This is a genomic window from Micromonospora sp. NPDC050795 (genome assembly GCF_044456785.1).
Classification (GTDB): Bacteria; Actinomycetota; Actinomycetes; order Mycobacteriales; family Micromonosporaceae; genus Micromonospora.
Genome location: NZ_JBITGE010000031.1, coordinates 1 through 52435, shown reverse-complemented (window position 1 = coordinate 52435; position 52435 = coordinate 1). Strand labels below are relative to the sequence as shown.

The following is a 52435-nucleotide window of genomic DNA, read 5'->3' as shown; positions in this document are numbered from 1 at the left end:
TGCGGCCCGGCACTGGGCGTGCGGCCCGGCACTGGGCGTGCGGCCCGGCACTGGGCGTGCGGCCCGGCACTGGGCGTGCGGCCCGGCACTGGGCGTGCGGCCCGGCACTGGGCGTGCGGCCCGGCGCAGTGAGCACGCGCCCCAGCGGCCCGGCCAGCTGCGCGCCCAATACCGCTTGATCGACTCGCGTTACAGGAAGTCGGGGTGTCCCCGGCACTGGGACACCCCGACTTCAAGGAAACCGAGTCGATCAACGGGGCCGAGCCGGGCCGCAACCGGGCCGCAACCGGGCCCAGGCTGAGCCGGGCCAGAGCAGGGTCAGCGCAGGCCGGCGGCGGCGAGCAGGTTGCCCTCGGGGAGTGCCGGGAGGGCGCGACCCTGCGACATCCGCTGCTCGGCGCGCTCGGCGGTGAACGCGGCGTCGTGGTGGATGGCGGCGGCGTAGCTGGCGGCGGTGCGCTGGGCGATCGCGGCCCAGCCGTACTGGTCGTGGACCGTCCGGCGGGCGTTGCGGGCCATGACGCGGGCGCGGTCGGGGTCCGACAGGAGCGCGTCCACGGCGTCGGTGAGGCTGTCCGGATCGTGCGGGCGGAAGGTCATCCCGGTGACGCCCGGCTCGACGATCTCGCCGAGGCCACCGGTGGCGGCGACGGCCAGGGGAGCGCCGGCCGCGGCGCCTTCCAGGGCCACCATCCCGAACGGCTCGTAGATGCTCGGAACGGCGAAGCAGTCGGACGCGGCCATCAGCGCCGGCAGGTCGGTGCCGCCCAGGAAGCCCGGCATGGTGACCATGCCGCCCAGGCCGCGGCGGTGCACCTCGGCCTCCAACTCGGCCCGGTACGGGCCGTCGCCGGCGATCACGGCACGCAGGCCGGGGTGCCGCTCGCGCAGTCGGGGAAGCGCCGCGATCAGGTGCTGGACGCCCTTCTCGTACACGAGGCGGCCGGCGAAGGTGACGAGCGGGCCGTCCCCGGCGAAGCGGGCGCGGGCGGCGGCCACGGCACGGGCGGGCACCTGCCAGCGGTGCGGCTCCACGCCGTTGGCGACCACATCGACCCGTCCGGCCGGTACGCCGAACAGCGCGTTGACCTCGTCACGCATGTACCCGGAGCAGACGATCACCCGGTTGGACTCGCTGCTGAGCCACTGCTCGACGCCGTGGATGGTGCGGTTCATCTCCTCCGGGAGCCAGCCCTGGTGCCGGCCGGCCTCGGTGGCGTGAATTGTGCTGACCAGCGGGATGTCCAGGTGGTCGCGCAACGTCATCGCGGTGTGGGCGACGAGCCAGTCGTGGGCGTGGATGACGTCGTAGGCGCCGGCCTGGGTGGCGCGTAGGGCGGTGCGGGTGAGGGTGTGGTTGAAGGCCATGGTCCAGGCCAGGAGGGAGCTGGTGGCGAGGGGGAAGGTGACGGGGTCTTCGGGGGCGCGCAGGATGCGGACGCCGTCGGCGTATTCCTCCAGGGGTGCGCCTTCGCTGTGGCGGGTGACGACGGTGACTTCGTGGCCGGCGGCGGCGAGGGCGACGGAGAGGGCGTGCACGTGTCGGCCGAGGCCGCCGACGAGCACCGGCGGGTACTCCCAGGACAGCATGAGGATGCGACGGGTCTGCGGGGGCACCCCGGGGCCGGGCTGCGCCGGCACGACCGCGCCGGGCTGCGCGGACAGGCCGGACGGCACGGGAAGACCGGGCTGGGTCGGGAGCTGGGGCCGGGAGGTCAGGGTGGGCCGGTGGGCCCGGTCCTTGGTGGCAGCGAGCTGCTCGTCGACCCGCAGGGTCGTCACATCAATCTCCGTCCGTGCATGGTGGTGCGCGCCGGCGTCGGTGGCGGCGGAGCGAGAGGTGTAAGGGGTGGCCGAGGGCCTGGCGGGCACGCGCGAACGCTTGTCCCCGATCAAGGAAAGTGCATCCGGCCCGAGAACGCACCTCGAAAACGGTCATCGTGACGGAGGACACCCGAGTGGTGTTGCACGCTCAGACGGGTGGTTTCCGGGCAGCGCCTGGAAGGATGGATTGGCGCGCTCGGGCCGGGGGCACTACCTGCTTGCGCGCGGGCGGTCTCGGCCGGTGCGCACATCACCACGGGTTGAAGGAGCGACATGCAGGTCTGGCCGGGCGAGCGGTATCCCCTGGGCGCCACCTACGACGGGATGGGCACCAACTTCGCCATCTTCTCCGAGGTGGCCGAGCGGATCGAGCTGTGCCTCTTCGACGAGTGGGACACCGGCGCGGAGCGCCGCGTCGAGCTGCGTGAGGTGGACGCGTACGTGTGGCACGCGTACCTGCCGGGCATCGAGCCGGGGCAGCGCTACGGCTTCCGGGTGTACGGCCCGTACGACCCGGCGAACGGGCTGCGCTGCAACCCGCACAAGCTGCTGATCGACCCGTACGCCAAGGCCATCGACGGTGACGTCCAGTGGGACCCGGCGGTCTACGACTACGACATGGACTCCCCGGAGCGGATGTCGGAGACCGACTCGGCGCCGTTCATGCCGAAGTCGGTGGTGGTCAACCCGTACTTCGACTGGGGCAACGACAAGCCGCCGCGCACCCCTTACCACCACTCGGTGATCTACGAGGCGCACGTTCGTGGGCTGACCATGCGGCACCCGGACATTCCGGAGGAGCTGCGCGGCACGTACGCGGGCATCGCCTCCCCGCCGATGATCGACTACCTGACCCGGCTCGGGGTCACGGCGATCGAGCTCATGCCGGTGCACCAGTTCATCCACGACCACCGGTTGAACGACCTGGGGCTGCGCAACTACTGGGGCTACAACACCATCGGCTTCTTCGCCCCGCACCACGGCTACTCGGCGCTGGGCCGCCTCGGTCAGCAGGTGCAGGAGTTCCGGGGCATGGTGAAGGCGTTGCACGCGGCCGGCATCGAGGTCATCCTCGACGTGGTCTACAACCACACCGCCGAGGGCAACCACCTCGGGCCGACGTTGAGCTTCAAGGGCGTGGACGCGCCGAGCTACTACCGGCTCAGCGAGGAGGACCGGCGCTACTTCGTCGACTACACCGGCACCGGCAACAGCCTCAACGTACGCAGCCCGCACTCCCTGCAACTGATCATGGATTCGCTGCGCTACTGGGTGACCGAGATGCACGTCGACGGCTTCCGGTTCGACCTTGCCGCCACCCTGGCCCGCGAGTTCTACGAGGTGGACCGGCTCTCCACCTTCTTCGAGGTGGTCCAGCAGGACCCGGTGGTCAGCCAGGTCAAGTTGATCGCCGAGCCGTGGGACGTGGGCCCCGGCGGCTACCAGGTGGGCAACTTCCCGCCGCTGTGGACGGAGTGGAACGGCAAGTACCGCGACACCGTGCGGGACTTCTGGCGCGGTGAGCCGGCCACCCTCGCCGAGTTCGCGTCCCGCATCTCCGGCTCCGCCGACCTCTACCAGGACGACGGCCGCCGACCGTTCCACAGCATCAACTTCGTCACGGTGCACGACGGGTTCACCCTCAACGACCTGGTGTCGTACAACGACAAGCACAACGAGGCCAACGGCGAGGAGAACCGGGACGGCGAGAGCCACAACAGGTCCTGGAACTGCGGGGTCGAGGGCGACACCGACGACGAGGCGGTGCTCGCCCTGCGGGCCAAGCAGCGGCGTAACTTCCTGGCCACCCTGATGCTGTCGCAGGGCGTACCGATGATCGGCCACGGCGACGAGCTGGGCCGCACCCAGCATGGCAACAACAACGTCTACTGCCAGGACAGCGAGCTGGCCTGGATCGACTGGGACAACGCCGACGAGCAGTTGCTGGAGTTCGTGCAGACGCTTACCGCGTTCCGCAAACGTCACCAGGTGTTCCGGCGTCGCCGGTTCTTCACCGGCCTGCCGGTGGGCGGGCGCGGCATCGACGAGCCGCTGCCCGACCTGGCCTGGTACACCCCGGACGGGCGGGAGATGACCGGCGAGGACTGGGGCAACGACTTCGGCCGTTCGGTGGCGCTCTTCGTCAACGGCGAGGGCATCCGCGAGCGCGGCCAGTACGGCCAGAAACACCACGACGCCTCGTTCCTGCTGTGCTTCAACGCCCACGACGCGCCGCTGGACTTCACCATGCCCGGCAGTGAGTACGGCCAGAAGTGGGAACGGGTGATCAGCACGGCCCAACCCGAGCCGGGCGACGCCACGGTGATCAGCGCGGGCGGCACCATCCGGGTGCCGGACCGGTCCCTCGTCGTGCTGGAGAGGACGATCTGACATGCCGGCCACCCCTCCCAAGGCCACCTACCGGGTCCAGGTCCGCCCCGGCTTCGACCTGGACGCCACCGCAGCGATCGTCGACTACCTTGACGACCTCGGCGTCAGCCACCTCTACAGCGCCCCGCTGCTGACCGCCACGCCCGGCTCCCAGCACGGCTACGACGTGGCCGACCACCGGGCCGTCAACCCGGAGCTGGGCGGGGAGGCCGCCCGGCAACGGCTGCTGGCCGCCCTGCGCGACAGGCAGCTCGGCCTGGTCGTCGACATCGTGCCCAACCACGCCGGGGTCGCCGTCCCGGCCGCCAACCCGGCCTGGTGGGACGTGCTGCGCCGGGGGCGCGACTCGTCGTACGCCGACTGGTTCGACATCGACTGGGACCGGGGTCGGCTGCTGCTGCCGGTGCTGGCCGACGACCCGGCCGCCCTCGACGATCTCAAGCTGGTCGACGGGGAGCTGCGCTACCACGAGCACCGCTTCCCGGTCGCCGACGGCGCCGGCGACGGCACCGCCCGGGAGGTCCACGATCGGCAGCACTACGAGCTGGTCTCCTGGCGGCGTGGTGACGCCGAGCTGACGTACCGCCGATTCTTCGCCATCGCGGGCCTGGCGGGTCTGCGTGTGGAGGACCCGGCGGTGTTCGCCGCCACCCACGAGCTGATCCTGCGCTGGGCCGCCGCCGGGGAGGTCGACGGCATCCGCGTCGACCACCCGGACGGCCTACGCGACCCGGCCGGCTACCTGACCCGGTTGCGGGCCGCCGCGCCCAACGCCTGGCTCGTGGTGGAGAAGATCCTCGAGTACGGCGAGGAGCTGCCGGACTGGCCGGTCGACGGCACCACCGGCTACGACGCCCTGGCCGCGGTCAACGGGCTCTTCGTCGACACCGACGCCGAGGGCGACTTCACCGCGCTGGACAACCGCCTGACCGGGCAGCACACCTCCTGGGAGGACCTCACCCACGCCACGAAGCTGGCCGCCGCCACCCAACTGCTCGCCGCCGAACTGACCCGGCTGGCCGCCCTCGCCCCCGAGGTGCCCACCGAGCAGGCCCGCGCGGCGCTCGCCGAGCTGGCCGCCGCGTTCCCGGTCTACCGGGGCTACCCGCCGCACGGGGCCCGGTACCTCGCCGCCGCCCGCTCCGAGGCCGGCCGCCGTCGCCCCGACCTGGTCCTCGCCCTGGACGCGATCACCCGCCGACTGCGTAACCCCGCCGACGAGCTGGCGCAGCGGTTCCCGCAGCTCACCGGCGCGGTGATGGCCAAGGGCGTGGAGGACACCGCGTTCTACCGCTGGACCCGGTTCGTGGCGCTCAACGAGGTCGGCGGCAGCCCCGGCCACTTCGGGGTGCCGCCCGCGGAGTTCCACCGCTTCGCCGGCGCCCACCAGGTCCGCTGGCCGGCCAGCATGACCGCCCTCTCCACCCACGACACCAAACGCGGAGAGGACGTCCGCGCCCGGCTCGCCGTGCTCAGCGAGCTGCCGGGCCGGTGGGCCGAGCAGGTCAAGACCTGGATGGAGTACGCCCCGCTGCCCGACCCGGCGTTCGCCCACCTGCTCTGGCAGACCGCCGTCGGCGCGTGGCCGATCGAGCGGGAGCGGCTGCACGCGTACGTCGAGAAGGCCGCCCGGGAGGCTGGGGCCTCGACCAGTTGGGCGGAGCCCGACCCGGCCTTCGAGCAGGCAGTGCACGCCGTGGTCGACCGGATGTACGACGACCCGAGCCTGCACGACGAGCTGACCGAACTCGCCGCCGCGATCGCCCCGGCCGGCTGGTGCAACTCGCTCGGGCAGAAGCTGATCCAACTCACCATGCCCGGGGTGCCGGACGTCTACCAGGGCACCGAGCTGTGGGACAACTCCCTCGTCGACCCGGACAACCGCCGCCCGGTCGACTTCGACGTACGCCGGGAGCTGCTGGCACGCATCGACGGCGGCTGGCGTCCCCCGATCGACACCGACGGAGCGGCGAAGCTGCTCGTCGTGTCGCGGACCCTGCGGTTGCGGCGGGCCCACCCGGAGCTGTTCACCACCTACCGGCCAGTGCCGGCGCACGGGCCGGTGGGCCGGCACGTGGTGGCCTTCGACCGGGGTGGCGTGATCGCCGTGGCGACCCGGCTGCCGCTGGGCCTGGCACGCGCCGGTGGGTGGTGCGACACAGCCCTGTCACTTCCCGTTCACGAACTGAAGGACCTGTTCACCGGGCGGGTCTACAGTGGCGGGGAGACCCCACTGGACGACCTTCTGGCCGACTATCCCGTGGCTCTGCTGGCTCCTCTCACCGCTGCCGAGGAGGCCGTTTCATGACCGAATTCTCCGTCTGGGCACCGGATGCCAGCCGGGTGCGGCTGCGCCTGGCCGGCGACACCGACCACGAGATGCGCGCCGCCGCCGACGGCTGGTGGCGGGTCGAGGCGCCCGACGCCGGCCTCGACTACTCCTTTCTGCTGAACGACGACGAAACCCCACTGCCCGACCCCCGGTCGCCGTGGCAGCCTGCGGGAGTGCACGGGCCGAGCCGCCGCTACGACCACGCCGACTTCGCGTGGTCCGACAGCTCGTGGACCGGCCGGCAACTGCCCGGCAGCATCCTCTACGAGCTGCACATCGGCACCTTCACCCCGGACGGCACCTTCGACGCGGCCATCGACCGCCTCGACCACCTCGTCACCCTCGGTGTCGACCTGATCGAACTGCTCCCGGTGAACGCCTTCAACGGCGAACACAACTGGGGGTACGACGGCGTCTGCTGGTACGCCCCCCACGAGCCCTACGGCGGCCCCGACGGCCTGAAACGGTTCGTCGACGCCGCTCACGCTCGCGGGTTGGGGGTGATCCTCGACGTTGTCTACAACCATTTCGGGCCCTCCGGGGCCTACGCGCCGCAGTTCGGTCCGTACCTCGCCGAGCAGAGCAACAGTTGGGGCCGCTCGGTCAACCTGGACGGCCCGCACTCCGACGAGGTGCGCCGCTACATCATCGACAGCGTGCTCATGTGGCTGCGCGACTACCACGTCGACGGCCTACGCCTGGACGCCGTGCACGCGCTGCCGGACACCCGGGCGATCCCGCTTCTCGAAGAGCTGGCCATCGAGGTCGAGTCGCTGTCGACGCACCTGGGGCGACCGCTGTCGCTGATCGCCGAGTCGGACCTCAACGACCCGCGGCTGATCACGCCCCGGGAGGCGGGTGGGTTCGGCCTGCACGCCCAGTGGAACGACGACGCGCACCACGCGCTGCACACGTTGCTGACGGGGGAGCGGCAGGGCTACTACGGGGACTTCGGCTCTCTGGAGACGCTGTCGGACGTGCTGACGGGTGGGTTCTTCCACGCGGGGACCTGGTCGAGCTTCCGGAACCGGCACCACGGGCGGCCTCTGGATTTGCGGGTGCCGGGGCATCGGCTGGTCGCGTACCTGCAGAACCATGACCAGATCGGGAACCGGGCTACCGGGGATCGGATCTCGGCTTCTCTCTCGCCTTCGCTGCTGCGGGTTGGCGCTGTGCTGCTGCTGACCGCGCCGTTCACTCCCATGCTGTTCATGGGGGAGGAGTGGGCTGCCTCTACGCCGTGGCAGTTCTTCACTTCGCACCCGGAGCCGGAGTTGGCCACCGCGGTGCGGACCGGGCGGCGGCGGGAGTTCGCCTCGCACGGGTGGCCGGAAGGGGACGTGCCCGACCCGCAGGACCCGGAGACGTTCGTACGGTCCCGGTTGGACTGGGCCGAGCTGGACAAGCCCGAGCATGCTTCGATGCTGTCGTTCTACCAGCGGTTGATCGCTCTGCGGCGCTCGACGTCGGACCTGTCGGATCCTCGGATGCACGAGGTGTCCGTGCAGCACGGGGACCAGTTCCTGGTGATGCGGCGGGGGGACACGCTTGTCGTGGCGAACTTTGCTGGGCGGGGGCAGGGGGTGTCGCTGCCCGGGGTGGCGCGGCGAGTGCTCCTGGCTACGGAGGAGGGCGTCACCGTGATGCGGGACCGGATCCAGTTGCCGGCGGAGACTGCGGCGATCGTCGCGTTGTAGTGCGCCGACCGGCGTCGACCCTGCCTCAGCCGGCCAGGTGCTCGGCGGCCAGGGCGGTTCCCTCGATCCGGGCGCGTACCTTGGCCCACGCCGTGTCCCGCGACGTGGACAGGTCGTCGGCGAACGGCGCGAAACCGCAGTCGTCGCACGTGCCCAGCCGGTCGGGCGAGATGTACTCAGCGGCTCGTAGTACGCGGTCGCGCACCTGGTCAGCGGTCTCCACCGCCGGGTCGACCGGGTCGGTCACGCCGACGAAGATCCGCTGGTGCGGTCGGGCGTGCTCAGCGATCGCCGCCAGCACCCGTTCCGGCTCAGATTCTCCGGCGAGCTGCACGTAGAAGACGCCGGCGTCGATCGCAAAGAGGCTCGGCAGCAGCTCGACGTAATCCACGTCGAGGCTGTGGGTGGAGTCCTGGTCGCCGCCGGGGCACGTGTGCACACCGATGCGCGCACGCTCCTGCGGGGTGAACCGCTCGAGCACACGGTTGTTCAGGGCCACGAATGTCTCCAGCAGGCCCTTGGAGGGGTCGAGCTTGATCGAGAGACGGCCCTCGGTGAAGTCCAGCTGCACCGTCTGAGCGCCGGCGTCCAGCGCGCCGCGGATGTCGGCTTCCGCCTCGTCGATGAGGTCATCGAGGAACGCCTCTCGGGGGTACCCCTCGATGCCCTGCTGGGGGTACAGCAGGCTGAGCGCGGACGGCGCTATGACCGCCTGCTTGACCGGCACTGTCGCGTGCTGTTGCGCGGCAGTCAGGTACGCCTGCGATCGCGTCGCATAGCGGAACGGTCCCCTGGTGAGGCGGGGAAGCTGCCGCGTGTGGCCGTCGGCGAACGGGATGACGGCACCGTCGGACGCCAGTGTGTCCAGACCCGACAGCGGGTACGTCGCGAAGCTCGACTTGCGCTGTTCGCCATCGGTGACCACGGGTGAGCCGAGCCGTTCAAGGGCGGCGATGGTGTCCCGTACTGCGGCGTCGTACTGCTCGTCCAGAGCGGCCTGCCCGATCCGTCCGGCGCCATGATCGGCGATCGCGGCCAGCAGCGCCGGCGGTCGAGGGAAGCTTCCGATTGGCTCGGTCGGGAGAATCATGGCCGTCAAACTATTGATGGGCAAGGGTTTCCGCAACCTCCGCCGTGCGCACTTCTCGCGCGGCGCAAGCCGCAACCACCGCATCCTCCCCTCCCCAGCGCGCCCCGGTAATCATGAGGTTGGCGGGCTTCCTGGAGATCAAACCGCCGGTCAACCTCATGATCAATGGGTTGGGGGTGGGGGGTTGGGGGTGGGGGGTGGGGGGCGGCTGAGTGTCGGGGCGCGTACCTGGTCGACGCTGCGCGGGCGTACCTGCGACTGGGTGATGTGCGCGGGGCTGCTCGGGCGCTTGTCGATGCGGACAGTGTCGCGCCGGCCGAGGTTCGGTGTCGGTCTCTGGCGCGTACCCTCGTCGCCGATGTTGCCCGCGTGCAGCCGGCGCCGGCCGGCGTGGCGCGACTGGCGACGCTCGTCGGTCTCACCCGCTGATCGCGCCACCCTGCCCAGGTCGTGAGCCCCGCCCCGGGCGGCTGTCGCGGAGCCGGAACCGTCCGGGAACGTCGCAGCAGACCTCGGCGTGGAGGTCGAGTGTGGGGGCGTCGAGGATGGACGGGCTGAAGAAGGCCGGGTCGAGGCGGAACGTCATTGTGGTGCCGGTGCCACCTGGTGCGTCGACGTCGTGGGAAGGTCCGGCGGGGCGTGAGCCGGCGAGTTGCTGACGCAGGGCGTGGCCCGCGTACCAGGTCTCGATCGTGGTCTGGGTGCTCACCGCGGCCGCTGCGGCGTGGACCCAGCGGTAGGAGGTCAGCACGGATCCGTAGTGGCCGTCGGTTGAACCGCCGGGGCCGGTCGGCCAGTTGTCGGTTATCGAGAACGCGAGGTCATCGAGGATCTCCGCGGTGACATCGGGTGGGCCGCTGGGCGCGACTCTTGGGCCGGGGTGGAGGGACGCGATGACGACGGCGGTCAGGACGGTTGTTGCCAGGTGCGGGTCGGCCCCGAAGTACATGCTCGGCCGTTGGCGGACCGACTCGTCGAACTCCAGGACCGTGATGTTCGCCGCGCTGTACTCACTCACCCGCCCACGGTGCCCGAACCGGCCGAGAAAGAGAAGGGCACAGGCGAGCCGCCCGGGTAGGCGAATGACGCTCGCGGGAAGGGCTGGGACTACCGGGCTTTGCGCTGACGACGCGCGCGTTCGAACTCGGCGGCGTCCGACATCCAGGGACCGTGCTGGTCGAGGGCGGCGTAGCCGCCGCTGACGAACAGGCTCACCAGGTGCCGGTACCCGCCCATCCCGTCGACCAGGCTGTACTCGACCCGATACTCCGGGTCCGACCCGGCTTCACCCTGTCGCAGCGTCGTGATCCGGGCGATGGAGTCCGCGTAGAAGTGCAGTTGGATCCCTTCGCCCATGTCCTCGTCCTCGATGGTGAACACCTCGTTGTCCCCGGCCGAGCGGTCGGCGACGAACTCCCAGAACTCGGCGGACGCGCTGCGAGGGCCGTCCCGTAGCCACTTTTTCTCGCCGCCCTTGTCGTCGGTGAAGGTCAGGGCCGCCTTCGTCACACTCGCACCGGAGTCGTCGTCTTCCGGTGGCGTGCTCCTGGCGCGGTCCGCGGCCTCCGAGCACATCAGGAAAGTCACCGTCCGCACCGCGTCATCGACGAGCCCGGGGTACGCGCGGCGCACGGCCGCGTCGACGCTCGCCTCCATCCGCTTCCAGTCGCGCTTGTCCGTGGCCCGGCGTCCCCGCCGTGGGTCGAGGCCGATCCGCATCCCGGCGCACGCCTGCTCGGCGGTGGCGATCACCCGCATGACCTTGGGCAGCAGCGCGGGGTCGACGGCATCGGGGTTCCGCCGTGGAATTGTCGCGCCGTGCAGGTACTGGCCCGTGTAGCGCAGGATCTGCGCGTCGAGCGGCCCGAGGGTAGCCCCGCGCTCGATGCGGCGGCGGTCCGCGTGATGCTCCTGGGCGCGCTTCTCGTTCGCCGCCTCCGTCGCCGTGCGCATCGCCTCGCAGACCTGACCGCGCTCCAGGAGACGGATGTGCGCACCGTGGGCGACGAGCCGGCTCTGGTAGCACGGGATGCGCCGAAACAGCGCGTCGACGTCGGCGGGCGGGGAGAGCAGGATCGGGTCCAGGAGTGCGACGGCGGCGTCCTCGTCGAGCTGGCCCCGGGTCCCCGCTGCGTGGCACAGCGGTAGGACCGCACTCCACAGCAGCAGGTGTCGGGCCAGGTCTTCCCGGATCACCGCGAAGTGGGCTTCGGAGATCGGGATCGTGAACGTGCGGGGCTCGTGGTTGGCGTCGGCTCCGGCGCCGAGCATCAGCTTCAGCTCGTCGTCCTCGCGGATGACGGTCGGGATCCAGCCGCTGCGTCGCGTGAAAACGATGTCTCTCATCTCGTCACGACCACTGTTCAGATTGGGCGTCGAGGCGTGGGTCGGAGCGCACCCAGACTTCGCCCCCGGCAGCCTCGGCCGGGGCGTCGACCCGTTCGAGACCGAGGAACTCGATCAATTGGAGCAGTTCGGCTCGGTCGGCCCGATCATCGCCGATGTCCTGCGAGTCGAAGAAGATGTAGTAACTGTCGGTCGGGTCGACGTAGCCGGAATCCGCCCAGATCCGGCCCACTTCTTCGATGGCCGCTGCCTCCGTCGTCATCGTGGCGGCGCGTGCGGCACCGCGGGCCTCCGGTGACGCGTCGAGGTCGGAGAGGTCGGCGAGCCACTGGCCGAAGTGGTCGAGGCCGGCATATCCGTTCTCGAAGAACAGCATCGCGCTCGGCAGGTAGCGGTTGGGCCTGTCGACCCGGAGGTGTTCCGACCGAGGATGGTCCGCCTCCCTGATCCGGGAGATCACCCCCAGGCTGGGCATGAGCACCAGGCGCTGCTTCGCCGGCTCGTCGGTGATGGTGTACGTGTCGGACTCTCGGCCCCGGAAGAACGCGGAGAACGCGACGTACGCCTCCTGCGGGTCGCCCACCGAGACGTGTTGATCGTTGCCGTCGCCGCCAGCGAAGACGAACTGCTTGGGGCCGGGCTTGTAGGGGCGGGCCATGGGTTTCCTTCGTTCAGGGGTGAAAGCTCCGCCAGAGTAGTGGGTCCGGGTGACATGCTCGCGGCCCTGATCGGGGCGGGGTTTCCGGCAACGTGAGATCCGGGCATGTATCTCCGCACTGCTGGAGGGGAGAGACAGCAATGCTGGTAAGTGGTTATCTCGGCGCGGTGCTCATCGCGCCCTCGTCGGCCTGCTCGGACGACTCATCCTGCCGGGGAGGCAGCGGATCGGCGTCTTCGCCACGTTCGTCATCGGCGTCGGCTCGGCGGTGCTGGGCACAGTGGTCGCCAGGGCGCTCGACATCGACGACGGGGCCAACGTGCAGGTGTGGGTGCTGCGCTGGGACTGGGTCGTGCTCGCGATCCAGGTCGGCCTCGCGATCATCGCCGTGGCGCTGGCGAACATGCTCACCTTCACCCGGCTGGCCGGCGGCGACGACAAGCCCCGGCGGCGGGTCCGTCGCAGCCAGGCCAAGAGCTGAAATGGGCAAGCCGCCCAGGTCGCCGCAATGTCTGCCGCCCTGTTTGTCGGCTGTCCCCGCTGGCCTGCGCGGGACGGCGCGGAGGGACCACCCGGCCGAGTGGTCCCTCCGCTGCTTGCTGGTGAGTGGCTAAACTTCAGGTTGGCAGTTCACCTGTGCTCTGCTGCTGCGGGCGCAGCCTCGGGAGGGTGTTCCAGCACCCTCTCGAGGGCCCGTCCCATTCGACGGCGCCTACTCGCAGAAGACCCGCACTGTGGCATCGGGGGAATCCACCTCCACTGTCACCTCGTCGAGGTGCTCCACGAGCGCCTCCAACTGTTCGGGCTTGAGCTGCGTCAGGTCGATCGGCACACCGGAGTCGCTGAGTGAGGCATTGGCCTTGACCAGGGCCTGCGGCGGGACCAGCGCCGCCAGCCGTACGCCGGCCCGCAGCAGTTGCAGTGGCACCCGCACGTTGACCCGTGACGGTTCGAGGTTGTCGGTGTTGTCCACCACCACCCGCAGGTACTTCACCCTGCCCTTCGGCCGGGCGTCGTGACTTACCGTCGCCGGTGCCTGGTCCCGTTCGAGTGCCGCGATGAGCTGCTCCGCCTCCTCGGCGGTGATCCTGCCCGCAGCCAGCATGTCGAGGATGTCCTTGCGTTGGTCGGTCATTCGAACCTCTCCTTATTGGATAGCCACGAGCACGGCCGTGCGGCAGTGCTCGATGTCGAAGCGGGCGCCGGGCAGCGCCGAGATGACACGCCAGGCGGCGCCGAGTGCCCGCACCACACCGATGCGGAACATGACGCAGGCCACGATTGCCGCCACCACGACCAGGACCACGACCGGGAGGAGCGCGAGCGTCACGGGGAGCACGGGAACCCAGACGTGGATGGGCCGGCGGTCGGCGCGGTTGACCTTGACGGTCACCAGCTGCGGCATCACGGCTGGCCGTCCAGCTCGGCCAGCGCCTGCTGTGCGGTGATCTCGCCGCGGCGCAACCGGTCGATGATGTCGGCTCGTGAGGGTGCCGGGTCGGTCTCGACGAAGTCGAGCATCTGCGTGATCCGGTTGAGGCGTGACTTGATCGTCGGGTAGCTCACCCCGAAGATGCGTTCCATCTCCTTGATGGAACCGTGGCAGCGCACGAACGCGGTGACGAAGACCTGATCATCGACGTTGAGCTGAGCCAGTTGCGGTGGCTCGAACTCGCCCTCGATCGCGACGCCGTTGCTCGCCAGGCGCACCCGTTCGACGACGAACGGCTGCCCCCGCGTCAGGCTGGTCAGGTCCTGCCAGTCCATCGCCTGTTCTGTCATAACTGAAGTTGTACCTTGACTATCCTTAACTTTCAAGGAGTCAATCTTAACTTTCTTAATTCTATAGTCGATCTCGCCACCCGCCGGGGATGCGAAACCGCGGCGGAACCCGAAGAGGTTCCGCCGCGGTGACGGCCGACGGCAACTGCGAGCGTGGCGAGGAGGGCCGCGAAGGCCGCGATCAGGGGCATGCGTAGCTGAGGCATCAACCAACCTGGTGCTTCGGCTGGCGTCGTCACTGTGACCCGGCGGCCCAACGGGCCGCCACCAGGATGCGGCGGTTGGCAGGTTCCTCGCGTAGACCGGGTTGGACCTTCAGCGGGTGCGCCGCGCGATGGCGGCCTCGACGCCGTCGAGGATCAGGTTGAGGCCGAAGGTGAAGTCCTGCTCCTCTGGATCCTCGCCCGGTTCGCTCTCGAACGCGCCCGCCGCGAACAGTGGCACGGCCTCGGGGAAGCGCTCCGGGTGGACGAGCGCGGCGAGGGCGAGGCCGTAGTTCTGCTCGACGTCCGACTGGCTGAGCCCGGTGCCACTGCGGCCCGCCGCCATCTGCCGGCTCTGCAGGAAGGACGGCAGAGGCCGACGTGATCTCCGGCGGGCGACGTCGACGCGGGATTGTTCGGGGGACTCGCCATCGCCCGGCGGGCGGGAGCGAGTAGGCCCCACTCCCGCCCACCGCTGGCGGTTCAGCACATCCGGATGTACCAGACCGGCGAGAAGTCGAGAACTTCCCAGGCTTCGCCGGCGACGAAGCCACGGATCGGGTTGCGGTTCTGGTCCATCAGGTCGGCCCAGGCGTACGGGGTCTGGTGGTTGTAGATGGAACCCCAGCCGTTCCAGTTGGTGAGGGAGTACCACCGACACTGATAGAGCACGAACATGCGCCCGGCGAAGTAGGTGTCGGTGTAGACGCAGACAGCGGTGTACGGGCAGGGGCCGACAGCCTGGGACGAGACGCCGCTGATGCCGGCGTTCGGATTGTCGGCCGTACTCACGTTGGCGGGGTTCGTCGACTGCGCCGCAATGGCGGCGCCCTGGTGGTCGGCCGGGGCCGCCGTGGCGGCTGACGGCACTGCGAGCGTGGCGAGCAGGGCCGCGAAGGCCGCGATCAGGACCACACGGAGCTTTGGCTTCATGCATTCACGATGCCCGATGGGTAGGCGGGCAGAGGGTGCTTCGGCTGTGACGGAAAGTTTCCTTTCTGTTGAGGCGTCAACAGCCTGGTGCTTCGGCTGGGGTCGCGATTGTGACTCGGCGGCCTCAGCGGACCGCCACTAAGATGCGGCGATGGGCAGGCTCCTCGCGCCGACACCCGCGGAGAGGTCCCGCCGCGGCCGAAGAGCGTTGCTTACCAGAGGTCCCAGGTGAAGGCCTGGTTCTCCGACGTCGTGTAGCAGGTGAACTGCATCATGTCGGCGCCGTTCAACCTCGAGTTGCCCTCCACGGCAATGCACTTGCCGGTGCCCCGGTTCTTGAGCTGGTAGTAGTCAGCGCCCCCGGAGGTGAAGAGCTTGATCGGCAGCCACTGGTCGTTGAGGCGGGCGTCGCCGCACACCTGCGTGGCGATCTTCGCCCGTTCGGTGGTCACCGCGCCGCGGACGGCCATGCACCGTCCGCCGTTGTTGAACGAGATGTGGTAGTAGCCCGAGCTGGTCGTGGTGAAGGTCCAGTTGCGGTTCGGCCCGCCCTCGCAGATCGCCATCGATGCACGCCAATCGGGCCGGAACGGCCGGCGAAGGGCCAGGTCATGCGTCCGGATCACTCAAAGAACTTGATGCTGAACCCGGTGTCGGCCGTCGGGCCGGGCACGTTGGCACGGCGGTAGGTGGTGTTGCCCCACCAGCAGAAGGTGCCGGTGTACCAGTAGCGGTTCGCCCAGGAGTACACGGTGCCCTTGGGCACCCCGTGGTACATCAGCGGAAATCTCGGCCCGGCGGGCGGGCTCGTCGCGATGTCGCTGTTGAGCAGCACGAAGCTGTGGTGGCCAGGTCCGTTCACGTGCAGGGTGGGATCCCAGCCGGCCATCATGGTGGCCCGGTTCGAGCCGAACAGGCAGCCGTTCGACTTGTACCAGTCCCACACGTACGTCGGGTCGCCGCCGGCGCGCAGCCGTAGGTCGGCGAGGCAGTACTGGTCGCTCCAACTGCCGTTGGCCGAGTAGACGATGTGCAACTGCCCGTTGGGGTCCCGGATCGCCTCCGGGGACTCGTTGATGAACGGGTTGCCGACGACGCGCTCCCAGCTCTCACGTGGCTGGGAGATGACGTACCGGCCGCCGGTCGGGGTGAGCGGGTCGCTCATCCGGCTGAGGTAGATGTTCTGCTCGACGTTGGTGTCCCCGGCCCACCCGGACCAGACGAACCACCGCTGCCCGTTGAAGGTGAACAGGCTGCCGTCGATGGCCCACCTGCCGTCGGGCAGCGCGAGCTGCCGTTCGGCCGTGTAGCCGCTGGCCGGTGACGCCGAGTGGATCGCGTACATGCGGTGGGCGGCGCCGCGCCCGGCCGAGAAGTAGATGTAGTAGCGCCCGCCATCGGTGACGATCTCCGGGGCCCAGACCTCACCGAGGTTGCGGCTGTCCGTCCAGACCTGCCGCGCGGACGCGGCGGCCAGCGCGTCGGGGGAGGCCGCCTGCCGTACGGCGATCCCGCCATTGACCGACTGGACGGAGATGTAGGTGCTACCGACGCGGATCACGCTCGGGTCGGCAGCGCGCAGGCCGGTCTGCCCGGCCGCCGCCGGTGTGACGCCGACCAGGGACAGGCCGGCGGCGAGCACGACGGCCAGCAGGGTGGGGAGGAACCGTGGAAGGGGTGGGCTATCGACGTTCACCATCGGGACACCTCTCCTCGAACGGAGCTGGCGGTAACAATCGACATTCTTAGATTAGGGCAAAGGGTGCCGCGTCACAGTGTTTCCGCGAGCCGGCCTCGGCACTCGCGGGCATGGGTGCGCTAGCGTCTGGCCTCATGGAGCCCGTGGACGTGGTCCTTGCCGTCGTGTGCGCCGCGGCCAACCTGGTCATGGCCGCCATGCTGCTCGTCAGAAGCCGCGGAGGCGTGGCCGCGCCCCGGATCTTCGGCCGCCCGCAGCCCCTGCCACGCCTGCGGGCCGCGATGCATGCCTGTCTGGGGCTGGGACTGGGCGTCGGCATGCTCGTCAAGGACGCCTTCCCGCCTGATTCGACCGGCGACGCGGTGGTGTTCCACGTGGTGAGGATCTTGCTGGTGGCTGGCTTCGTCACCGCCCTGCTGAGCGCCTTCCGGTACCCGCGATCCCTCTCTGGCAAGGCAGCCAGCTAGAGGCGACGCGCTCCCCGGTCGAAGCTCGAACAGGTGTGGCGCCGACCGCGCGCTGCGCGTCGCGATCCGGGACGGAAGTCCGACGTTGGGTGTCCGCTCGTTCACGCAGGGTCCAATCTGGAAGCCGGCTCGCCGTGGGGGCGGTCGCTACACAATGGACAGTGGAGGTTCGGATGCTGATCATCGCGGAGGAGAAGGACGCCTACCCACCGAACGGTCAGATCCCCAACCTGGAGACCGACGAGAAGGCGTACGGCGACATCCTGGCCAGGATCGAGCCGCTCCTGCCCACCGACCTTCGGGGGGAGGTGGTCGGCGTGTTGGTGAACTGGTCGGAGAGCGCGCTGATGCCCGGTCAGGGCTTTGGTGTGTGGGCCGAAGCCATCGCGGCGGCGACCAACTACGCGCGACGCGAGGCCGCCCGTGCCACCGACAGCGGTCAGCGGCGTCGCGACCAGGCCACTGAAGGGGTCGACCTGGTGAAGCTCAACGCGGCGGTGGGGAGTACGGGCAGGACCGGCGACCCGCAGATCGCGTTGCGCGACGAGAGCCGCAGGTGGGCCAACTGCGGAATGGCGGCGTTCCAGATCCGCGAGCAGTTGCGCACTGCGGGAGGTAAGCCGGCCCGACTGTCGCACGACACCTACGGGGCTGGCGGCGGCGAAGCGCTCAAGAAGGCGCTCCTCGCCACGCCGGCCAGCGACGCTACCGTCCTGCTGCTCGACTGCCAGTTCCCGCAGGTGCACAACTTCATCATCGAGGTGCACAGCGACGGGTCGCGCTACCTGGCCCAGGGCTACCAGGGCACCTACTTCGCCCACTGGTGGCTCGGAATCAACAACAGCTACTCCGCGAAGGAGGTTCCGGCCGAGATCCTCGCCCTGCGCGAGCGGTACGGGCTGGGTCGGGCAATCCGCCCGGAGGACTACGCGGCCCTGCTCGACGGCCTTGTCGTGGCCATCTCGTCCGGCTGGCAGGAGACCGCGAACCACTGGCCGGCGTTGCCGTTCAACCCTGACCGGCAGGAGATCGACGGGATCCGCCGCCGGTCCGGATCGCCGACTCTCCTCGTCGAGGTGTTCGAGCTGGGCGAGCCCGCCGTGGCTCGGAAGGCTCTCGGCGACACCGGCGTCGCGTCGCTCAGCGAGCTGGCCACCCGAGGCATGGCGACTGCCTGACGCTGTGTTCCCGGCCGGCGTGCTGCCGGCTGAGAATACGAGACCGCGGCGGGGCCCGGAAGGTCCCGCCGCGGCCGAACGGTGCAACCAGGTGAGGCCCGCTTGTTGTGTCTACGCGCTCACGATGGCCTTGAGCGCGGTGTCGAGTGCCTGCTCCGCCGGGACGGGAACGTCGGGGATCACTCCGACGCCCTCCCAGTTGCTACCGGTGACGCTGTTGATGGTGCGGGCGGTCGGCACGGTCACGAGGATGTGTTCGGTGACCGGGTGGCGGGCTGTGGGATGTGCGCCGCCGCGTGTCGTCTCACCGACGACGACGGCCCGGCCGTGCGCCTGAAGGGTGTACGCCACGTCCTCGCCCCCGGAGAACGTCGTCGCGCTGGTCAGCACGTACACCGGGCGGTCGGCGTAGCGCGGCGCGGGTAGGTGGGCGGTCGTCCAGAACTGGCGGGTCGCGCCGGTGGACCGCTCGTAGAAGTCGTTGAGGTGCACCTGGTCGTCGCGGAAGAAGTAGCTGCACCACATCGCGGCTCCCTCCGGTGTTCCGCCGGAACAGGCGCGCAGGTCCAGGATGAGCGCGGAGCTGAGGGCGACCAGTTGCATGGCCGCGCCGATCGCGGCAGCGCCCTCGTCGGCGTACGCGATGCGCCGCAGGTCGATGAACCCGACGTTGCCGTCCAGGTGCTCGACCCGGCGGATGCCCTGGTTCTCCGCCCTGAGCAGCGCGAGGAACGCCGCCCGCCCGCCGTCCTCGTCCGCTGGATCAAGCGACTGCGGCTGGTCCGACCACAGCAGCCGCAGATGCTTGTCCGGGCACACCTGCTGAAGGTGTGCGGTGACCGTCTCGCAGAGCGCCGGCCCGTCCAGGCCGTCGTACTCGCCCGCCGCGAGACGACGCCGGATCGCGGCGTCGATGTCGGCGACCTTCTCGGGAAAGACGTAGCCCGCCCCGATCCGATCCAGGGCCTGTCCGACTACCTCTTCGTGTGAGGGCACGGCTGGCAACGCTAGACCTCGAACAGCGTCATGAACAGTGAATTCCGCCCAGCGACTCAGGAGCGCGGCAGCATGCCGACGAGCGACGTGATGATGGCGACCCGCAGGGCTGTCCGTAGGTCGACGTGGTGGACCGCGAGCGCCGGCTCGGACTCGTAGACGGCGAGCAGGCTCGGCGGCGGCGAGGTGTAGGCGGACAGCGCGCCGGCCATGATCAAAGCGTTCAGGCAGAACAGCTCGGCGTTGTCGCCGACCTCGGGCAGGTGCCGCCGGACGAGGCCGGCCATCACCGCGAGGTTGCCCAGCGCGGCCCGCTTGTGCCGGCGGACCACCTCGACCGAGACGTTGTGTTCGAGCACCCCGCCCTGCGCGCCGAAGAGATCGCAGAGCACCGTCTGGGCGGCGAGCGAACGGCTGAGCACGTCGGCCGTCTGCTCCACCCGTTCCATCGCCGGCCGGCTCACGTCGACACCGTGGGCCAGTTCCTGGTCCAGTTCGGCCAGCCAGGTCGTCGTCCGGTCGTCCAGCAGGTCGAGCAGGATCGCCTCGCGGGACTCGAAATAGCGCAGCACCGCCGTCTTGGCCAGGCCGACCCGCCGGCTCAGCTCGTTCAGGGTCACCTCGGCCACTGGCATCTCGTCGAGCATCGCCGAGGTCGTCTCCAGGATGGCCCGGCGTCGGACCTCACGCTGCTCCTCGCTGCGCGCCCGCTGGAACGTCATGACACCAACCCTAGCTTAGGTACCGGCGGTTTCTTGACAGCGTACCGGTGGCACCTTACCGTTCAGGCATAACTTACCGGCGGTACTTTAAGGGGTTTGACATGAAGTGGACCGAGCAGCAGATCCCTCGCCAGGACGGCCGGGTGGCCGTGGTCACCGGCGCCAACACCGGGCTGGGCTTCGAGACCGCCCGGCGGCTCGCCGAGCGCGGGGCGTCGGTCGTGCTGGCCGTGCGCGACACCGGCAAGGGCAAACTGGCCGCCGCCCGCATCAACGGCGACGTCTCCGTACGCGAACTGGACCTGACCTCGCTGGAATCGGTGCGCGCCGCCGCGGCCGGTTTGCGCGCCACCCACCCGCGGATCGACCTGCTGATCAACAACGCCGGCGTGATGTACACCCCGAAGCAGCGCACTTGCGACGGCTTCGAGATGCAGTTCGGCACCAACCACCTGGGCCACTTCGCGCTCACCGGACTGGTGCTCGACCTGCTGCTGCCTGTGCCCGGCTCCCGGGTTGTCACCGTCAGCAGCGTTGGCCACCGCATCCGCGCCGCCATCCACTTCGACGACCTGCAAGGGGAACGTGCCTACGGCCGGGTTGCCGCCTACGGGCAGTCGAAGCTCGCCAACCTGATGTTCACCTACGAGTTGCAGCGCCGGCTCGCCGCGCACGGCACCACCGTCGCGGTGGCCGCACACCCCGGCGTCTCCAACACCGAACTGGTCCGCAACGCCCCGGCGGCCGTCCGCGCACCGATCACCTGGCTCGCCCCGGTGATCACCCAGCCCGCGACGGCCGGCGCACTGCCCACGCTGCGCGCCGCCACCGACCCGTCAGTCCTCGGCGGGCAGTACTACGGCCCCGACGGCCTCGGCGAGGCGCGCGGCTACCCGAGGCTTGTCACTTCCAGCCCCGACTCCTACGACGTGAGCGTGCAGCAACGCCTCTGGGCCGTCTCGGAAGACCTCACCGGCGTGCGGTTCCCGGTCGGCCGGGCAGCCGTCGCGGCGTGACAGTGCCGAGGGTGGGCGGGTGACGCCGTTCGCCCCCTGTGCGGGATCCTGCTGACCGGTATCGGCGTCACCATCATCTGGAATGGTCGAGGTTGGCCGGGGGAGGTCTACGACACCGCCACGTACCGGTGACTCCGTCACGGTCCTCTACTCGCCGGATGACCCGGAGCAGGGCCGGCTGTGGGTGTCCCGGGGTGGGGCGGAGTTTCTGCCCGCGCTCGGCGGGATAGCGGTCGCGTTCGTCGGGCTGTGGGGCGTCGTCTACGAGCTTCTCAAACGGCGCCGCCGACGGCAGGTGACCGCCCGAGCGTAGTTCGGGCCGCCTCAGTCGCGGCCGACCCAGGTAGCGACGCACGCCTCGTTGCCCTCGGCGTCGGCCAGGACCCACCACATGGGCGCGTGCGCGTCGGACACCAGGCGGCCGCCGGCGGCCGGGGCAGCGGCGATGCGAGCCTCTGCCTGATCGTGCGGGACAGCTATGTCGAGGTGCATGCGGTTGCGGTGTGGGCGCGCCTCGGCCATGTGCTGCAACCCGAACCCCGGGCCGCGCCGTAACGGATCGAACAGGTGGTCGTCGCCGATCTGGCGGTAGCCGAGCAGCGCCCGCCAGAACGGCAGAATGTCCGCGCTGGCGAGTGCGTCGAGGGTGATGTTGACGAGTTGGACGGCGGTCGGATCGGCGCGGATGTCCAGCTTGTTGGCTGCGGCCGAGATGCGCCGCGCCAACGCGATGTCGCGCCGGGCCAGGCTCACGGTCACGCCGGTGCCGCGCAGGTCGACGCTGAGGTACTGCTGCTGGGCTTCGTCGGTGAGCCGGCCGATCTCGTCGACGAGCGCGATGCCCTCGGCCAGTGAGCCGGTCGGGAAGTAGGCCGAGACCAGGTGGTAGAGGGAGCGCCAGTCCTCGACTCCGTCGGCCGCGTGGAAATGCGCGGCCCTGATCTGCGCGGTCATGTCGGCGAACCTAACATCGGCAGTGTTGCGCGTACGCGCACATTCCCCGCTCGGACGGATCGCCGGTCGTCAGGGCGTGGCAGGCCGGGGTGCGGGGGTGAACGGGGCCAGGAGCAGATCGGTGAGGCGCCGCCTGGCGTCCTCGTCACCGCTCAGCCGCAGTGCCCCCGACCCCACCGCCGCCGCCATGGTGATCTGTTGGCCGCAGACGGCCCGAAGGGTGTCGATGTCGGTGGTGAGCGCCGCATCGGGGTTGGACGCCGTGCCGCGCCGGAGTTGTACCGCCTCGTCGGCGACGTCGGCGAGGTACGTGTCCGAGTCGATGTGGAACGCGTAGCTGCTGGCGAGTGCCGGGGCCCGCGCCGGGTCGAAGGCGGCCTTGATGCTGAGCAGCAGGGAGTCGATGCCGAGGGCGCCGTCGGGTTGCTGAGGGGACCGGCTTCCCCAGCGTCCGAACTGGAGGAGGATCGGCTCCAGGGCGCGACCCCATTCGGTGAGTTCGTAGAGGTGGACGCGCGTCGGTGGGCCCAGGTCCCGCCGCTGCACCACACCGTGCTCGGTCAACTGGCGCAGCCGCTGGCTCAGCACGTTGGGACTCACGCCGGGTAGGCCACCGAGCAGGTCGTTGAACCGCCTGGGGCCGAGCAGGAGGTCGCGCACCACAAGCAGCGCCCACCGCTCACCGATGATGTCCAGTCCACGCGCGACGCCGCAGGGATCTCGGTAGGTGCGCATGCCGCTCATGGCGTCCACCCTACCTAGATCCTGATGCAGGAGTGTCGCTTGTTCTTTAGGAGTTGGGGCCCTAGCGTGGCTCACATGAGCCCGCCGCAAGGTCACCCTGACCGACGCCGGGGGCGTCCTGCCGGAGTACCCCACCTGGGTCGGCGTCGTCGACGTCCAGAAGTGGTTCCCGGCTCGCACACCGTAACCCGTCCGAGCTCCGCTCACGGCGGCCGGTAACCAGCCCGGGGATGACCGCACCATGACGGAGGACGAGAGATGCGCAAGGTTGTCGTGTCGATGTGGACCACCCTGGACGGATTCGTCGCCGGCCCCGACGACGAGATGGACTGGCTCCTGGTCGACGACCACCTGCAGACGTACGAGCGGGCCCTGGTGGACAACGCCGGCAGCCTGCTGCTGGGCCGGATCACGCACGCCGACTTCGCCGGCTACTGGCCTCAGACCGCCCAGGACCCGAACCAGTCGGACGACGTACGGGGGTATGCCCAACGCCTCGACGTGTTGGAGAAGATCGTCGTTTCTGCCTCCGGAAACACCGCCACCTGGGCAAACACCCGGCGGCTCACCCACCTTGACGCCGACGAGATCACCGAACTCAAGCGTCGGCCCGGCGGCGATATCGTTGTCTACGGCAGTCTCACAGTGATCCGATCCCTCGCCGATCTCCGGCTCATCGACGAGCTGCACCTCCTGGTGCATCCCGTCTTCCTTCGTCGGGGTAGGGCGCTCTTCGACGGTGGTCAGCCGGCGGCACGACTGGAGCTGGTGTGCGCCGAACCCTTCGCCTCCGGGGTGGTCCTCATGAAGTACCGCCCCGCCTAGGACTCACAGCTGGGCGACGACCACCCGGGTGGCCTGGGCGATGAGCGTGTCGTCGGGGGTGGCGTCCTTCGTGTCGCGACTGGACAGCACCGCCAGCACGATCGGGGCCCGGTCGGGCGGCCAGATCACCGCTATGTCGTTGCGGGTGCCGTACCCGCCGGTCCCGGTCTTGTCCCCGACCACCCAGCCGGCCGGCACCCCGGCGCGGACCAGCGCCGTGCCGGTGGTGTTGCCCTGCAGCCAGCCGCGCAGCACGTCGCGGTCCGCCGGTTCCAAAGCAACCCCCACTGTGTACGCCCGCAGGTCGTCGGCGAGGGCCCGCGCGGTGCTGGTGTCCCGCTTGTCGCCCGGTGTTCCCTCGTTCAGCGCGGTCTCGTAGCGGGCCGCCTCGGTGACCGTGTCGCCGAGCGCGCGCAGCTTCGCCTCGAACCCCGCCGGCCCGCCGAGGTGGCGCAGCAGCAGGTTGCCGGCTGTGTTGTCGCTGTAGCGCACGGCGGCGTCGGCGAGGGCGCGCAGGCTCATGCCCTCGCCGACGTGCTCCTCCGTGACAGGGGGAGTGCGCCACCAGGTCCCGCGCCGGATACCGCACCACCCGGTCCAACTGGTCGTCGGTGGTGACGTCGAGCACCTGGGCGGCAGCGAGGGCCTTCCACGTCGAGGCGTACGCGAACCGCTCGTCGGCGCGGTACTGGACGGTGCGACCGGTGCCCGTGTCGACGGCGTGGATCCCCAGCCGCGCCCTGAACTGCTCCTCCAGCCGACGGAACTCCTGATCGGCGGCTGGCGACGGTGCGAGCGTCACCTCAGGGCTCGGCGTCGTCCGCGCCTCGGTGGAGTCGCGGTTGCCGCCGCCGCTGCACGCCGCCAGCGACACCACTGTCACCGCCGAGGCCACCACTGTCGCCAGACGCCGGACCGGGAACGCCATGTCATTCCTCCTGCGGGTGCCGTCGGTCAGGGCAGGATCTCGACGTACCCGTCACTGCCGTGCACGCGGATCCGCTGCCCGTCGCGAATCAGCCGGGTGGCGTCGAGCACGCTGACGACGGCCGGCAGGCCATACTCCCTCGCGATCACCGCGCCGTGCGTCATCAACCCGCCGACCTCCGTGACCAGGCCGGCGATGCCGACGAACAGCGGCGTCCAGCTCGGGTCCGTGTGGGCCGTGACGAGGATGTCACCCGCTTCGAGGTCGGCCTGCGCCATGTCCAGGATGACGCGGGCACGTCCCTCGACAGTCCCGGCGGACACCGGCACACCGGCCAGGGCGCCGGCCGGCAGGTCGTCGCGTCGGTACGCCCCGGTGATGACCTCGCCGTCGGAGGTCAGCACCCGGGGCGGGGTGAGCGCCTGGTGTGCCCGGAACTCGTCGCGACGCTGCCGGATCAGCGCGGCGTCCACCCGGTGTGTGCGGACCACCTCGTGGAACTCCTGGAACGTGAGGTAGAAGACGTCCTCCGGCTCGGCGAGCACCCCGGCGTGCACCAGCCGCTCGGCCTCGGCCAGCAGTGCCTGCTTGTACAGGAAGTAGCGGCTGACGATGTCGTACTTCGGGTACTCCCGATAGCCGATGAAGGCCCGCACCCGGTCGATCATCCGCTCGGTCTCGTCGGCCTTCTGCTGCCCGTCCGGCAGCGCCCGCAGGCGCGTCAACACCTCTTGCGCCTGCTGCCGCGCCCGCTGTTGGCCCTGCTCGAAGCGCCGCCGGGCCGCGCCCGGCTCGAAGAGCTTGACGTTGTCGAGGAGTACGGGCACGAGCGTGGCGGGGCGTTCGCTCCACCGTGGCCTGGTGATGTCGATCTCGCCGACGCAGCGCATTCCGTACCGATCGAGGTACGCCTCGATGGCGGCGTGCGCCTCGGCCCCGCCCGTGACCTTCGGCAGCTCGTCGAGGACGTCGTCGTGCGCGACGTCCTGGAGGAACGCCACCACCTCCGGATACGGACGGATCACGTCGGCGACGTCGAGCAGCGCCAGCCCCATCTCCGACGTGACGTTGCCGGGGGCGGAGAGGGTGAGGGTGCCCGCGGCGTTCTTCTCGCCCAGCCACTCGTGCAGCCGGTCGTTGAGCCACCAGGTGGCCTCCATACCCGCCATGATCGCCTGCATGTTCAACGGATCACTGAGGATCCGCTTGTGCTCCTGGAACGCCTCATGCAGGAAGTCGAACAGCGCCGTACCGGTCACCGTCGCGATGTCGCGTCGCAGGGCGGCGATGGACGCCTCGCTGCGCTCGATCAGCTCGGTCACGATCGCCGGGTCGGCCTCGCCCGAGGTGGACGGGCCGCCGGTCGTCGGCCCACCCGGACCGGCCTGGTCCGGCAGCGTCGGAACGAAGTCCCGGCGGTCGAGCAGGGTCTCCAACGCGTCGCGCATCAGCGGATCGTCGCGCCCCGCCATTGTGAGGAAGCCGGCGCGGCTGGTGGGGGAGGCCAACAGCCGGGTGGCGTCGACGAACAACCTCCCGCCGGCCGCCACCATCCGGGCCATGGCGGTCAGCTGCCACATGGAGAGGCCCAACGGCCGCATGGCGTCGGTCATCATCTGCTGGTGACCGACCGAGAGGTAGACGTGGTTCTCCTGGTCGTCGGCCGCCGGGACGGGGAACAGCGTCGTGATCGGCCGGCTCTGCACGATCTGGAAGTCGTCGTCGACCAGGCACCATTCGATGTCCTGCGGGCGGCCGAAATGCGCCTCGATCCGTCGCCCGAGCCGCACCAGCCGCAGCGCCTGAGCCTGCGTCAGCGCCGGCTGCTCCTGCCGCTGGGGGTCGATCGCCACTTCCCGCGTCCCGCCGCCGGGCAGCGCGGTGACGGCACGCTCCTTCGCGGCGACTGTGCTGGCGACCACCTCACCGTCGCGCACCGTGAAGACGTCCGGGTTCACCAGACCGGACACCAGGGCCTCGCCGAGGCCGAAACTGGCGTCCACCGTCGCGACCTTCCGGTTGCCCGTCACCGGGTCCGCCGTGAACAGGATGCCGGAGGCATCCGGAAGAACCATCCGCTGTACGACGACAGCCATCTGGGCGGTGCGATGGTCGATGCCGTTGCGCAGGCGGTAGATGACGGCCCGCTCGGTGAACAGTGACGCCCAGCACCGGCTGACGTGCCGCCGGACCGCCTCCGGCCCCACCACGTTCAGGTAGGTGTCCTGCTGGCCGGCGAAGGACGCGGTGGGCGTGTCCTCCGCGGTCGCGCTGGACCGTACGGCGTAGGCGGCCTGCTCGCCGAACCGGGCGAGCGCGCCGGTGATCGCGGCGGCCAGGTCGCCCGGAACCGGTATCTCCTCGACGCTGCGGCGGATCTCCGCGCTGAGCGTGCTGATCGCCGCCCGGTCGTCCGGGCTCAACCGCGACAGCTGATCGAGCCGATCGTCGATCGACGGCGTCTGCGCCATGACCTTCCGGAAGGCTGCCGTCGTCACGCAGAACCCCGCCGGCACCCGGATGCCGTCGATCCGGGACAACGCGCCCAGGTGCGCGGCCTTGCCGCCGACCACCGACACCTGCGCCTCGTCGACCTCTCGAAGATCCAGCAGTGGTGCCCGGTCGCTGCGGTCCCCGTCCATCGACAACACACCCACGTCGCGCCCCCGTTACCTTGTTTGTGCTGGTCCGGCCGCCGATTCTGCGCCATGACCGGGGTCTTGCCGCAAGCCCCCAGGTGCGGTATACGTTAGAAGTGGCAGGGAGAGCGATCTCCCTGCCGTTTGTTTGGCGCGGCGGCCGAGCGGGCGATCGGCCCCCGGCTCAGTCGTAGGGAAGTCGGCGCTGCTCGATTGTCAGCCCTCGGCCCAGCTGCCAGGAGGCGGTGGGCCAGGCCGCGATGAAGCCAGCTATCAGCCCGAGCTGATCGGCGAACCCGAACGTGGCGCTGTCGGGTCGCAGGGGTGGCTCCGGCAGGACCACCCGATGGGCGAGCGTCAGCCACGCGAACAACGCCACCTCGCCCCTTCCGGCAGCCGGGCGAGTCTTTCATGTCGTACTCGTCCGGATTGGCGAATCGGGCGTTCCCGCCGGTGCCACCGGTCGGTGTCCGCGCTAGCAGTCGCTTCATGATCGCGGCGTCGTCCGGATCTCGGAACCGCACGTCAACGACCTGCTGCGAGAGACGCCTCGGCGGCATCGATGAATGCCTTGGTGCTGTCTACGCGGCGCCTGCGATCATGAGGGATACAGGAAGGCCGCCCAGGTGTGCTTGGCCGTTGGGGTTTGGTACCAGCCGATGCGTGACGACAGGGATTGGCTGATCATCAGTCCGCGGCCGCGACACCCAGCAACGACGGGGTCGGTGAGATGCGGGCGGCTGGTGAGGTCGCTGTCGGACACGTCGAGGATCAGGTACTCGTCCTGGCTTGAGAGTCGGATGATTGCCGGTGGCGTGCCGTGTTGCAGCGCGTTGGTCGCCAGCTCCGTTGCGACCAGGAGAAGTCGTCCGCCGAAATCCTCCCGCAGGTCCGTGGGGAGGGGCGTCAGATCGGCGAGGCAGCGGTTCAGCGATATCCGTAAGCTCCGTAGCTCATTGCCGCCGGTGAGCGGCCACCGCTGCAGCTCAGCGGCTCCCGGCGGGGGCCGGGACACGTGGAAACTGGTCATCCTCTTTGCATGCCCTCGTGAGGCGGGATGAAGCCGGGAGGCAACGGGTAATCATCGTCGCGGTGGACGGGCGCACCGGGAGTGGTGGCAGACGGCGGCGACATCGCTCGAACAGCCTCCTGCGGATGCAGACCCGATCGACCGCAGACCTGCTGACTTCCGTCGATGTGCTGCTCACCGCGACGCCGGAGACCGGCACGGTGTCGCCCGTGTGAGCCGGTTCGGAGTTGTCACGCCGTTTGGTCGTCCTCGGCTCGGGTATCCGATCACGTGCACGGCCGATGTTGTGCCTGGCTACGTGGCAGCCGTCCAGACTCCTGCGGTTCGTCTCAGCCTTCTGCACCTGCACCTGTACCTGAGCACGACGGCGGATTCGTCGCCGTGCCGGCAGACGAGACCCGAGGAGTCGCGCCGATGAGCGCACCCGTTTTCCTTTCCGATGCCGTTTCCGGCACTATCTGGCCGCCCACCTCCCCAACGATGATCTCGGCCCGGCCGCCGAAGTCCGCGACCGGTAGCGAATTCGCTGCCCTGAACCGGCGGATCTCCGAGGCGGGCCTCCTCAAGCGGCGTCCCGCCTACTACGCCGTACGGCTCAGTGTCGTAGCCACCATGTTGCTGGGCGCCTGGACGGCGTTCTTCCTGATCGGCTCCTCCTGGTGGACGCTCGCGGTCGCAGCTGTCCTCGGCCTCGTGTTCTCCCAGGTGGCATTGGTGGCGCACGATCTGGCCCACCGGCAGGTGTTCCGCACGAAGGCGCCGAGCGAACGGGTGGGGCGGATCGCGGCGAACATCGCGGTCGGGATGAGTTACGGCTGGTGGATGGACAAACACACCCGCCACCACAACAACCCTAACCACGACGACCTCGACCCCGACGTGCAACCCGAGGTCCTGATATGGGCATCGGAGTCGGCGTGGGGTCGGCGAGGGCTGAAGGGTTTCATCACCCGCCACCAGGCCGGGCTGTTCTTCCCCCTACTGACGCTGCTGAGCATCGACCTACGTATCTCGAGCGTCAAGGCGCTGCGGCATCCCGGCATGAAGCACCGTGGCCTGGAAGCCGGCCTGATGGCCCTGCACCTGGCCGCGTACGCCAGCGCTCTGCTGGTGATGCTGTCCCCGCTGCAAGCCCTCACGTTCTTCCTGGTGCACCACGCGGTGTTCGGCGTCTACCTGGGCATGACCTTCGCACCGAATCACAAAGGCATGCCGCACCCGACCGGCAGTGAGGACTACCTGCGTAAACAGGTCCTGACCTCCCGCAACGTGACCGGCGGTTGGCTGACCGACACCGCGCTGGGTGGCCTGAACTACCAGATCGAGCACCACCTGTTCCCGGCGATGCCGACCCCGAACCTGAAGAAGGCACAGCCCATCGTCGAGGCCTACTGCAGGGAGATCGGCGTCGCCTACGAGCAGACCAGCCTGACCGAGTCCTACCGTCAGGCGCTGCGCCACCTCCACGCAGTTGGCGCTCCGCTGCGCGGCACCCGGTGAAGCACGCCGCAACGTTCAAGCAAGCAGCGATCGCCTCACGGTCGGTGGCGAGCACAGCGGCACAACGGTGACGACCTGTTCAGGAGCGAAGAACCTTGGACAGGACCGCTGAGTCGGTGACCAGGGCGTGAGCGACGGCGGTCAGTTTCTGGTTGTTCCGTCGGGAGTAGTCACGGATGATCATGAAAGCGTCATTGACGTCGATGCCCGCAGCCTGCGCGACCGCGCCCTTGGCCTGCTCGATGACGATGCGGCTGTTCAAAGCCCCTTGGAGTTGCTCGGTCAGGACCTCGCCGCGGCGGATGGCGCGTTCCTGAAGCAGGCCGATCGCGGCGACATCGGCCAGGGCCTGCATGATCGGAACGTCGGCGCCGGTGAAATCGCCGCCCTTGGTGTCGCCGAAGACATTCAGCGCGCCGATCACCTCACGGCGTAGCCGTAGCGGGAACGCGTGCACCGACTGGAACCCGGCGGCGGTGGCTCGCGGTGCGAAACGCGGCCACCGGGAGGCCGCGCTGCGCAGATCCACGTTGATCACCGGCTGGCCGGTTTGGACCGCTTCCAGGCAGGGGCCCTGCTGGGTCTGCAACTGGAACAACTCCACCAGCTTGACGTCCTCGTTGGAGCCCGCCATGAACTCGAGCCGGCCGCGCTGATCGGCCAGGAGCAGGCCGGCGGCGGCCGCGCCGACCAGGTCGACGGCCCGGTCGGTGAGCGTGTGCAGAAACTCGATCAGGTCGAAGTCGTCGACGAGGGTGTCGGCGACCTCGACGAATATCGTCGCCAACCGCTCCGCGGAAACGGTGCTCATCTCTGCCTCCCGGCCTGTCCGGCTCTCACCAAGAACTTTGATCATTTGACGTCACTGTCGAAACGCAGCCGGCGCGCGACGACGTCACGGGCCACATCGGCCAAGCGGCGGTCTTCGGCATACGCGTACGCGCGGATTCGTACCATCGCCTCAGCGATAGTTACCCCAAGCTGCACCATGACCATGCCTTGAGCCTGGGCCAGTTCCGAGCGGTATCCGATCTCGTCAGCATCGTCAAGGCCGGCGATGCCCGCGTCTTCCTGCTGGTCGAGCATGGTGGTCACGGTGACCTCGGCGAAGGCGAGAGCGTCGGCGAGTTCCGTGCCGCTCAACGGGCCGATGTGGGTGCGGAACACGTCCAGGACACCGAGGCGGGCGGCGCCGATCTGCAACGGGAACGCGAACACCGCCCGTAGGCCGGCCTGCCGGGCGGCGGGAGTGTAGAACGGCCAGCGGCGGCCGGCCCCGGGACCTGACTCGCCGAGGTCGGGGACCAGGACCGGCCTGCGGGTGGCGAACGCGTCGATGCAGGGCCCCTCACCGAGCACGAACTGCAGTTCCTCGAAGCGCTCGCTGAGCGGGTCGGACGCGGCGGTCGCCCCGCGGGCTCCGTCCACGGTCATCACGCTGACGCCTGCCCCGGACGCCGACAGCGCCTGCGCGGCGGCCCCGCACACCCGGCGCAAAAGGCCGGCCTGATCGTCGGTGTCGCCGGGTTGCTGTGCGATGAGCTCCGCGATGACCGAGAACCGGTCGTCATCCACGGCAGGCGCCTACGTCCTCGCGGGCATAGACCCTTTGACGCGACGTCGACGGGCGGCGGGAATGAACAAGATCTTCGGGGGGCACGGTGGCACCTTCCACGTGAGGTGCCACCGAAGCTTGGGGCAGCAGAACCGGTCTGTCCGGTCATGCCGAACCTACCAGGCCGATCGGCACCGATTGATTTCACAGCAACGCGAAAGGTGAATGACGGGCCGTGCGACGCCTCCGGCGACGGGGTATCGTCTGCGCTGCGGCCCTCGTGGGCTGTTGCCCCAGCCCTCGGCAGACATCGAATCATGCCGAGGTGCGTAGTGAACACGGGATCCGACGATGGCTTCGCCGTCACTGTGCTGTCCGCCCCGGACGTCGCATCGGCTCTGATCTGCCTCGGCGGCGACATCGACATGGTGGCATCCGCCGCACTGTCCGCGGTCGCCGACCGACTGGCTACCGTAGCCCCCGCCAGCGTCGTGATCGACCTGGCCGCAGTCACCTTCGCCTGCTCCGTTCTGCCCAACTTCTTGGTACACCTCCGTCACCGTCTGCCGGCAGACTCCGCCATCCTGTTGTGCCGTCCCACCGTCGGCACGCGGCAAGTCCTGCGACTGACAGGGATGGACCAGATCGCGACGTTGCGTGCGGATCTGCCGATGCCCGTACACCCGCTGCCGCCCAGCCGGAGCCCGCGACGCGGACCGACGAGTTAACAGTTGCCCCCGAACTGCCCACTGTTTCGCGACCGGCAGGGTCGAAAAGCGCATGTCGCGCCCTTCGACAGGCCTTTTGAGGCATCGCTCGGCAAACGGGTAGAACCGCTCCTGTTTAAAAAATTCAGCCAGGGCAATAGATGATTGATAGCAAACGAGTACCTGACTGCCGTCACAGCTTCTGCTTCAATCCCGTGCCGCCAGAGCGGTACGAGGTCCACGTGTGATCGGCTCCTGGAGACATGATGTCCAGCACCACCACCAACAGCACCGGCGCCTCCGTGAACGGAACGGTGCGGCGCCGTTCGATTGAGACGAAGGCCGCGTTCAAGACCACCGAGTTCATCGCGTACGTGGTCATCACGGTGGCCGTCCTGATCGCCTCTCTGGTGGTTGACGGCAACGGCGATGGCGACAACGGCGCCGGCGGCGACTACTTCCGCGCCGACCGCGCCTGGTTCTACGTCGTACTGCTGACCATCGGATACCTGGTCAGCCGCGGCCTGGCGAAGTCCGGAAGTCGCGAGAACGCCGATTCCTGACAGCACTGACAACCGCCGCCGGCCCATGGGTCGGCGGCGGTTGCACGTCCTCACTGAAAAGGACTTCCCTTGGACGTCATGACCATTACAGGCCCTCTACGATCAGCTGTCGTCGTGAACCCGGTGAAAGTGCCCGACCTCGCCGAACTGCGTCGCACCGTCACCGACGCCCTTACCGCAAAGGGGTGGCCGGAACCGATGTGGTTCGAGACCACCGTCGACGATCCCGGCGCCGGACAGACCAGGCAGGCTGTCCGGGACGGCGCCGAGCTCGTCTTCGCCTGCGGCGGCGACGGCACGGTGATGGCCTGCGTGACCGTCCTCGCCGGCTCCGACGTCGCCCTGGCCGTGCTGCCCGCCGGCACCGGCAACCTGCTGGCGGCCAACCTGGGGCTCTCCGGTGACCTCGCCCGCGGCCTTGAGGTCGTCCTGCAGGGTGGACGACGCCGTATCGATGTCGGCGCGGTCGGCGAGCAGCGCTTCGCCGTGATGGCTGGTATGGGCTTCGACGCGCACATGCTCGACGCCACCAACGACACCGCCAAGGAGCACATCGGCTGGCTGGCCTACGCCGCTGGTGCTGCCCAGCACCTGCGCGACCGCCCCATGCACCTGCGCATCACCCTCGATGACAGGCCGGCCTTCACTCGCCGGTCCCGTACGGTGATCGTCGGCAACGTCGGCCGGCTACAGGGCGGCATTCGACTGCTCAACGACGCGCAGCCTGACGACGGCTTGCTGGATGTCGCCATCCTCAGCCCCCGGACGTTGCGTCACTGGGCCGCCCTTGGTTGGGGCGTGTTGCGCCGCAAACAGACCGTGTCGAACATGGAGACCTTCACCGCCAGCCGGGTGCACGTCCGCAGCAAGCGCGCTCAGCCGCGCCAGCTCGACGGCGATCTCATCGACCCGGGCAAGGACTTGCTGGTCGCCGTGCTGCCGCAGGCCCTGCTGCTCTGCGTGCCGCAACCCGCCACCGACCCCGACCTGACCCACGACGCCGCCGCCGTCGACCGCGACGCCCGTGAAGTACGGGCAACTACGCACTGACCTCCAGCCTGTTGGTGCCGCACAGCAGTAGGGTGAGCGCCACCACCGGGATCCGGCGCAGGTTTCCGACCTTCTTGCGCCAGCAACTCGTCGTGTGCCTGCCCGGCAGAGCGCATTGGGTGTCTGCCGCTGCCTCTGGTTGCGGTGGGTGTGATGGGCATTGCCGTGCTGACCTGTTTCTTGCCGCGTTGGGCCGCGATCGCGGCGGCGATGGCGGGGATCACCGTGACGATCAGGGCGGCTACGGCGTCGGGCATGACCGCTGCCAGGGTCAGCACGAGCGTGGCGACGGCGGTCGCGCCGGCGAAGATCCCGAGCACCGCGCCGCCGCCGAGCAGCCCGGCGCCGACGCCTGCGCGCTTGCCCTTGGCGGTCATCTCCGCCCGCGCCAATGTCAGCTCGTCGCGCACCAGTCGGGTGATCTGATCAGTGTGCTCATCTCTGTCGGGCAGGGAGTGGCCCGAGGCGCTGCCTGGGGGTCAGTGGTGCTGCGCGAGCGGAGCACTCTCGGGCTTGTGCGCGGGGGCGTCGATACGCCCGCCGGTCATCGGTGCGAGGCCGTCGTCGAGCTGGCCCGCGACGTCAGCCGGCGGGAAGCCACCGTCCTGGCGGCGACCTCGGAGTGTGAGCATGCTCGCCGCTCCGGTCACCGCTCCAACCGCGAAGGCAAGGACGAGCGTCTGCCGTGCGATGGGCTTCCTCTTCTGCGCCATGACAACCCCCTGAATCCGACCTGACCTCATGGTCCTGATTGTCGGACTGGACCGGAGATGTCGGGTACCTAATCGGCGGACGTGCATGAAGGCGAACGGTGCTTTGCACCGTGGTTGCCGTGAGCTGGCGTTTCCTTCTGCGGGGAGAGGGCTGTGAGGAAGACTGGAACCATCAACCTGCCCTGAACTGGCGGTCGTACAGGAGTGGCGACAGTGAGTAATGCGGATGTTGGCGCCCGTAGTGACCGCGGCAGTGCGTACGCCGAGCTGTCTCGCCTGGTCCGAGGCGTGGGTCTCCTCGACCGTCACCCGCGCCGCTACGCGGCCCGGTTGACGGTCCTGCTGGGTTGTCTCGTGCTGATGGGCGTGGTTTTCGTTCGACTCGGTTCGTCGTGGTGGCAGACGGCCACCGCCACCGGCGTGGCGGTGCTGCTCGCGCAAGTGGCGTTTCTCGGTCACGACGCCGGGCATCGACAGGTCTTCCGATCCCGTCGGGCGAATGACGTGCTCGGCCTGATCTGTGCAAACCTGATGACCGGGATCAGCTACGGGTGGTGGGTCGACAAGCACAACCGCCACCACGCCCATCCGAACACCGAAGGCCGCGACCCCGACATCGTCGTGGCTCCGCTGTCGTTCACCTCGGGGCAGGCCGCGACGCAGCGCGGCGTGCGGGCGCTGTTCGTCCGACACCAAGCGACGCTGTTCTTCCCCCTGCTCATGCTGGAGGGTCTGCATCTGCACGCCGCCAGCGTCCGGGCGGTCGTCAGCCGCGGTGGCCTCAGGCGCCGACCGGCGGAAGCCGGCCTGCTCGTCCTGCACTTCGCCGGCTACCTGGCAGCCGTGTTCCTGGTCCTGAGTGTTCCGCAGGCGATCGTGTTCATCCTGGTCAATCAAGCGATCTTCGGGCTCTACCTGGGCAGCTCCTTCGCCCCGAACCACAAGGGGATGCCCATCCTGACCGAGGCCGACGACCTCGACTACCTCCGTCGACAGGTCCTCACCTCCCGCAACGTGCGCGGCGGCCGGTTCCTCGACGCACTCCTCGGCGGGCTCAACTACCAGATCGAACACCATTTGTTCCCCAGCATGCCCCGACCGAACCTGCGCCTCGCCCAGCCCTTGATTCGCCAGTTCTGCGCCGAACACGGCGTCGCCTACCACGAGACCACTCTGATCCAGTCCTGGTCCCAGGGGCTGGCGCACCTGCGCGCGATCGGGACCGAAGCGGCCCGCCCGGGAAGTGACTGAGTCTGGTCCATGCCCGCTCTGGCCACCGCCCTGATCGACAACCTGCCGAACTCCGACGTAGTCGCGTACCGGTGAAGCATGCAGGCTGCCTGCGCAGGACGGCCGTCAGCCCTCCCTATCACGAAAGCTGACGTACTGCATAATTCTGTACGTGCCTCCCAAAAGGGAAACTTCACGGCTCACCCGTAGCCCGGGTCGGTTGCTGACCTTCAGCGACGGTGTCTTCGCGATCGCCGTGACGCTCCTCGTGCTGGAGATCCAACCGCCCCACGACTTCGGGCGCCTCGTCCAGGGGCTCGGTGCACTGTGGCCGTCGTACCTGGCGTACACGTTGAGCTTCCTGCTCATCGGGCAGGTGTGGGTGAATCACCACGTCATGTTCGACCGTGTCCGGCACGTCGACCGAGGGGTCCTGTTCCTCAACACGTTGCTCCTGATGGTCATCGCGTTCCTGCCGTTCTCCACGTCACTGCTGGCCGACGCTCTGCGCGCGGAGCAGGGGCTGCGTGCGTCGGTCGTCGTCTACGGCGGCACACTGTGGACGGCAGCGGCTCTCTTCAACATCGTGTGGGCGCACCTTCGGCGGGCCAGACTGCTGGACCCCGGCCTCGGTCCCGTCGGTGCGCGGGCCATCGGTCGCCGGTTCGCGCTCGCGCTGGTCTGGATCGGCTCCGGCATCCTCGTCGGCGCGTTCGTGCCGATCGCCGGCGTCGCCATCATCGCCGGGTTCCTGCCCGCCTACTACCTGCCCATCCGCGGCGAGTACGGCGAGGACGACACCGCTGGGCAACCGGCCGACTAACTAGAGTCGGTGCCATGCGGATCCGGATCGACGGCAGCGATCTCCCAGGTCAGCGTCCCGGTGCGGAGGCCGATGCGCTGCGGCGGGGCAACGTACACGTAGGGGTTCAGCGCAAGGCTGAGGTGGTCGACCAGGTGCCGGCCGACGCGGCCGACGCCACCTGGTCCTTCGAGGTGTCCAGCCGTGAGGTCGACGGCGCGCTCGACGTCGGTGGCCCCTGGGTGCACGGCCGCCCCGGGGCGCGGTTTCTCTATCTGAGCTGGGGCGCGGTGACCCCGGACGGCTTCGCCATGTTCCGACGAGCGAAGTTGATGTTCACCGACGTGCCGACCGAGCTGCTGCGCGCCGCCCACGAGGGCAACGGGACGCTGGTCGGCCGGGTCGGGTTGACCGATGCCGCCGGTGAGCCCGTCTGCGCTCGGTTGCACCCGCCCGCCATCGCGTGGACGGTGGAGTGAGAGGCCCTAGCTGCCGAAGTCGACGCCGCTGAGGGAGACGGAGCGGTACGCGGCGAGGCGTTCGGCCTGCACGGTGATGGCCTTACGCGTGGCGTCCGACAACCGGTGCCACGGCTGGACGGCGACGGTGAACGTCCTGCCGGACTTGCGGGGCCGCCAGGTGCCCACCAGCTCGCCGTCGACCAGGACGGCGCCGGGGCGACCCAGCACCGGCCACAGCTCCTTGGCGTGGGTGGCGTCCGGCACCAGCGTCGCCCGGTCCTTGGCCTGGAGGAACAGGTCGAACGGGCCGAGCAGTCGGGTGACACTGCCGTCGGCGGATTCCAACGCCTCCTCGTCGGCGGCCAGGAGTGAGCGCACCTCGCCGTCGACCGTCACCTCGATCACATCCTCGGGCCAGTGCGCCTTCACGTCCTTCACGGGGGAGTCGAGGTAGTCGGCGACCTGCTTCGGGGTGGCCGGACCGAGCAGGCGAAGATAGGCGCGGACGAGGTCGAAGCGTTCACCCGCGGTGGCCGCTCTCCTGAACCCGGTGATGCGCCGCAGGACCGGGGGTGAGGTGTCGAGCTGCAACTCCACTCCGGCCCGCACGGCGGCGAGCCGGAACGGCATCTCGTAGAGGTGCGTGGCGTCGCACGGCCGGCAGAACCGCAGATAAGGTTCGGGCAGCATGGTGGCCAGGCGACCGGAGACGTCCCCCTTGACCGTGGGCGTGCTGACGATGACACGCATCCGGTCGGCGATCTCGTCGAGGGCCGCGAGGGTGTCGATGCCGGCGGCCTTCAACGGTTTCGCGGCGTCGTAGATGCGCTTGCCCGCGTCGGCCGAGGAGTTGGGCGCGACCGCCGCCGCCACCTCTGCAACGTCGACCCGGCGATAGAGGTGGGGAGCGCCCCGCACCGTCCACAGCAGGACCAGGTCGGTGTCGGACATCGCGGTCACGTCGACCCCGCGTACCGCCAGCGCCCACCGCGCGCCGTCTGGACCCGTGTTCTGCACCCCGAGATCCAGGACTGCGGTGTCGGCGATCGTGCCTTCGTCGCGGTCGAGCTGCTGGGCCCGGACCCGGAAGTTCATCACCTGGTGCCGATCGACCATGTGAGCACCCTAGTTGGGGCGGTGCGCCCGGTGGGTCCAGGCGCGCAGCGCCCATTCGACGGGACCGTACCGGAATCGCCGTAGCCACCACGCGCTGACCAGCAGTTGCCCCGCGAAGATCACCAGTGCGATCAGCAGTGTCTGTGCCGGCGAGGTGCGGCCGACCAGGCCCCACCCGAGGCCGGTGAAGACGAGCACGCACACCAGCGACTGGGCCAGGTAGTTGGTCAGGGCCATCCGCCCGGCGGGCGCGAACGCGTGCGCGAGGCGCGGCCGCCGCGTGAACAGGCGCAGCAGGGTCGCGGCGTAGGCGGCGGCCAGGAACGGCGCGGTGACGATGCTGACCATCAGTCCGGTCAGGTTCGCGGTGGAACCACCGACCGCGAACACGACGGCGCCGGCCAGACCGATGGGGTACCCCACCTTCTCGCACCGGCGCAGCAGGTCCTGGTGGGCAGGCAGGGTGGCGAGGAGCCGCTGCTTGCCGGCGGCGAGGCCGACGAGGAACGCCGCGAACGCCAGCGGCCCCTGCACGGCGAGGCCGCCGATCATCGCCGGCATCGACCGAAGGTGCTCCAGGACGACATCGTCGAAGCCGCCGCCCAGAGCCAGCGTGGAACGCGCACCGGCGCTGAGCGCGACGGCCTCGTCCGGAACCAGTGTGGCACCGAGGACCGCGGCGACCCCGACCACCACGGCGATGCCGCCGATGATGGTCGCCGCCGCGATCAGCGCGGTGCGGGGCTCGATCCGCCGGGCCGCGAGCAGCACGAGACCGAGCAGTGCGTACGTGGTGAGGATGTCACCGTGGAACAGCAGCACCGCGTGCAGTACGCCGAGAACGAACAACCCGGAGAGCCGGCGCAGGAACGCCGGGCGGAACGCCGCTCCGCGCCGTGCCGCGGAGTCGAGTTGCAGAGTGAAGCTGTAACCGAACAGGAAGGCGAACAGCAGGTAGGCCTTCATCGCGAAGAACAGCTCCACCGCGCCGGCGATCAGCACGTCCACCGCGCCGTGCGTCGGGTCGTCGACCAGGTGGAAGTCGTAGCCGGAGCTGAAGAACGCGATGTTCACCAGCAGGATGAGCAGCAGCGCGCATCCGCGTAGTGCGTCCACGACGGTGATGCGGGCGCGGGTGTCCCCGGGCGAGGGCTGTAGGTGGCCGTCGCCCGGTGGGTCGAGCCGGGTCACATTCATGGTGTCCAGCCTCCGGAGCGCGGTCCGCTGCCGGGAAGTGCTTTCGTCACGCGCACCGTTGTGGCGAAAAGGCGCCATCCCTACGGCGGGGGAGACGAGTCCCTCCGCACGGCGATCCGCTCGCCGCGCCGTTCGGCGACGGTGATCTCGGATGTGCCAACGCCCGCCGCAGATGGAGACGACGCCGTGACTCGAACGCCGCGCACGAACGCCACGCCCGCCCCGCCACCGCCGCCGTCCTGGGCCCGCCGGGCCGGGCACGTGGCGTGGATGGCCCCCGTGCTGGGGTTCATCCCACTGCACGTGCCATGGATCCTCGGCATCCCACTGTTCGCCCATCCCGGTCCGTTCCGCGAGTGGTACCGCGGTCGTGGGCCCGGGGTGGGGGACCACCCGGTCGACGGTTTCCTGGGCCTGCCGCCCGGCGCGTTCTACCTGGGCCTGCTGTGCGTCCTCGCCGGGCTCGGCGGCGTACTGGCGCTGGGGCTCATCAAGGACTGGGGTGTGGTCTTCCCCCGGTGGGTGCCATGGCTGCGCGGACGTCGGGTGCCACAGTGGTTGCCGCTGACGCCGACGGTGCTGGGCTCCGCCCTGATGATCGGCTACTCGGCGACCCTGCCCTGGCAGTTCGCGGCGGACCTGAGAGAGCCCGGCGCGGAGGACATCTTCACCCCGACCGGCGTCCTGATCGGTCTCCCGCTCCTGTTGGTCTGGACGATCGCGTTGCCGCTGGCCGGATGGTCCTACTACCGCCGTACCCGTCGGCCGCGACGCGACCGGCGGCGCTGGTCGGCGGCAGTGGATGAGCGACCAGCGTCGCCGTCCGGGTGGCCCAGGATCGGATGACGGCTTCAGGCCACCAGGGAAACCCGCCCGTTGTCCAGGTCGTAGCGGGCGCCCACCACCCGCAGCGTGCCCTCGTGCACCTTCTCGGCGATGATGGTGCTGCGTGCGCTGAGCGCCTCCACCTGGGCGGCGATGTTGGCGCGCACCCCGTTCTCCATGGGGTCGCCGGGCTGGTTCAGCACCGGCTCGACGATCGGGCGCAGGGCGTCCACGATGGTGCCGATGTGCCCGGGCGCCGTACCGCCGGTGTGGATGGCGTCGATGGTGGCGGTGATCGCGCCGCAGCGTTCGTGGCCGAGGACGACGATCAGCAGGCTGCCGACCTCCTCCACGGCGAACTCGACGCTGCCGAGCAGCAGGTCGTCGACGATGTTGCCGGCCACCCGGTTGTCGAACAGGTCGCCCAGCCCCTGGTCGGAGAGCACCTCGGCGGCCACCCGGGAGTCCGCGCAGCCGACGGTGATGGCGAACGGGTGCTGGCCGGCGGCGAGCCGGTGCAGGTCGGACAGGCCCTGGTGCGGGTGCCGGCCGCGGCCTGAGGTGAACCGCCGGTTGCCGGCCTGTAGCCGACGCAGCGCCTCCGCCGGCGTGTCGATGGGGCTTTCCGCTGGCGCGGCGGAGGCGGCGGACGGGCTGGCTACGGCCGCGCCGAGCGCCACGGCGGCGGCGCCACCGGCGGTCAGCAGCGAACGGCGGGACAGGTGGGAACGTGCCACGGTCATCTCCCTGAGGTGAGGCAGCCGCCTCCTCCCTACCAGCTTCCGTCCACATTGGTGGTTACCGGGTGGTGACCAGTGGGCGACGGTGACATCGCCGCCGACAGCACACGGAGTGGCGGACCGCCGAGCGAATTGATCATCGTTTGGACTTCGGCTATCGTCCGCGTCCGTGAAATCTTCCCGTCTTGCTTCCGCCATGTTGATCCTTGCCGTTTCGACGACCCTCGCCGCCTGTGGCGACGCCGACAAGGCGACGACCGCCGGATCCACCACGCCCGCTGCCACCTCCGCAGCCCCGTCCGCGGTGGCCACCTCCGCGGCCGCCACGGCGGCCCCGTCAGCCGCGGCGGGCGCCGCGAGCGACAAGGAACTCTGCGAGGCGGCGAAGAAGGTCAGCGACGAGATGAAGGCCGAGCTGGTGAAGGTCGCCACGACCGGCCAAGACTCCCCGGCGGACTACCAGAAGATCCTGAACGACCTGGACAAGAAGATCGCCGCGGTCGCCTCGACCGGCGACGGCAAGGTGGCCACGGCTCTGCGGGCGTTCGGCGCGGAGGCGGCCAAGGCCGCGGCTGCGGCGGACCCGGCGACCGCCGCTGACAACCCGGCCTTCGAGAAGGCCGGCAAGGACATCTCCGCCGCGTGCAAGGCGGCGGGATTCACGCTGGTCATCTGACCCTCGTGACCGGGTCGCACCGGGTGCGGTGACGGACGGCCCCCACGCCGCAGCGTGGGGGCCGTCGCAATGCGGGCGGTGGTCAGCCGCCGGCGAACGTCGTGTCGACGCCGCACTTGGCGTTCTGGTTGAGGCAGGACTTCACCAGGTCGCCGAGACGCTCCGGTTCCCAGGCGTTCATGAAGTCGCCGTGCATGGATGACGGCTTGCCGGAGGAGAGGCTGAGGCCGTCACCGCCCAGCGACTCGTAGTTGACCATGAAGGAGAGATCCGGAACGGCAACCGGGTACTTGCCGGTGCAGACGCCGTTCACCGGGTCGCCCATGTGCGACTTGTGATCGGGTGAGTCGATGTTCTTGCCGTCCCAGCAGTCCTTGAACACGAGCTGGAAGATCAGGTTGCCGCCGGGGGCGCACTTCGGCCAGTTGCCGTCGGCGCTGCGGCCGATCTCGGCGCTACCCGCGCACCAGAACTGGTTGCTACCGGCGTTCTTCGGGGTGTCCACCTGCCGCTTGGCGTCACCTTCGACCACCCTCAGTCCCGGCGGGAAGGGCTTGACGGTCGACGGGTCCTTGACCCGCGAACCGTAGTAGATGCGCATGCTCTTGATCGGCACCGCCTTGCCGTCCTTGCGCAGCTCCGGGGTCCAGTAGGCGCTCTTGTCCCCGGGGGCGTTGCAGGTGTTCGCCGCGTCGAACAACGTGTCCGTCGTGGTGAAGGCGTCGATCTTCGGGCCGAAGAAGGTGTGCATGTGCGAGGCGCCAGCGAGACCAGGCAGGACGATCGGATCGTCCGGGGCCGAGTTCGCGACGCCGCAGTCGGTGTGGAATTCCGGCACCCGGGTGGTGCCCGGCGGCACCGCCTTCGGCTTCATGGCGTTGAAGGCGGCCAGTTCCTTGCTCCACTGTGCCTGGTCGACGGGCACCCAACCGCCGGCCGGTGGGCTCGGTGGGACCGAGGTCGACGGGGACGCGGACGCGGACGCGGTGGAGCTCGGCGTCGCCGAAGGGGCGGCCGATGTGCTCGGCGTGGCCGACGCGCTGGGCGACGTGCCCTTCGCGGGGCCGAACGTGAACCAGTTCAGGTTCACGAAGTCCGACTTCGAGGCGCTCTTCATGACCGCGAAGACGGTCTGCGCGCCGGACGGCACGGCCGACGCCTTCGCGGTGACGGTCGTCCACTTCTGCCAACCGCCGGTCTGGGCGATCGGGAAGCCGGCCAGCAGCGGACCGTCCTGCGCGCCGAGGCGCAACTCGACGGTGCCGCCGGCGGCGTTGTGCGAGGCGACCCGGGCCGTCAGGTCGACGCCCGTCACCGACACGCCGTCGAAGCGCAGCCAGTCGCCGCTGGCCAGCCAGCCAACGTTACGGCCGCCGTCGGCGTCGCCAGTGCCCTCGGTCTGCGCCCCGGACTGTGCCGCGAAGGCCTCCGCCTGCACCCGGCCGGGCACGGCGACCTCTTCGGCCTGGGCGCCGGCGATGTAGATGCCGCTGCCGGCCAGCGCGGCGGCCACCGCGGAGGCGAGCGTGATGCGAGTGAGGCGACGACGCTTTCGCGCCCGATCCGGCGGTGCGACGTGCGCGGGGGGAGTCCGCATTACCAGTGGTTTCCTTCGAGTCGACGGTGAAGCTCTGTCGGAAGGAGTATGTGCACGTCAGGGGCCTGCATCAACTCGCGGGAAAAGAATTAAGGAGACCGGTCGATAAGCGCCCTGGCTGCCGGCGCGACGGCTCAGGATGACAATTTTTCACTCGTCCAGACTTAAGTTTCCTTTAAGTCCTGCCGCCCGGTTGTGGTGCGATGATTACGAATTTCGAGTAACGAATTGTGGGCGAATTCTCGGTCTCAGCCGCTGATCGGTTCGACGCGGATGGCCGGCGACAGCGCGCGCAGGAAGTCGGGCGCGTCGAACATCTCGCCGGCGGAGGCGACGCCGCTGGTCCTCGTCCGACCATCGAGGACGCGCCCGACCGCTTCCACGGCCAGGGGCGCGCTGACGGCGTAGATGTCCCGGCCACTGGCCACGACACGGCGGCGCTCGTCGCCGCGACGCACGATGACGTCGACCGTGAACGTCTGCGCGGACCGGCCCTGCCCGTCGACCGCGACCGGTGCCGCCGCGGCGGTCAGGTCGCTGGCGGCGTCGACGGTCATGTAGGTGCGGACCTCGGGGATGACCAGGTGACGGGGGATGGTGACGACGTCGGCCATGCTGAACTCTCCGAGGACGCTGCGGCGACCCAGCGGCGCGGGGAAGTCCCAGTCCATCCTCGGCAGGTCCCCGCCGGACTGGTACTCCAACCGGCCGCCGGTGTAGCGGACCCGGCGGCCGGCGCGGCGCTCGCGGGAGACGACGCCCGCGGCGACCGTCCCGGCCGTCGGGTGCCAGCTACTCAGTCCGTACGCGACGTGCGCCTCGTCGGCCGACGTCCAGACGCCCATCGCCGTCGTCGCGAGCAGGTCACCGAGCCCGCCGAAGAAGGCCATCGCCGGGACCACCGCGACACCGGCGGCCCGGGCGCGCTCGGTGAAGTGGGTGAACGTGTCGAGGTTGGCCTCGATCTCGGCCGCCACGTCGACGTACGGGATCCCGGCGCGCAGCGCGGCCTCGATCACACCGGCGGCGGTCGACGCGAACGGACCCGCGCAGTTGATGACCGCGTCCACACCGGCCAGTGCCGCGTCGAGCGAGGCCGGATCGTCGACCGACGCCACCCGGTAGCCGAGCCCGAACGCCGCCAGCCGGCGCGGGTCACGGCCCACCGGCAGGGCACCGAACCCGCGCTCACTCAGCTCCGCCATCACGAACCGTCCGGTGTGCCCGTACGCCCCGAACACCGCCACGCTGTAACCCATCGCTGCCCCCTTGGAAGATCGTCTGGGCTCAGCCTCCCGCAGTGTCCAGTGGCCGACCAGTGTCGGGAACGCCAACCCTCGTACAGTTTCGGACATGACCCATGTCGCGATCGCCGCCACCGACGGGATGCTGCACTTCGAGCTGGCCCTTGCCTGCGAGGTCTTCGCCCACGACCCCTCCGGCCTGGCCGATCCCTGGTACGACGTGGCGATCTGCGGTCCCGGCCCGGTCCGGGTCGGCCGCTTCCTGCTGGCGCCCGACGACGGGTTGGAACGCCTCGCCCGCGCCGACACCGTGATCATCCCGTCGGTCGAGGACGTCGACGCGGACGTACCCCCCGACCTGCTCGACGCGGTCCGCGCCGCCCACCTGGCGGGCGCCCGGATGGTCTCGCTGTGCACCGGCGCGTTCGTGCTGGCCGCCGCCGGGGTGCTCGACGGGCAACGGGCCACCACCCACTGGGCCCACACCCAGGCGCTGGCCGCCCGCTATCCCCGGGTCCGCGTCGACCCGGACGTGCTCTACGTCGACAACGGTGCCGTGCTCGCCTCCGCCGGGAAGGCCGCCGCGATCGACCTGTGCCTGCACCTGATCCGCCGCGACCACGGCTCGATCGTCGCCAACGCCGTCGCCCGCCGCCTGGTCGTGCCACCGCACCGCGCCGGTGGTCAGGCCCAGTACGTCACCACCCCCGTGCCCGCCCGTGACGACCACCCGTTGGCCACTCTGCTGCCCTGGGCCCTGGCCCGCCTGGACCGGCCGCTGACCGTCGAGGACCTGGCCCGGCAGGCCAACATGAGCTCACGCAACCTGGCCCGCCACTTCCGGTCGGCCACCGGCACGACCCCACTTCTGTGGCTGTCGACGCAGCGGATCCGCCGTGCCCAGGAGTTGCTGGAGAACACCGACGACAGCATCGAGGCCGTCGCCGAGGCGGCCGGCGTGGGCACCGCCGCGACACTGCGTCGACACTTCCACCGCACCGTCGGAGTGCCCCCGGACGCGTACCGGCGCACCTTCCGGGCCACCAGGTCCGCCGACGGCTGAGTTCTGACCGGGTACGCGCGGACGGCGTCGCTCCTCGTCAGCCGACCGTGCCGCTGTCCGGGCGTTGGCGGGCGAACGCGTCGCGTTTGCCCCAACGACCGGGGATGTCCAGCAGCGCGATCCGCCCGAACGCGGACGGCAGCGCCGGGTCCACGGCCAGGTGGTCGTCGTGCGGGTTGATCCCGAGCATGGTGCGGATCAGCAGCATGCAGGCCCCACTGGACCACGCCTGCGGGCTACCCGCGGTCGGATACCGGATCGGGAACCGGGTGGTGTCCCGGTCGAACCCGCCGAACGCCTCGGGCAGACGACCCTCGAAGTAGGTGGCGGCGGAGAGGATGCCCTCGGCGATGCGGGCCGCCTCGTTGCTGAACCCGTATCGGCGCAGACCCCAGGCGATGAACGAGTTGTCGAACGGCCACACCGTGCCGTTGTGGTATCCGAGCGGGTTGTAGCGGCGTTGCCCCTCGGCGAACGTCCGCACCCCCCAACCGGAGAAGAGGGCCGGACCCATCAGGTGCTCGACCACCCGGGCAGCCCGCTCCGGTGGCACGATGCCGCTCCACAACAGGTGCCCGATGTTGGACGACAGGCTGTCCACGGGAGTGCCGTCGTGGTCGAGTGCGAGGGCGTAGAAGCCGCGGTCCTCAAGCCAGAAGTCCCGGTTGAACCGTTCGTACAGGGCTGCCGCCTCGCTCTCCAGCCGCTCGGCGTAGGCAGTGTCGCCCCAGAAGGTGCGGGCCAGTCGCGCCCCCCGGATCTTCGCGTCGTAGGCGTACCCCTGGGTTTCGCAGGTGGCCCTCGGGAAGCCCGGCAGTCGGCCGTCGGCATAGGAGATGCTGTCCCAGGAGTCCTTCCAGCACTGGTTGTCCAGGCCCGTGACGCGGTTGCGTCGCTGGTACCAGACGTAGCCGGTGGAGGTGAGGTCCGCGTACAGGTCGATCCAGGCCAGGGCCGCGCGGGCTTCCTGCTCCAGCTCCATCACCAGCGCGGTGTCGCCGCTCCACCGCTCGTACTCGTCGAGCAGCACCACGAACAGCGGCGTGGCGTCCACCGTGCCGTAGTAGGGCGAGTGCGGCTGCTCCTCGAACGCGGCCGACTCCCCGTAGCGCAGCTCATGCAGGATCCGGCCCGGGTCCTCCTCCAGGACATCATCGGTCCGGACGCCCTGCAACGACGCGAGAATGCGCAGCGTCGGTGGGGTCAGCGACGGGGTGACGGGCAGGGTCTGCAGGCAGGTCAACAGGCTGTCACGGCCGAACAGGGTCATGAACCAGGGCAACCCGGCCGCGGGTACGCTCGCGCCGCCGAGCGAGAGCGGAGCGAAGCGCACCGCCGCCAGGTCCAACAGGCTGCGGTGGTAGACCTGCTGGAGGCCGACACTCTCGGTGTCCAGGGTCGGGGCCGCCGCGACCCAGGCCCGCACGCTCGCGGGCAGGGTGGATTCGTCCGGCCGTTGGGCGCGCAGGGCGGAGCGCAGGTCGACGCCGTCCGGACGCAACGCCAGCATGACGGCCTGCAACCGGGTCGACCACTGCTGCTCAGGGCGCAGCCGGACCGTGAAGCGGAGGCCGCCCGGGTCGAACTCCGCGGGCTCACTCGCCGACACGACGACCTCACGGCGGTAGGTGCCGCGCCGGTAGCCCAGGCGCAACTCGTTCGGGCCGACGTGCGTGTAGTACGCGCCGCTCTTGGCGCCGGAGTCGAACTTGATCTCGAAGATGTCGGCGAAGTCGGCGGCCACCTCCAGACGTACGTCGAGCGTCATGTCCTGCTCGCCGTAATTGAAGATCGTCAGCGACTCGGTGAGGTCCGGGCCGATGCGCCTGCGCCGAATGGCCGACACGTCGGCCTCCACGTAGTCCACCGCCGCGCCCGGCACCGCGAAGAACGTGACCTCGAAGTACTGGCTGTCGTCGACCGACAGCGCTGTCATGCACTCGCCGTTGACGGTGAGCCTCCAGCGGGACAGGAAGCGTGTGTCAGCGGCGAAGAGGCCCACCGGGGTGCTCGGGGACGACTGCACGTCGCCGCTGGCGTCGGACACCATGAAGGTGTTCCCGTCGATGCACGCCACGGTGCCCGCGATGTCCCTCATCGGTCACGTCCCACTGTCGGATCCTCGCGCTGAGGCCGCCCAGGCTCTCGCGGAAACAGTCGCCCGAGGCGCAACGCCAGGGCGAGATCGCCGTCGACCATGATCTCGCCCCGGGTGAGCGCCGCCAGCCCGTTCACCTCGCCCCGCGCCATCGCGTCCGCGAGCTGCGCCGACACCCGGATCACAGTGGTGGCGGGGGCAGCGCTTCGGGTCACCCGCATCCGGCCATGATCGATGTTCAGCATCCACTGCTCAAGGTTGCCGTCGTCGCCGATGTCGAATCGCACGCTGCCAGAGACCTTGCTGAACCGTGGATCCTGGCCAGCGACCGTCAACCGCTCGAAGAAGGCGCTGGTCTCCGACATCCCACCTCCTCGGACGCTGGTCAGAGCGAATGCCGGCTACCCGCTGCCGCGCACTCCTAACGCCGGAGGTGCCCCCTCCTCGACCACTCCCACCCGCGGGCGCGGGATAAGGTTCCGGCGGCCGGCCAGAATCCGGGTCAGTCGAGGTTGAAGTCCACCACGACCGGCGTCCGTCGGACCCGCACGGGGGTCGCGGCGTTGAAGCCGGCTGCGTCGCGGTGCCAGACCGGCGGGACGTACGCGCAGTCGCAGCGCAGCTTCACCCGCTGCCCGGGGAGCAGCCGCAGGGCGTAACCGCTGCCCACGTCCGCCACGCCGGCCAGGTCCCCGGTCGCCGCGTCGAACGCGATGACCTGGGCGTAGGTGGCCAGCTCGTCAACCACTACCGCTCCGCCCAGCGGTATGCCGGCGGGCAGCGCCTGGTTCAGGATCGCCGTCTGGTGCGCGCGGACCTGCACCGGCCGTGCCTGCTGCCGACCGCCCACCCCACCGGACCACACGGTCGCCAGCCCGTAGGCGGCGAACTGCACCGGCCAGTGGTACGGCCCGAGGCCGGTGATCGTGTAGCGGCCGTCCTCGTCGGTGGTCGGGCCGTGGTCGTCGTACTTGGGATGCGGCACGTACGGCACGACCATGACCAGGGCGCGGTTGACCGGTGCGCCGGTCGCCGCGTCGGTCACCACTCCGACGATGGTGCCCGGCGGGTCGAGCCGGACGGTCGGCGCCTCGGTCACCGCGCCGGCCCGGACCTGGACCACCTGTGCCCGCTCACGGTCGCCGGTGCCGCCGTGCCGGCCCACCCACTGCCAGCCGTGCGTCGTCGTGTCGTAGGGGCGCACCAGCAGCCGGTACTTCCCCGGGGCGACGTCCCCGGTCACCAGGACGCCCTGCTCGTCAGCGCACCCCCCGTACCGTCCGTGCTGGTCCTCGCCGAGGGTGACCGCCGCCAACGCCGCGGCGTCCACCGGCACGAGCGCGGCGCAGGCCCGGGGGACCGGGACGCCGGTGGCCGCGTCGCGCACCACGGTGCGGACGCCGCCGAGCGCGGACGACCCGGGGGTACGCGCGGCGGCCGGCGCGGCGGCTTCGACGACGAGCAGGGCGACGGCGATGGTCGCGGTCAGGTGGCGCAGGGTTGTACGGCTCACTGGCGTGGTCCTTCCGGTGTCGCGGCGACGGTGAGCAGACGGTAACGGTCGGTATCTGATCTATATCGGTCAATGTCGCGATGCTGACTGAGCGAGACGCGCAACTCGCCCGTGCGCCGCGCATGCCGCGATATGCCTGAATCCGACACAGAGGTCACGGGTACCGCATAGCGTCACGGGGGCGGGACCCCGCCGCCCCCGCCGGCGGACCGGCGGCGACGCCCACCGGAAGGAACCGGACGTGAGTCGTGTCGACACTGTGCTCCTGCCGGAGCTGGACGGGCCGGTGCCGGCGACGCTGCCGAGCGCGCTCGGCCTGCTGAGCCTGGCCCTGGGAGTGGGCGCGCTCGTCGCGCCCGGACCCGTCGCGCGACTGACCGGGGTGGACGACTCCCCGGCCGCGCGGCCCGTGCTGGCGGCCATCGGCCTGAGGGAGTTGGGCAGCGCCGCGGGTCTGCTCAGCGGCCGCCGCCCCGCCGGCTGGGCCTGGAGCCGGGTGGTCGGCGACGCCATGGACCTCACACTGCTCGGGCGGGCCCTCGCCGACCGCGGCGGTGAACGCCGCCGCCGCGTCGCGCTGACCACCCTCGCCATTGCCGGCATCACCGCCGTCGACGCGCTCGCCGCCATCCGTATCGGCCAGGCGCGACGGGCCCGCGCGCGGGTGATCCGGATGGAGATCGCGGTGACGGTGAACCGGTCACCCGCCGAGGCGTACCGGTTCTGGCGGGACATGGAGAACCTGCCCCGGTTCATGGCACACCTGGAGTCCGTCCGTGCCGACGACCTGCGCCGCTCGCACTGGATCGCCCGTGGTCCGGCCGGGCACCGCGTCGAGTGGGACGCCGAGATCATCGACGACCAGCCGAACAAGTCGATCACCTGGCGGTCGCTGCCAGGAACCCGGGTGCCCAACGCCGGCCGGGTCCGGTTCGTGCCCGCACCGGGCGACCGGGGGACCGAGGTGCGGGTGGAGCTGCGCTACGCGCCACCGGCCGGCGCGCTCGGCCGAGCGGTGGCGAAGCTCTTCGGCGAGGAACCCGAGCAGCAGGTCCGCGACGACCTGCGCCGGTTCAAGCAGGTGCTGGAGACCGGCGAGGTCGTCCGCTCCGACGGCAGCCCCAACGGCATCTCCGTACGCCAACAGGCCATGCAGCGACCCGCCCAGCCGCTGCCCGCGTCCCGCCGCTGACCGCCCGAGCTCTCCGAAAGGGACCGCTGATGAAGGCCACCGCCTGGATGGGCACCGACAGTGTCAAGGTCATCGACGTACCCGACCCGAAGATCATGAACTCTCGGGACGCGATCGTCCGGATCAGCACCACCGCGATCTGCGGCTCCGACCTGCACCTCTACCACGGCTACATCCCCGCGATGCGCAAGGGCGACATCCTCGGCCACGAGTTCATGGGCGAGGTGGTGGAGGTGGGCCCACAGGTCCGTAACCTCGCCCCCGGCGACCGGGTGGTGGTGCCCTTCCCGATCGCCTGCGGGCACTGCTCGTCCTGCCAGCGGGGCCTCTACTCGGTCTGCGAGAACTCCAACCCGAACGCCGGCATCGCCGAGAAGATCATGGGGCACTCGCCGGCCGGCATCTTCGGCTACTCGCACCTGCTCGGCGGCTACGCCGGTGGCCAGGCCGAGTACGCGCGGGTGCCGCTCGCCGACGTCGGCCCGGTCAAGGTGCCCGACGAGATCAGCGACGACCAGGCGGTCATGCTGGCCGACGTGTTCCCGACCGGCTACATGGGCGCCGAGATGTGCGACATCAAACCCGGGCAGGTCATCGCCGTCTGGGGTGCCGGGCCGGTCGGGCTGCTCGCCGCGGCCAGCGCCCGGCTGCTCGGCGCGGAGCGGGTGATCGTCGTCGACCGGTTCCCGTACCGGCTGCGGCTGGCCGAGGAGCACATCGACGCCGAGACGATCAACTATGAGGACGTCGATGTCCTGGACACCCTCAACGAGATGACCGCCGGCCGGGGCCCCGACGCGTGCATCGACGCGGTGGGCCTGGAGGGCCACCACGGCAACGCCGCCATGTACGCGTACGACCGGGCCAAACAGGCCGCGCGTGTCGAGACGGAACGACCGTTCGCGCTCCGGCAGGCGATCCTCGCCTGCCGCTCCGGCGGGGTGGTCTCGGTCGTCGGCGCGTACGGCGGTTTCGTCGACAAGTTCCCGATGGGCGCGTTCATGAACCGCTCGCTGGTCATGCGGACCGGTCAGTGCCACGTCCAGCGCTACACCCGGCCGCTCCTGGAGCGCATCCAGCGCGGCGACATCGACCCGAGCTTCATCGTCAGCCACCGGATGCCGCTGCGTGACGCACCGAAGGGCTACAAGATCTTCCAAAAGACGCAGGACGACTGCACGAAGGTGCTGCTCAAGGTCTGACCGGTGGCCAGATCTGCCGGCGGGGAGGTTCTTCGCGCGCTGTCCTTTGGAGCTGATGTCGCAAACGATTCAAGACGGCCGGCGTGGCTGTCTCTGCCGGAGAGTCCAGCGGCTGGCCCGAGGTGAGCTGTGCGGGGTGGGCGGAGGTGATGTCGTCAACTATTCAGCTCCAAAGGAGCCGACCAGAACCTCGGCTGTCAACGCCGGTCGCTCTGCACGCGCGGCGCAGAACCCGCACTCGACTCTGCGTCAGCTAGCGTGTCGCCATGGAAAGTGACGATCTGTCGATGTCTGTCTCGGCCGATCTCACTGTCCGGCTACGGCCGGTTGCCGAGCCCGACCTGGCGATGTTCCGGCGGTTCCGCACCGAGCCGGGCCTGATCGGTCTGGACTGGGCCGGCTTCAGCGACGCCGGGGCGCCGGCACGGCGGTTCGCCGTCGACGGCTACCTCGGCGAGGACGACGGACGGCTCGTCGTGGAGGTCGAGCAGGAGCAGGCCGCAGCCGGCATCGTCAGCTACACCGCTGGACGTTACGCCGGACGGGCGTCGTACTGGGAGATCGGCATCGTCCTGCTGCCGCAGTGGCGGGGGAGAGGCATCGGCTGGCGCGCCCAGGCGTTGCTCTGCGACTACCTCTTCCACCACAGTCCGGCCCAGCGCATCCAGGCCGGCACGCACCCCGAGAACGTCGCCGAGCAACGAGCGTTGGAGAAGGCCGGCTTCCAGCTCGAGGGCGTCGTGCGGGCCAGCGAGTTTCGGGCCGGCCAGTGGCGCGACGGCTATCTGTACAGCCGGTTGCGCGACGATCCGTCCCCTTGGGACCAGACGCCGCAGATCTGAGCCCTAGACGAGTAAGTCCGAAGTTGGTTCAGTGGTCGTAGGCGATCAGGGATCTCGTCACGGGCTGGCCGGTGGTCCGGTTGTGCCAGATCGCG

Annotated in this window: 51 protein-coding genes and 2 pseudogenes; 21 read left to right on the top strand and 32 right to left on the bottom strand. The window is 69.8% G+C overall.

The features are described from left to right. Positions 1-318: 318 nt before the first annotated feature. Entirely contained in the window at positions 319-1782 is a 1464-nt protein-coding gene (locus ACIBEF_RS24655) for a glycosyltransferase family 4 protein (RefSeq protein ID WP_396795509.1), read from the bottom strand. Between the two features lie 315 nt (positions 1783-2097). On the opposite strand from ACIBEF_RS24655, the gene glgX reads away from it, so the two are divergent. Genes glgX through treZ form a run of 3 tightly spaced genes read left to right on the top strand, consistent with a single transcriptional unit; the run spans position 2098 to position 8244 of the window. Further along, the gene (gene glgX, locus ACIBEF_RS24650; protein ID WP_396795508.1) at positions 2098-4215 is read left to right on the top strand and encodes a glycogen debranching protein GlgX; all 2118 of its coding nucleotides are present in this window, start codon (positions 2098-2100) and stop codon (positions 4213-4215) included. Position 4216: 1 nt separating this feature from the next. After that, a complete protein-coding gene (treY, locus tag ACIBEF_RS24645; RefSeq protein WP_396795507.1) occupies positions 4217-6523 on the top strand; it encodes a malto-oligosyltrehalose synthase in 2307 nt (768 codons plus the stop codon). Continuing rightward, positions 6520-8244, top strand: coding sequence for a malto-oligosyltrehalose trehalohydrolase (treZ, locus tag ACIBEF_RS24640; RefSeq protein ID WP_396795506.1), 1725 nt, complete (start codon positions 6520-6522; stop codon positions 8242-8244). Before treY ends, treZ begins: the two co-directional genes overlap by 4 nt. A 25-nt stretch (positions 8245-8269) precedes the next feature. Here the strand turns inward: treZ and ACIBEF_RS24635 are convergent, their stop codons facing one another. The 4 genes from ACIBEF_RS24635 to ACIBEF_RS24620 all read right to left on the bottom strand — a co-directional run bounded on the left by ACIBEF_RS24635 (position 8270) and on the right by ACIBEF_RS24620 (position 12338). After that, positions 8270-9334, bottom strand: a complete 1065-nt coding sequence (locus ACIBEF_RS24635) for a cobalamin-independent methionine synthase II family protein (protein ID WP_396795505.1) — start codon at positions 9332-9334, stop codon at positions 8270-8272. A 418-nt stretch (positions 9335-9752) separates the two neighbouring features. Further along, positions 9753-10352 (bottom strand): hypothetical protein, encoded by a 600-nt coding sequence (locus ACIBEF_RS24630; RefSeq protein ID WP_396795504.1) that lies wholly within the window; start codon positions 10350-10352, stop codon positions 9753-9755. A gap of 89 nt (positions 10353-10441) precedes the next feature. Then, entirely contained in the window at positions 10442-11680 is a 1239-nt protein-coding gene (locus tag ACIBEF_RS24625) for a DUF6357 family protein (RefSeq protein WP_396795503.1), read from the bottom strand. A 4-nt stretch (positions 11681-11684) separates the two neighbouring features. After that, positions 11685-12338 carry a hypothetical protein gene (locus ACIBEF_RS24620; RefSeq protein ID WP_396795502.1) on the bottom strand — a complete coding sequence of 218 codons (654 nt, stop codon included), beginning with the start codon at positions 12336-12338 and terminating at the stop codon, positions 11685-11687. A gap of 268 nt (positions 12339-12606) precedes the next feature. On the opposite strand from ACIBEF_RS24620, the gene ACIBEF_RS24615 reads away from it, so the two are divergent. Continuing rightward, the gene (locus tag ACIBEF_RS24615; protein WP_396795501.1) at positions 12607-12819 is read left to right on the top strand and encodes a hypothetical protein; all 213 of its coding nucleotides are present in this window, start codon (positions 12607-12609) and stop codon (positions 12817-12819) included. A 231-nt stretch (positions 12820-13050) separates the two neighbouring features. On the opposite strand, the gene ACIBEF_RS24610 is transcribed toward ACIBEF_RS24615, so the two are convergent. From ACIBEF_RS24610 to ACIBEF_RS24580, 7 genes are all read right to left on the bottom strand, one after another. Next, the gene (locus tag ACIBEF_RS24610; RefSeq protein ID WP_396795500.1) at positions 13051-13473 is read right to left on the bottom strand and encodes an SHOCT-like domain-containing protein; all 423 of its coding nucleotides are present in this window, start codon (positions 13471-13473) and stop codon (positions 13051-13053) included. Positions 13474-13485: 12 nt separating this feature from the next. Next, on the bottom strand, positions 13486-13743 hold the full coding sequence (locus ACIBEF_RS24605) for a hypothetical protein (protein ID WP_396795499.1): 258 nt from the start codon (positions 13741-13743) through the stop codon (positions 13486-13488). After that, entirely contained in the window at positions 13743-14120 is a 378-nt protein-coding gene (locus tag ACIBEF_RS24600; RefSeq protein ID WP_396795498.1) for a DUF2089 domain-containing protein, read from the bottom strand. Before ACIBEF_RS24600 ends, ACIBEF_RS24605 begins: the two co-directional genes overlap by 1 nt. A 315-nt stretch (positions 14121-14435) precedes the next feature. Next, on the bottom strand, positions 14436-14669 hold the full coding sequence (locus tag ACIBEF_RS24595; RefSeq protein WP_396795497.1) for a hypothetical protein: 234 nt from the start codon (positions 14667-14669) through the stop codon (positions 14436-14438). Positions 14670-14806: 137 nt separating this feature from the next. Next, positions 14807-15256, bottom strand: a complete 450-nt coding sequence (locus tag ACIBEF_RS24590; protein WP_396795496.1) for a hypothetical protein — start codon at positions 15254-15256, stop codon at positions 14807-14809. A 212-nt stretch (positions 15257-15468) separates the two neighbouring features. Beyond that, entirely contained in the window at positions 15469-15822 is a 354-nt protein-coding gene (locus ACIBEF_RS24585) for an RICIN domain-containing protein (RefSeq protein WP_396795495.1), read from the bottom strand. A 56-nt stretch (positions 15823-15878) separates the two neighbouring features. Then, entirely contained in the window at positions 15879-16955 is a 1077-nt protein-coding gene (locus tag ACIBEF_RS24580; protein ID WP_396795494.1) for a glycoside hydrolase family 43 protein, read from the bottom strand. 134 nt (positions 16956-17089) lie between these two features. Here ACIBEF_RS24580 and ACIBEF_RS24575 point away from each other — a divergent pair, with 134 nt between their 5' ends. Next, positions 17090-17422, top strand: a complete 333-nt coding sequence (locus tag ACIBEF_RS24575) for a hypothetical protein (protein ID WP_396795493.1) — start codon at positions 17090-17092, stop codon at positions 17420-17422. Positions 17423-17595: 173 nt separating this feature from the next. Then, positions 17596-18600 carry a hypothetical protein gene (locus ACIBEF_RS24570; protein ID WP_396795492.1) on the top strand — a complete coding sequence of 335 codons (1005 nt, stop codon included), beginning with the start codon at positions 17596-17598 and terminating at the stop codon, positions 18598-18600. Positions 18601-18711: 111 nt separating this feature from the next. Here ACIBEF_RS24570 and ACIBEF_RS24565 read toward each other — a convergent pair whose 3' ends face one another. Continuing rightward, positions 18712-19596 (bottom strand): S41 family peptidase, encoded by an 885-nt coding sequence (locus tag ACIBEF_RS24565; protein ID WP_396795491.1) that lies wholly within the window; start codon positions 19594-19596, stop codon positions 18712-18714. Between the two features lie 56 nt (positions 19597-19652). Further along, positions 19653-20318: a TetR/AcrR family transcriptional regulator gene (locus ACIBEF_RS24560; RefSeq protein WP_396795490.1), complete on the bottom strand. Its 666-nt coding sequence runs from the start codon at positions 20316-20318 to the stop codon at positions 19653-19655. A gap of 101 nt (positions 20319-20419) precedes the next feature. Here ACIBEF_RS24560 and ACIBEF_RS24555 point away from each other — a divergent pair, with 101 nt between their 5' ends. Both ACIBEF_RS24555 and ACIBEF_RS24550 read left to right on the top strand, forming a co-directional pair. Continuing rightward, entirely contained in the window at positions 20420-21334 is a 915-nt protein-coding gene (locus ACIBEF_RS24555; RefSeq protein WP_396795489.1) for an SDR family NAD(P)-dependent oxidoreductase, read from the top strand. Between the two features lie 82 nt (positions 21335-21416). After that, positions 21417-21647 carry a DUF3592 domain-containing protein gene (locus ACIBEF_RS24550; protein ID WP_396795488.1) on the top strand — a complete coding sequence of 77 codons (231 nt, stop codon included), beginning with the start codon at positions 21417-21419 and terminating at the stop codon, positions 21645-21647. Between the two features lie 11 nt (positions 21648-21658). Here ACIBEF_RS24550 and ACIBEF_RS24545 read toward each other — a convergent pair whose 3' ends face one another. Beyond that, a complete protein-coding gene (locus ACIBEF_RS24545; protein WP_396795487.1) occupies positions 21659-22288 on the bottom strand; it encodes a VOC family protein in 630 nt (209 codons plus the stop codon). Between the two features lie 69 nt (positions 22289-22357). Further along, positions 22358-23032, bottom strand: a complete 675-nt coding sequence (locus ACIBEF_RS24540; protein ID WP_396795486.1) for a winged helix-turn-helix transcriptional regulator — start codon at positions 23030-23032, stop codon at positions 22358-22360. Positions 23033-23290: 258 nt separating this feature from the next. On the opposite strand from ACIBEF_RS24540, the gene ACIBEF_RS24535 reads away from it, so the two are divergent. After that, on the top strand, positions 23291-23857 hold the full coding sequence (locus ACIBEF_RS24535; protein ID WP_396795485.1) for a dihydrofolate reductase family protein: 567 nt from the start codon (positions 23291-23293) through the stop codon (positions 23855-23857). 3 nt (positions 23858-23860) lie between these two features. On the opposite strand, the pseudogene bla reads toward ACIBEF_RS24535, so the two are convergent. The 4 genes and pseudogenes from bla to ACIBEF_RS24515 all read right to left on the bottom strand — a co-directional run bounded on the left by bla (position 23861) and on the right by ACIBEF_RS24515 (position 28454). Continuing rightward, positions 23861-24785 (bottom strand): annotated as a pseudogene (bla, locus tag ACIBEF_RS24530) (class A beta-lactamase). 26 nt (positions 24786-24811) lie between these two features. Next, complete coding sequence (rph, locus tag ACIBEF_RS24525; RefSeq protein ID WP_396795484.1) at positions 24812-27427, bottom strand: rifamycin-inactivating phosphotransferase; 2616 nt, start codon at positions 27425-27427, stop codon at positions 24812-24814. Positions 27428-27608: 181 nt separating this feature from the next. Next, complete coding sequence (locus ACIBEF_RS24520) at positions 27609-27803, bottom strand: hypothetical protein (protein WP_396795483.1); 195 nt, start codon at positions 27801-27803, stop codon at positions 27609-27611. 219 nt (positions 27804-28022) lie between these two features. Beyond that, positions 28023-28454: an ATP-binding protein gene (locus ACIBEF_RS24515; protein ID WP_396795482.1), complete on the bottom strand. Its 432-nt coding sequence runs from the start codon at positions 28452-28454 to the stop codon at positions 28023-28025. Between the two features lie 480 nt (positions 28455-28934). Between ACIBEF_RS24515 and ACIBEF_RS24510 the strand changes: the two genes are divergently transcribed. Continuing rightward, positions 28935-29954 (top strand): fatty acid desaturase family protein, encoded by a 1020-nt coding sequence (locus tag ACIBEF_RS24510; protein ID WP_396795545.1) that lies wholly within the window; start codon positions 28935-28937, stop codon positions 29952-29954. A gap of 79 nt (positions 29955-30033) precedes the next feature. On the opposite strand, the gene ACIBEF_RS24505 is transcribed toward ACIBEF_RS24510, so the two are convergent. Both ACIBEF_RS24505 and ACIBEF_RS24500 read right to left on the bottom strand, forming a co-directional pair. After that, a complete protein-coding gene (locus tag ACIBEF_RS24505; protein WP_396795481.1) occupies positions 30034-30765 on the bottom strand; it encodes a GAF and ANTAR domain-containing protein in 732 nt (243 codons plus the stop codon). A gap of 41 nt (positions 30766-30806) precedes the next feature. Beyond that, positions 30807-31529, bottom strand: coding sequence for a GAF and ANTAR domain-containing protein (locus tag ACIBEF_RS24500; RefSeq protein ID WP_396795480.1), 723 nt, complete (start codon positions 31527-31529; stop codon positions 30807-30809). Between the two features lie 953 nt (positions 31530-32482). Here ACIBEF_RS24500 and ACIBEF_RS24495 point away from each other — a divergent pair. Together ACIBEF_RS24495 and ACIBEF_RS24490 are read left to right on the top strand one after the other, a co-directional pair. Next, entirely contained in the window at positions 32483-32779 is a 297-nt protein-coding gene (locus ACIBEF_RS24495) for a hypothetical protein (protein WP_396795479.1), read from the top strand. Positions 32780-32857: 78 nt separating this feature from the next. Then, a complete protein-coding gene (locus ACIBEF_RS24490) occupies positions 32858-33829 on the top strand; it encodes a diacylglycerol/lipid kinase family protein (RefSeq protein ID WP_396795478.1) in 972 nt (323 codons plus the stop codon). Positions 33830-34017: 188 nt separating this feature from the next. On the opposite strand, the pseudogene ACIBEF_RS24485 reads toward ACIBEF_RS24490, so the two are convergent. After that, positions 34018-34206 (bottom strand): annotated as a pseudogene (locus tag ACIBEF_RS24485) (phage holin family protein); the annotation flags it as partial. Between the two features lie 102 nt (positions 34207-34308). Then, positions 34309-34542: a hypothetical protein gene (locus tag ACIBEF_RS24480; RefSeq protein WP_396795477.1), complete on the bottom strand. Its 234-nt coding sequence runs from the start codon at positions 34540-34542 to the stop codon at positions 34309-34311. 213 nt (positions 34543-34755) lie between these two features. Here ACIBEF_RS24480 and ACIBEF_RS24475 point away from each other — a divergent pair, with 213 nt between their 5' ends. The 3 genes from ACIBEF_RS24475 to ACIBEF_RS24465 all read left to right on the top strand — a co-directional run bounded on the left by ACIBEF_RS24475 (position 34756) and on the right by ACIBEF_RS24465 (position 37053). Then, complete coding sequence (locus ACIBEF_RS24475) at positions 34756-35793, top strand: fatty acid desaturase family protein (protein ID WP_396795476.1); 1038 nt, start codon at positions 34756-34758, stop codon at positions 35791-35793. 199 nt (positions 35794-35992) lie between these two features. Further along, positions 35993-36595 (top strand): TMEM175 family protein, encoded by a 603-nt coding sequence (locus ACIBEF_RS24470; protein WP_396795475.1) that lies wholly within the window; start codon positions 35993-35995, stop codon positions 36593-36595. A gap of 14 nt (positions 36596-36609) precedes the next feature. After that, positions 36610-37053, top strand: coding sequence for a DUF5990 family protein (locus tag ACIBEF_RS24465; protein WP_396795474.1), 444 nt, complete (start codon positions 36610-36612; stop codon positions 37051-37053). A 6-nt stretch (positions 37054-37059) separates the two neighbouring features. On the opposite strand, the gene ACIBEF_RS24460 is transcribed toward ACIBEF_RS24465, so the two are convergent. Both ACIBEF_RS24460 and ACIBEF_RS24455 read right to left on the bottom strand, forming a co-directional pair. After that, a complete protein-coding gene (locus tag ACIBEF_RS24460) occupies positions 37060-38151 on the bottom strand; it encodes a winged helix DNA-binding domain-containing protein (protein WP_396795473.1) in 1092 nt (363 codons plus the stop codon). 9 nt (positions 38152-38160) lie between these two features. Next, complete coding sequence (locus ACIBEF_RS24455) at positions 38161-39348, bottom strand: DUF418 domain-containing protein (RefSeq protein WP_396795471.1); 1188 nt, start codon at positions 39346-39348, stop codon at positions 38161-38163. A gap of 186 nt (positions 39349-39534) precedes the next feature. Between ACIBEF_RS24455 and ACIBEF_RS24450 the strand changes: the two genes are divergently transcribed. Further along, complete coding sequence (locus ACIBEF_RS24450; RefSeq protein WP_396795469.1) at positions 39535-40194, top strand: hypothetical protein; 660 nt, start codon at positions 39535-39537, stop codon at positions 40192-40194. A 5-nt stretch (positions 40195-40199) separates the two neighbouring features. Here the strand turns inward: ACIBEF_RS24450 and ACIBEF_RS24445 are convergent, their stop codons facing one another. Then, positions 40200-40916, bottom strand: coding sequence for a carbonic anhydrase (locus tag ACIBEF_RS24445; RefSeq protein ID WP_396795468.1), 717 nt, complete (start codon positions 40914-40916; stop codon positions 40200-40202). 193 nt (positions 40917-41109) lie between these two features. On the opposite strand from ACIBEF_RS24445, the gene ACIBEF_RS24440 reads away from it, so the two are divergent. Continuing rightward, positions 41110-41589, top strand: coding sequence for a hypothetical protein (locus ACIBEF_RS24440; protein WP_396795467.1), 480 nt, complete (start codon positions 41110-41112; stop codon positions 41587-41589). An 82-nt stretch (positions 41590-41671) separates the two neighbouring features. On the opposite strand, the gene ACIBEF_RS24435 is transcribed toward ACIBEF_RS24440, so the two are convergent. Together ACIBEF_RS24435 and ACIBEF_RS24430 are read right to left on the bottom strand one after the other, a co-directional pair. After that, positions 41672-43186, bottom strand: coding sequence for a DUF1996 domain-containing protein (locus ACIBEF_RS24435; RefSeq protein WP_396795466.1), 1515 nt, complete (start codon positions 43184-43186; stop codon positions 41672-41674). A gap of 248 nt (positions 43187-43434) precedes the next feature. Beyond that, positions 43435-44445 carry a saccharopine dehydrogenase NADP-binding domain-containing protein gene (locus tag ACIBEF_RS24430; protein WP_396795465.1) on the bottom strand — a complete coding sequence of 337 codons (1011 nt, stop codon included), beginning with the start codon at positions 44443-44445 and terminating at the stop codon, positions 43435-43437. Positions 44446-44539: 94 nt separating this feature from the next. Here ACIBEF_RS24430 and ACIBEF_RS24425 point away from each other — a divergent pair, with 94 nt between their 5' ends. Next, positions 44540-45493, top strand: coding sequence for a helix-turn-helix domain-containing protein (locus ACIBEF_RS24425; RefSeq protein ID WP_396795464.1), 954 nt, complete (start codon positions 44540-44542; stop codon positions 45491-45493). A 37-nt stretch (positions 45494-45530) separates the two neighbouring features. Here ACIBEF_RS24425 and ACIBEF_RS24420 read toward each other — a convergent pair whose 3' ends face one another. The 3 genes from ACIBEF_RS24420 to ACIBEF_RS24410 form a co-directional block, all read right to left on the bottom strand. Then, positions 45531-47591 (bottom strand): glycogen debranching N-terminal domain-containing protein, encoded by a 2061-nt coding sequence (locus ACIBEF_RS24420; protein WP_396795463.1) that lies wholly within the window; start codon positions 47589-47591, stop codon positions 45531-45533. Further along, the gene (locus ACIBEF_RS24415; RefSeq protein WP_396795462.1) at positions 47588-47956 is read right to left on the bottom strand and encodes an SCP2 sterol-binding domain-containing protein; all 369 of its coding nucleotides are present in this window, start codon (positions 47954-47956) and stop codon (positions 47588-47590) included. The genes ACIBEF_RS24420 and ACIBEF_RS24415 overlap by 4 nt, the downstream gene beginning before the upstream one ends. 137 nt (positions 47957-48093) lie before the next feature. Further along, complete coding sequence (locus ACIBEF_RS24410) at positions 48094-49104, bottom strand: carboxypeptidase regulatory-like domain-containing protein (RefSeq protein WP_396795461.1); 1011 nt, start codon at positions 49102-49104, stop codon at positions 48094-48096. 241 nt (positions 49105-49345) lie between these two features. Between ACIBEF_RS24410 and ACIBEF_RS24405 the strand changes: the two genes are divergently transcribed. From ACIBEF_RS24405 to ACIBEF_RS24395, 3 genes are all read left to right on the top strand, one after another. Then, entirely contained in the window at positions 49346-50296 is a 951-nt protein-coding gene (locus ACIBEF_RS24405) for an SRPBCC family protein (RefSeq protein ID WP_396795460.1), read from the top strand. 29 nt (positions 50297-50325) lie between these two features. Further along, a complete protein-coding gene (locus ACIBEF_RS24400; RefSeq protein ID WP_396795459.1) occupies positions 50326-51498 on the top strand; it encodes a zinc-dependent alcohol dehydrogenase in 1173 nt (390 codons plus the stop codon). Between the two features lie 287 nt (positions 51499-51785). Beyond that, a complete protein-coding gene (locus ACIBEF_RS24395) occupies positions 51786-52340 on the top strand; it encodes a GNAT family N-acetyltransferase (protein ID WP_396795458.1) in 555 nt (184 codons plus the stop codon). The last annotated feature ends 95 nt before the right edge of the window (positions 52341-52435 follow it).

What these genes read in the sequence shown, in the direction of transcription:
- ACIBEF_RS24480 (WP_396795477.1), bottom strand. Translation starts at nt 34,542, where the DNA reads ATGGCGCAGAAGAGGAAGCCCATCGCACGGCAGACGCTCGTCCTTGCC.
- ACIBEF_RS24560 (WP_396795490.1), bottom strand. Translation starts at nt 20,318, where the DNA reads ATGACGTTCCAGCGGGCGCGCAGCGAGGAGCAGCGTGAGGTCCGACGC.
- treY (WP_396795507.1), top strand. Translation starts at nt 4,217, where the DNA reads ATGCCGGCCACCCCTCCCAAGGCCACCTACCGGGTCCAGGTCCGCCCC.
- ACIBEF_RS24465 (WP_396795474.1), top strand. Translation starts at nt 36,610, where the DNA reads ATGCGGATCCGGATCGACGGCAGCGATCTCCCAGGTCAGCGTCCCGGT.
- treZ (WP_396795506.1), top strand. Translation starts at nt 6,520, where the DNA reads ATGACCGAATTCTCCGTCTGGGCACCGGATGCCAGCCGGGTGCGGCTG.
- ACIBEF_RS24610 (WP_396795500.1), bottom strand. Translation starts at nt 13,473, where the DNA reads ATGACCGACCAACGCAAGGACATCCTCGACATGCTGGCTGCGGGCAGG.
- ACIBEF_RS24575 (WP_396795493.1), top strand. Translation starts at nt 17,090, where the DNA reads ATGGAGCCCGTGGACGTGGTCCTTGCCGTCGTGTGCGCCGCGGCCAAC.
- ACIBEF_RS24510 (WP_396795545.1), top strand. Translation starts at nt 28,935, where the DNA reads ATGATCTCGGCCCGGCCGCCGAAGTCCGCGACCGGTAGCGAATTCGCT.
- ACIBEF_RS24445 (WP_396795468.1), bottom strand. Translation starts at nt 40,916, where the DNA reads ATGACCGTGGCACGTTCCCACCTGTCCCGCCGTTCGCTGCTGACCGCC.
- ACIBEF_RS24585 (WP_396795495.1), bottom strand. Translation starts at nt 15,822, where the DNA reads ATGGCGATCTGCGAGGGCGGGCCGAACCGCAACTGGACCTTCACCACG.
- ACIBEF_RS24435 (WP_396795466.1), bottom strand. Translation starts at nt 43,186, where the DNA reads ATGCGGACTCCCCCCGCGCACGTCGCACCGCCGGATCGGGCGCGAAAG.
- ACIBEF_RS24495 (WP_396795479.1), top strand. Translation starts at nt 32,483, where the DNA reads ATGTCCAGCACCACCACCAACAGCACCGGCGCCTCCGTGAACGGAACG.
- ACIBEF_RS24535 (WP_396795485.1), top strand. Translation starts at nt 23,291, where the DNA reads ATGCGCAAGGTTGTCGTGTCGATGTGGACCACCCTGGACGGATTCGTC.
- glgX (WP_396795508.1), top strand. Translation starts at nt 2,098, where the DNA reads ATGCAGGTCTGGCCGGGCGAGCGGTATCCCCTGGGCGCCACCTACGAC.
- rph (WP_396795484.1), bottom strand. Translation starts at nt 27,427, where the DNA reads ATGGACGGGGACCGCAGCGACCGGGCACCACTGCTGGATCTTCGAGAG.
- ACIBEF_RS24620 (WP_396795502.1), bottom strand. Translation starts at nt 12,338, where the DNA reads ATGGCCCGCCCCTACAAGCCCGGCCCCAAGCAGTTCGTCTTCGCTGGC.
- ACIBEF_RS24595 (WP_396795497.1), bottom strand. Translation starts at nt 14,669, where the DNA reads ATGGCGGCGGGCCGCAGTGGCACCGGGCTCAGCCAGTCGGACGTCGAG.
- ACIBEF_RS24550 (WP_396795488.1), top strand. Translation starts at nt 21,417, where the DNA reads ATGGTCGAGGTTGGCCGGGGGAGGTCTACGACACCGCCACGTACCGGT.
- ACIBEF_RS24415 (WP_396795462.1), bottom strand. Translation starts at nt 47,956, where the DNA reads ATGTCGGAGACCAGCGCCTTCTTCGAGCGGTTGACGGTCGCTGGCCAG.
- ACIBEF_RS24590 (WP_396795496.1), bottom strand. Translation starts at nt 15,256, where the DNA reads ATGAAGCCAAAGCTCCGTGTGGTCCTGATCGCGGCCTTCGCGGCCCTG.
- ACIBEF_RS24570 (WP_396795492.1), top strand. Translation starts at nt 17,596, where the DNA reads ATGCTGATCATCGCGGAGGAGAAGGACGCCTACCCACCGAACGGTCAG.
- ACIBEF_RS24440 (WP_396795467.1), top strand. Translation starts at nt 41,110, where the DNA reads ATGTTGATCCTTGCCGTTTCGACGACCCTCGCCGCCTGTGGCGACGCC.
- ACIBEF_RS24505 (WP_396795481.1), bottom strand. Translation starts at nt 30,765, where the DNA reads ATGAGCACCGTTTCCGCGGAGCGGTTGGCGACGATATTCGTCGAGGTC.
- ACIBEF_RS24490 (WP_396795478.1), top strand. Translation starts at nt 32,858, where the DNA reads ATGACCATTACAGGCCCTCTACGATCAGCTGTCGTCGTGAACCCGGTG.
- ACIBEF_RS24635 (WP_396795505.1), bottom strand. Translation starts at nt 9,334, where the DNA reads ATGATTCTCCCGACCGAGCCAATCGGAAGCTTCCCTCGACCGCCGGCG.
- ACIBEF_RS24545 (WP_396795487.1), bottom strand. Translation starts at nt 22,288, where the DNA reads ATGACCGCGCAGATCAGGGCCGCGCATTTCCACGCGGCCGACGGAGTC.
- ACIBEF_RS24515 (WP_396795482.1), bottom strand. Translation starts at nt 28,454, where the DNA reads ATGACCAGTTTCCACGTGTCCCGGCCCCCGCCGGGAGCCGCTGAGCTG.
- ACIBEF_RS24425 (WP_396795464.1), top strand. Translation starts at nt 44,540, where the DNA reads ATGACCCATGTCGCGATCGCCGCCACCGACGGGATGCTGCACTTCGAG.
- ACIBEF_RS24605 (WP_396795499.1), bottom strand. Translation starts at nt 13,743, where the DNA reads ATGCCGCAGCTGGTGACCGTCAAGGTCAACCGCGCCGACCGCCGGCCC.
- ACIBEF_RS24600 (WP_396795498.1), bottom strand. Translation starts at nt 14,120, where the DNA reads ATGACAGAACAGGCGATGGACTGGCAGGACCTGACCAGCCTGACGCGG.
- ACIBEF_RS24460 (WP_396795473.1), bottom strand. Translation starts at nt 38,151, where the DNA reads ATGGTCGATCGGCACCAGGTGATGAACTTCCGGGTCCGGGCCCAGCAG.
- ACIBEF_RS24420 (WP_396795463.1), bottom strand. Translation starts at nt 47,591, where the DNA reads ATGAGGGACATCGCGGGCACCGTGGCGTGCATCGACGGGAACACCTTC.
- ACIBEF_RS24555 (WP_396795489.1), top strand. Translation starts at nt 20,420, where the DNA reads ATGAAGTGGACCGAGCAGCAGATCCCTCGCCAGGACGGCCGGGTGGCC.
- ACIBEF_RS24625 (WP_396795503.1), bottom strand. Translation starts at nt 11,680, where the DNA reads ATGAGAGACATCGTTTTCACGCGACGCAGCGGCTGGATCCCGACCGTC.
- ACIBEF_RS24395 (WP_396795458.1), top strand. Translation starts at nt 51,786, where the DNA reads ATGTCTGTCTCGGCCGATCTCACTGTCCGGCTACGGCCGGTTGCCGAG.
- ACIBEF_RS24540 (WP_396795486.1), bottom strand. Translation starts at nt 23,032, where the DNA reads ATGAGCGGCATGCGCACCTACCGAGATCCCTGCGGCGTCGCGCGTGGA.
- ACIBEF_RS24455 (WP_396795471.1), bottom strand. Translation starts at nt 39,348, where the DNA reads ATGAATGTGACCCGGCTCGACCCACCGGGCGACGGCCACCTACAGCCC.
- ACIBEF_RS24400 (WP_396795459.1), top strand. Translation starts at nt 50,326, where the DNA reads ATGAAGGCCACCGCCTGGATGGGCACCGACAGTGTCAAGGTCATCGAC.
- ACIBEF_RS24580 (WP_396795494.1), bottom strand. Translation starts at nt 16,955, where the DNA reads ATGGTGAACGTCGATAGCCCACCCCTTCCACGGTTCCTCCCCACCCTG.
- ACIBEF_RS24430 (WP_396795465.1), bottom strand. Translation starts at nt 44,445, where the DNA reads ATGGGTTACAGCGTGGCGGTGTTCGGGGCGTACGGGCACACCGGACGG.